This window comes from Xanthomonas cassavae CFBP 4642, from assembly GCF_000454545.1.
GTDB classification, from domain to species: domain Bacteria; phylum Pseudomonadota; class Gammaproteobacteria; order Xanthomonadales; family Xanthomonadaceae; genus Xanthomonas; species Xanthomonas cassavae.
Genome location: NZ_CM002139.1, coordinates 3,700,394 through 3,743,434, shown reverse-complemented (window position 1 = coordinate 3,743,434; position 43,041 = coordinate 3,700,394). Strand labels below are relative to the sequence as shown.

Below are 43,041 nucleotides of genomic sequence, written 5' to 3'. Positions count from 1 at the left end.
TGCCACGGCCATGATGCAATCCACACCATGCCCAGAGCCGGTTTTACGTGCAGCGAGCAATTTTCATGGCTGAGAGTCGGGGCTAATCAGGTGAACTCATGGCATTGCTGGCAGCTCTTCCCCATGGCAAGCCGGGCACCAATAGTCTTCCAACTCACGATCCCTTTGACATCTCGCTCGCCAACCATGACCGGAAGTTGAGAAAATCATTAGTTAGCATCAACGTGACAGCTGTGGCCAAAGTATCATTCGGTGTGACCGACACTACAGCCTTGTTGGCTGCTTCTAAACGGCCCAAACGGAAGGTGGGGTCTACCGGCGCCTCACCGGGCGAATTGTTTGGTTTTATCCGAAAGGTAATGGGCCCGTCTATCCAGGTGGATTCAAAGCTTGGCTGCGTAACGAGTTCACTCGCTTCCAACGCTGCATTGATCTGTTTTACGACCCAAGTGCCTCGGCGTTCCGCTCCAAACCAAGAAAGAAGCGTTCTGACCGTCTCAGTAGGTCCAGCTATTCCTTTGCTGAGATCAGCCGCAATGGCTGCAAGGCGGTCCTCCAAGCTTGACATGGTTCAACTCCCATGATGCTTATAATCAATAAATGGCCTGATTGGCCGAGCGTGCTGCTTTCCATCATATGCACTATCACTTCTCAGGGGAAGGAAGCAGATATGAGGATGATTCCAATCCGCCAAGCGCTGCTCGGCTGGGCTCTCTTGGTGCCAGCGTCAGCAGCCATGGCCTGCAGCTGCGTGATGTATGAAAACTTGGGCGACGCTAAAGCCAGGGCTACGGTGGCTGTCCAGGCGACCATGGTCTCCGTGCAGAGAAAGATCGTTCAGCACGGTGACGCGCCTTACTCGGAGCAAGAGGTGGTCCGTTGGCGTGTTGGGGATTCCATGCGTGGCCCATTGGCCGCAGGCCAGGAATTCGAGACGCGGACAACCATTTCTCCGGCCGCTTGTGGCGAGCAGGTGGTCGATGTCCAGCGAGCGCAAGCAATGCCTCTACGTAAAACGTGGTGGCTGTTTTTCCAGTGGATTCCTGAGAGCGGGGCGCCTTGGTTTGTTGCCACGTGCTCAAGAAGCCAGCCTATTGAAGCAGTGGCCCCAGTGTCTGCGTCGTAGGATGACTTTGTTCTAGATGTAGTGAAGGACAGCGCCTAACGGCCGCCCTGAAACTTAAAGGTGAAGCGAGCAGCGGATGCGGCGGTCTCGCTGGCAATCGGCACTGGTGTGGCGTCCACCAGCGTCAACATGCCATCGGCAACAGGGACCGGGACGCCGAGCGTGAGGTCTACCTCCTTAGACCAGATGCCACCGAGCACGGTCGCCCTGACGACCAGTCGGCCGGCCTGGATGCATTGAACGTCAGCTGGGCAACGGCTGTCTTCCATGACGCGGTCGGGACGCACCCTGGGTCCATCGACCGCCGCAATCTCTCCCAGCCGCACGGAGCCTTCGATGGGCTGGCTCGCGACCGGACCACCCGCCGCGCACCCGGCAAGTGATATGGCCATCAGCGCTGCAAGTATCTTCACTCTCATCCAAGAGGCAGGGACAACTTTTCGTTGTTCGATTCGCATGGTTGGGGGCCGCTCCAAAGGTGTCCCGAGTGTCCCATAGCTCTGCGACGCATGGCTGAGACGCACGCCAGAGACTGTCGAACTTGAATGCTGTGGGCATGACCACTCTCAGTGAGCGGACGCTGACGGCAGCAGCAAGCCAGCAGCCGGCAACGCATGCCAGGACCCTGGGCAAAGTTGCACGCACGTAGAACTCAAGTTCCCTCCTGATTAGCCCCGACTCTCAGCCATGAAAATTGCTCGCTGCACGTAAAACCGGCTCTGGGCATGGTGTGGATTGCATCATGGCCGTGGCANCGAGTTCAATTTGAAGCAAAGCGCGTTCTTCGGAACCCAGGTGCCTGTACTGTGTGCCCATGCCGCTACCCTACGTCAAGGCGGGGTGTTGCACTTGGAAGTTGAGTCTAAGATCCCTTGCGCGAGTGCAAGCGCCAGCCATGCGCTACGGCACATCCAGTTGGTTGTTTTCATCCAGGCGTTCCTTATTGTGTGGCCCGATGTCGGGCGCGTGATGGCACTATTTTTTGCTCTTCGGGCGCCCCCAGCTGCGTACATGGTCATTGCATTTGCTGCCGCCGAAATCGTATCGGGTGATGGTGCCGCTCGAGTCGGCGATGAAGGTGATTTCGCAATGATGCTCGGTCGGAACGAATACCTCTTCGCTATGCTGGTATTCCTGGAAGATCGGGGTGGCGGCCACGCCATTGCCTCCGCCGACCATGCCGACAACACCGCCTTGCGTGGTCCAGTAGTTGGTGCGGTAGTGCGCTTCGATGCCGAAGTTGTAGGTGTAGGCTGTTTCCTGCGTCTCGGTGTTTTCGGATGTATAAAGTCCTTTTCCTACCGGCCATTGCATCATCAGCTCGCCAGCGTCGTGACCGATCCAGCTTCGGGCGACGCTTTCGGCGGTGCCGAACAGGTCGGCAGATGCCGGCGGCGCCGCGATCAACAGGGTGGACGCACAGACTGCCAGGACGACCTGGCTCCGGAACGAGCGATGCATGGCGATACTTCCCTGTAAGACGTGATTCCAAAAGAGGGCGCTTGGCGGTGAGGCTGCCGCGTGCGCATGCGCCTTTTACCATCGGTTCGGGCGTTGCGCAAGCGACGCATTGCGCGCCGTGCCATGACATGGACATCGCTGCCGGCTCGTGCACTAATGCCCGCTGCTGGTCAGCGATCGTTCCCACACTGGCCCGCACAGGATGTTTTGGGACACACATGGATTCAAGGAGAGGTGAAGTGCAAGTTCTCGGTAAATGGACCGCAATTCTGGTGCTGACCGCGGTGTCGGCCGCAGGCGTCGTCCCCCTCGCGGTCGCCAAGAAACAGACCGGCACGCCGGCCTGGATGAATGCTGATGGAGAGGTCACCAACTCGTCGCAGGTCGAAGCCGGCTACGGCGAGACCGTCAAGGGCGTCAACGATTATGAGGGCGAGATCACCGGCAAGCCGGCGCCCGACAGCAAGTTCACCCAGCTCAAGATCGGTATGCCGATGAAGCAGGTGACCGACTTGATTGGTCAGCCGACCGACCAGGGGTCGTATGTCACCGGCAAGGCATTCATCCCGTTCTTCTACGGTGGCGACCGCTACCGTCACGAAATGGCCTACAAGGGCCAGGGTCGTTTGGTATTTGCCGGCAAGTCGATGGATACCGGCGGCAACCTGATCTGGATCATTCACAACAAGAACGACAGCGGTTATCGCGAATAACCTATCGAACGCCCGGTTTTCCGGGCGTTTTTGTTGATGGCGGAATGCTTGCCGGTGGCGACTGTTCCGATATCCGGCGGCCACTGCGATTCCCGGACATTGTTTCAACGGCATGGCCCGCCTGCCCAAGGGGCGGCCGAGGCTGTATGGTGCGCGCACTCGGCCGGATGCCGGCTTGCGGGGCAATACATTGGAAGCACTGATTGGATTGATCGCGCTGGTGCTGCTGGCGGTACCGGTGGGCGTCGTGATTGCGCTGGTGTGGATCGCCGGATTGCGGCGGCGCGTGGATGCGTTGGAGCAGCAGCTCGCGCACTGGCAGGCTGGCGCTGCGGACGCAGTGGCGCCAACGGCGGCGGCAGAGCCGGCGGTACAGCCGGGCCCGGCGCCGAGGCAGCAATGGCCTGGATCGGGCAGGTCTGAGGCGATGGCTGGGGGGGCTGCCGATGCAGCGGTGCCTGCCGGTGCGCCTGCGGTCGTGCTGGATGCGCAACCCGATGCGATCGTGCCGTTGCCGCCGCCACTTCCTGCCGCGGCTGGTGCGGAGGCGCTTTCCGCTGCGCCGCCGTTGCCGGCAGCCGCCGCGCAGGGCGACGCATCATCACACGCGCAACCGCAATCGCAACCGTGGTCTGACGCGCCGGCCGGGTCGGACTCGGTCATGCGCACGCTTGGTGCGGTGAAACGCTGGTTCACCGAAGGCAACGTGCCGGTCAAGGTGGGCATGCTGGTGTTGCTGGCCGGTGTGGCGGCGTTGTTGAAGTACGCCAGCGACCAGGGCTGGATGCGCATGCCGATCGAACTGCGGTTGGCCGGCATCAGTGTCCTGGCGCTTGCCGGACTGATGTTCGGCTGGAAGCAGCGGCTGCAACGCCCCGGGTTCGCGTTGGCGTTGCAGGGGGGCGCCATCGGTGGATTGCTGTTGACGGTGTTCGCGGCATTCAAGTTGTACGCATTGCTGGGCGCAGGCCTGGCGATGGGCATCAGTGTGGTGCTGATTGCGGGCATGTGCGTGCTGGCGGTGCTGCAGGAGTCGCGCACGCTGGCGGTGTTGGGCGTGCTGGCCGGTTTCCTGGCGCCGATCTGGCTGTCCACCGGCAGCGGCAATCACGTTGCGCTGTTCTCGTACTATGCCGTGCTCAATGCCGACATCGTGGCCATTGCCTGGACGCGGCCGTGGCGGGTGCTCAACCTGCTGGGATTCGCCTTCACCTTCGGCATCGCCACGCTATGGGGCGCGCTGCAGTATAGCCCGGCGAAGTTCGCGACCACCGAGCCATTCCTGTTGCTGTTCTTCGCCATGTACGTGGCCATTCCGGTCCTGCATGCGCGGCGTGGTGACGGCAGCGCGGGCCGGGTGATCGATGGCAGCCTGTTGTTCGGCACGCCGCTGGTGGCCTTTGCGTTGCAGGCGCGTCTGCTGGAAGGCGAGCGTCTGCCGTTGGCGCTGTGTGCGGTGGCGGTGGCTGCGCTGTACGCGGGCCTGGCCCGCTGGTTGCTGCGGCGTGCCTCCACGCGATTGCTCGGTCAAGCGCATGCGATGCTGGCGGTCGGCTTCGCCACGCTGGCGGTGCCGCTGGCATTGTCGGCCCGCGCCACTGCCAGTGTGTTCGCGCTGGAAGGTGCGGGCTTGCTGTGGCTGGGCTTGCGCCAGCAACGCCGGGTCCCGCAGGTCAGCGGTGTCGCATTGCAGCTGCTGGCGTCCGTCGGTGTCGCCTTCGGCGTGGATGGCTGGCGGTACGACGCCGTGGCGGTGGCCAATGCCACCTGCATGAGCGCGTTGCTGCTCGCCATTGCCGGCTGGGCCAGTGCCTGGTTCCTGCGCGATGCCGGGCAGCCGCGCCGCGCGTTGGTGGCGTATCTGTGGGGACTGGGCTGGTGGACGCTGTGCGGAGTGCACGAGATCCTGCGCTTTGCCGGCGATGTGCGCAGCGAGCCGGATCTGCTGCTGGGCTTCGTTGCGCTCAGCGTGTGGCTGGCCGCCGAGGTGCATCGGCGCCGGCCCGCAGCGGCCCTGGTCTGGACCGTCGTGGCCGGGCTGGCGCTCGGCGCGCCGTTGGCGGTGTGGCAGAACCACGCGCACATGCAGCTGTTCGCGCATTGGGGCCCACTGGCCTGGCTGGCGTTCGCGCTGGCAGGCGTGCGTGGCCTGTGGTGCCTGCGCATGCAGCCTGGCACCGGCGCGATCGTGGCGCAGTTCATCTGGTGGCTGTTGTGGCCGGCGGTGGTGTCGCTGGGCGCGGCCTGGCTGGCGGATGCCTTCGCTCTTGCCAATGGCTGGCGCTGCGCCTTGCTGGCGACCCCCTGGTTGGCCGTGGCTGCGGTCGGCTTGCTGCGCTGGCCGTGGCTGGCGTGGCCGCAGGGAGAGTCGTTCGCGCCCACGCGCAATGCCTTGCTGGGCTGCGTGTTTGCGGTCCTGGGCATCGGCTGGCTGATTGCCGTGCTGGACCCGGTCAGCCCGGCGCCCTTGCCGTGGGTGCCGCTGCTCAATCCGGCCGAGCTGGCGCAACTGGCCGTGCTGGCCTTGTTCGCACGTTGGGCCTGGTCCGGGCATGCACCGTCGGCGCTGCACAGCTGGCGGGTAACCGCGCTCGGGGTGCTGGGATGGGCCATGATCACCGGCAGTACGCTGCACAGCGTGCACCACTGGGGTGGGGTGGCGTGGGATGCGCGGCTGGTGGAAGCGACGTTGTCGCAGACCAGCCTCACCATCGTGTGGAGCGTGCTCGGTGTGCTGGGTTGGGTGATCGGTTCGCGGCGCGGTCAGCGCGGGCTGTGGCTGGGTGGTGCGTTGCTGATGGGGCTGGTGCTGGCCAAGCTGGTACTGGTCGATCGCCAGCATCTGGGCAATCTGCTCGGCATTGGCTCGTTCATGGCCTACGGGCTGTTGTGCACCGTGGTGGGCTATCTGGCACCGGCGCCGCCGCGTGCCATCGTCGAAGAACGCGTTGCCGGCGACGACAGCGCGGCGAAGGATCAGGCATGAATGCACGGCATTGCCGATGGCTGCTGCTGGTGCCGCTGATGGCGCAGGCCGCCGATGTCCGCCCGGACTATCGGCAGCAATGGCCATTGCAGCTGGCTGCGTCCGATGACGGGCTGTATCAGCTGACCTTGAATGAGGCGGTGTATCGCGATGCGCATGACGCCACAGCGCGCGATATCACGGTGATCGATGCGCGTGGCGAAGAAATGCCCACCGCCGCGCTGCCTGTCGACGCGGCACCGGTGGCGGCACCGCGCCGGCACCGCTTGCCGGTCTTCGCATTGCCCGAAGGTGCAGCGACCGGCAAGGGCGATCTGCAGCTGATTGCCGAGCGCGATGCCAGCGGCGCGGTGCGACGCCTGGAAGGGCGTTTCGCCACCGGAACCTCTGCAGCTTCTGCTGCGGGCAGCAGTTGGTTGGTCGATGCCAGCGCGCTGCGCGATCGCCCGCGCGCGCTGTGGCTGGACTGGGCAGGCGACACACCGGTACAGGCGCAGTTACGCGTGGAAGGCAGCGACGATCTGCGCGACTGGCGCGTGCTGGCCTCCGATGCCACGGTCATGGCGCTGGACAATCAGGCGCAGCGGCTGCAGCAACGCCGCATCGCCGTGGACGGCGGCGCCCGCTACCTGCGCATCGTGCCGGTGTCGGGCAGCCTGCCGGCGCTGCAGGTGGTGGAGGCAGAACTCGACGGCCTCACCACACCTGCGCAACTGGCATGGCTGGACCTGCCCGGCACCGCGCAGGACACCGCGGTGACCTACGTCCTGCCGGGCCGCTTCCCGATCACGCAACTGGATGTCGGGGGCGGCCAGGCCGAGGCGGTGCAGTGGAACGTGGACAGTCGCCAGACCGATGATGCGGTATGGCTGCGGCGGGCTGGCCCCTGGTTGGCCTTTCGGCTCGGTCGCCGCGCCTCGCCGCCGCAGCTGCCCGCGCCGGTGCGCGATCGCCAATGGCGTCTGGTGGCGGCCCAGGGGCGCAGCACGGCAGTCCCCGCCTTGCGGGTGGGTTACCAGCCCGAACGCCTGATGTTTCTTGCCCAGGGTCAGTCGCCGTACGCGCTGGTTGCCGGCAGCGCGCGCGTCCAGCGTGGCGATGCACCGCTGGCGGACATGCTGCAGGCGCTGCGGCAGCAGCGCGGCACGCAGTGGCAGCCGGCCCAGGCCGCGGTGGCGGCCCGCGCGCAACCGTTGGCGGGTGAGGCGGCACTGCAACCGGCGGCCGCCCCGCACGATTGGAAACGCTGGCTGCTGTGGGCGTTACTGGTGGGGGGCGCCTTGCTGGTGGGCGGTTTCGCCGTGAGTCTGCTGCGCAGTGCCGGCGCCAATCGCGAGGCCTGAGCCTGCACGCGCCGCGGCCGGTTTGCCGCTGCGGCGCGAAGGTCCGACAATGGGCGTCCCCCGTCGCCAAGGCAGTCGCATTGCCCGTCGTGTCCGACCGACCACCGTCCGCGCCATCCGCACTTGCGGCAGCGGCGCCCGCCCAGCGCACTGTCCGGTTGCGGAACGGCGGGCCGCTTCCGAACCCTGATTGCCCGATCCCCGCCGCCAAGGCCGTGGTCTCCGAGCCACTGCCGTCGGCGTCTGCCGCAGGTGCAATGGCGGCATCGTTGTGAACCACGGCGCCTGGTCAAGCTGGCGCAGTCGCGCCATTGCTGCGCGCACAGAGCGTGCACGCACGCGCGGCGCCTTGTACCAATCCCCAATCCCGCTTCCCTAATCCCCAGAACTAGCGAGCCAAGCCCATGTCCATCGTCCGCATGACCGACCTCGATCTCTCCGGCAAGCGCGTGCTGATCCGCCAGGATCTCAATGTGCCGATCGACAACGGCCAGATCACCTCCGAACAGCGCATCACCGCCTCGGTGCCCACCATCAAGCTGGCGCTGGAAAAAGGCGCGGCGGTGATGGTCACCTCGCACCTGGGGCGCCCGAAGGAAGGCAGCTGGAGCGAAGCCGATTCGCTGACGCCGGTGGCCGCGCGCCTGACCACCTTGCTGGGTGTGGATGTGCCGCTGGTGCGCGACTGGGTCGACGGCGTGGACGTCGCGCAGGGCCAGGTGGTGCTGCTGGAGAACTGCCGCATGAATGTCGGCGAGGGCAAGGATGATCAGACCCTGGCACGCAAGTACGCCGCGCTGTGCGATGTATTCGTCATGGATGCCTTCGGTACCGCGCATCGTGCGCAGGCATCCACGCATGGCGTGATCCGCTTCGCGCCGGTGGCCGCCGGTGGCCCGTTGTTGATGGCCGAGCTGGATGCGCTGGCCAAGGCGCTGGACAACCCGGCCAAGCCGCTGCTGGCGATCGTGGCCGGCAGCAAGGTCTCGACCAAGCTGGAGTTGCTGTCCAACCTGGTCAACAAGGTCGACCAGCTGATCGTCGGCGGTGGCATCGCCAACACCTTCATTGCCGCGGCCGGACATGCTGTGGGCAAGTCCTTGAACGAACCGGACCTGATTCCCACCGCCAACCAGATTGTGGCCGATGCCAGGACCCGCGGCGCCGACATCCCGCTGCCGACCGACGTGGTCGTCGCCAAGCAGTTCCTGCCCGACGCGCCGGCCAGCGTGAAATCGCTCGACGCAGTAGAGGCCGATGACCTGATCCTGGACATCGGCCCGCAGACCGCGCAGCGCTACGCCGAACTGATCGCCAATGCCGGCACGGTGGTGTGGAACGGGCCGGTCGGCGTGTTCGAATTCGAGCCCTTCAGCCATGGCACCGAAACCCTGGCACGTGCCATCGCCGCATCCAAGGCGTTCTCCATTGCTGGCGGCGGCGACACCCTGGCGGCGGTGGACAAGTACGACATCGCCAGGGACGTCACCTACATTTCCACCGGTGGCGGTGCGTTCCTGGAATTTCTGGAAGGCAAGACGCTGCCGGCGGTGGCCGCGCTCGAGGCCCGCGGCAAGTGAGTGCAGCCCCGCTGTTCTTCGATCTGGACGGCACCCTGGTCGATTCGGAACCGGGCATCGTCGCCAGCATCGCGCATGCCTTCGAGACGGTGGGCCAGCCGCGTCCGTCGCCGCAGACCCTGCGCGCCTGGATCGGCCCACCGCTGCGCGACAGCTTCACCGAGTGCTTCCCCGACGATCCGGCGCTGGTGCAGCGCGCGCTCGGCATCTACCGCGAGCGCTACGACGCGGTGGGCTGGACCGAACTCAGCGTGTTCGACGGCATCGGCGCCGTTGTCACCGGCCTGCAGCGCGCCGGTCATCGTCTGGCGGTGGTGACCTCCAAGAATGAGCGCTATGCGCGCCGCATCGTCGAGCATCTGCCATTCGGTGCCTGCTTCGAAAACGTAATCGGCGCCAGCGAGGACGGCGCGCGCCGCTTCAAGCCCGACCTGATCGCCGAAGCATTGCGTCGCCTTGAGATCGACAAGACCGGCTGCGTGATGATCGGCGACCGCCGCATGGATATCGACGGCGCCACTCACCACGGTATCCACAGCATCGGCGTGTTGTGGGGCTTCGGCGACGAAGCCGAACTGCGTGCCGCCGGCGCCGGCGCGCTGGCACGCACGCCGGCCGAGTTGGCGGCATTGCTGCGGGCGTGAGCCGCACGCCGCGGCCGTCGCGTTCGCCTGCGCGAAGCATCCGCGGTGTCGGTGCGCATCACGCAGAGCCGTCTTCACCGCCACCGGGCTAGGGTGGCGAGCGTCTGCGCTGCCGGTGGCAGCGCCAGACGCAGGCGTACGTACTGTCCCGCACTGTCTGTAAGACATGCCGGAATCGGAGGGTGGCTATGCCGCAATGCCATCCTCGGTACGTGACGTGTGTGTTAAGTTTCGCGGCTTTTACAGGGAGGCCATCATGAAAGAACGTCAACGCCGCACCAAGATCCTCGCCACCCTCGGACCGGCAACGGATGCGCCCGGTGTGCTGGATGCGCTGTTCAAGGCGGGCGTCAACGTGGTGCGCCTCAACTTCAGCCATGGCGACCCGTCCGGCCAGGCCAAGCGTGCCGCGGAAGTGCGCGCCGCTGCCGCCCGTGTGGGTGCCGAAGTCGGCATCCTGGCCGACCTGCCGGGCCCGAAGATCCGTATCGAACGCTTTGCCGAAGGCAAGATCAAGCTTGCCATGGGCGACCGTTTTGACTTGGTGGCCGACGCCAACGCACCGGCCGGCGACCAACGCCAGGTGGGCGTGAGCTACCTCGGCCTGCCGCAGGACGTCACCGCCGGCGACGTCCTGCTGCTCGACGATGGCCTGGTGCAGTTGCAGGTCACCGACGTGCAGGGCGAGCGCATCGTCACCAAGGTGTTAAACGACGGCGTGCTGTCCGACCGCAAGGGCCTCAACAAGCAGGGCGGCGGTTTGTCGCTGGGCGCGCTGACCGAGCGCGACAAGGAACTGATCGGCATCGTCGCCAAGATCGGCGTGGACTTCATCGCGGTGTCGTTCTGCCGCAATGCGCAGGACATGCACGACGCGCGTCAGATCGCCCAGCAGCATGGCTGCGATGCGCAGCTGGTGTCCAAGATCGAGCGCACCGAAGCGATCGAGAACCTGGTCGAAATCGTCGAAGCCTCCGATGTGGTGATGGTGGCGCGTGGCGATCTGGGCGTGGAAATCGGCGATGCCGAATTGCCGGGCCTGCAGAAGAAGATCATTCGCGAGTCGCTGGCGCAGAACAAGGTGGTGATCACCGCCACGCAGATGCTGCAGTCGATGGTGGAAAGCCCGATCCCGACCCGCGCCGAAGTGCTGGACGTGGCCAATGCCGTCATCGACGGCACCGACGCGGTGATGCTGTCGGCCGAAACCGCCGCCGGTGCCTACCCGGTGCGTGCGGTGGAAGCGATGGCGCGCATCTGCCTGGGTGCCGAGCACCAGTTCGAATTCGATACCGACTTCGAAGCGGCGCAACGCAACCTGCAGCGTGCCGATCAGGCGATTGCGATGGCGACCATGTTCCTGTCCGAGCACATCGGCCTGGGCGGCGTGGTGGCGTTGACCGAATCCGGCGGCACCCCGCGCTTTTTGTCGCGCTTCCGCTCCAACATGCCGATCTACGCCTTCACCCGTCACGATGGCGCGCGCCGCCAGATGGCGATGATGCGCGGCGTGTTCCCGATCAGCTTCGACAGCCGCGGCCTGACCCCGCGCGAAGCGGCACGTGCGGCGATCCGCCTGCTGGTGGAAAACGAGCGCATGGGACCTGGCGACCGCGTGGTGTTCACCAGCGGCGAGCACATGGAAATGCACGGCGCCACCAATACGCTACGTCTGCTGGAAGTGGGCGAAGACGGCCGCGCCACCGGTCTGGGCGAGCTGTAATCCCGGTTGACGGCACCCGGCGCACGACCTGAGCCGGACGACGCGACACACAACGGCGGCCCCAGGGCCGCCGTTGTGCTGTGTGGAGATGCCGGGCGTCGGCGAGTGCCCGGCCTGGGGCGGCGTGTTGCTCAACGGCCGGATCCGGCGACTGCCAACCCAGCGCAACATCGCCGCCGCGCTGTCGTAACGGCGCGGCGGCGACGCGCCATGTGTTTCACAAGGCAAAGCCTGCCCACGACGGCGATTCGGCTTTCCGCGCGTCGACGGAACGGAAGGACGTTGAACGACGCGCGGCGTGACCGGATAGGTGGCGACGAAGGAGGGCTCGTCGTAACGTTAGTAGCGCATGCCGCAGGCAGCTCGATGCAACAGGCCAACATCCACAAACGCCAACCAACGCATGCGTGGCGCATGTTCAATCGAGCCACCGCACCGCCGCGCCTCATTGGCGCCATGCATCACAGCAAAGCAAGCAACAAGCTGCACGTCATGCTCTGCTTTCCCGAATCCCGAATCCCGAATCCCGAATCCCGAATCCCGAATCCCGAATCCCGATTCCCGATTCCCGATTCCCGATTCCCGAATCCCGAATCCCGATTCCCGATTCCCGATTCCCGATTCCCGCGATGCGAGCGGCGCCACACATCCTGTCACGTCTGCAAGGTGTAATCGGTTGCAGACATTCCGTGAAGGAATGTGTACGACTTTCATCGCTATACTTTCGTTCTCCCCCGCAGCTGCCACAGGAACTACATGAGCATCGAACAGCTTGCCGAAACCGCCCAGGCCATGGTCGCCCCGGGCAAGGGCATCATCGCCATCGACGAGTCGACCAGCACGATCGCAAAGCGTTTTGCCAGCGTCGGCATCGAGAACATCGAAGAAAACCGTCGCGCCTATCGCGAACTGCTGCTGACCACGCCCAAGCTGAGCGATTACATCTCCGGCGCCATCCTGTTCGACGAGACCATCCGTCAGAAGACCAAGGACGGCGTGCCGTTCGCCAAGTACATGACCGAGCACGGCATCATCCCGGGCATCAAGGTCGACAAGGGCGCGCAGCCGCTGGCCGGCATGCCGGGTGAGCTGGTGACCGAAGGTCTGGACGGCCTGCGTGCGCGTCTGGAGGAGTACTACACGCTGGGCGCGCGCTTCGCCAAGTGGCGTGCGGTCATCAACATCGGCGAAGACATCCCGTCCGGCACCTGCATCGAGGCCAACTCGCATGCGCTGGCGCGTTACGCCGCGTTGTGCCAGGAGCAGGGCCTGGTGCCGATGGTCGAGCCGGAAGTCATCATGGATGGCAGTCACGACATCGAGACCTGCTACGAAGTCACCGAGGCCACGCTGCGCTCGCTGTTCGGCGCGCTGTACGAGCAGAACGTCGTGCTGGAAGGCACCATCCTGAAGGCCTCGATGGTCATCTCCGGCAAGGGCTGCCAAGAGCAGGCCAGCGTCGAGGAAGTGGCCGAGTCCACCGTGATGTGCCTGAAGTCGACCGTGCCGGCGATCCTGCCTGGCATCGTATTCCTGTCCGGCGGCCAGACCGACGAGCAGTCCACCGCGCATCTCAACGAGATGCACCAATTGGGCAACCTGCCTTGGCCGCTGAGCTTCTCCTACGGCCGCGCCATGCAGCAGGCGGCGTTGAAGCTGTGGTCCCAGGACATGACCGGCAACTACGCCAAGGCGCAGCAGGTCATCTATGAGCGCGCCAAGGAAAACGGCCTGGCAGCACTGGGCAAGTGGAAGGGCTGATCGCGTGATCGCGGCCGCAAGGCCGCATCGCCTGCAAGACCAGAACGCCGGCAGCGATGCCGGCGTTTTTTTGTTGCCTGTCGTCGCGGTGGTGGGTTGCGCCGAGGTGTGGAACAGCGCAAGACAACGCGCGAACACCGCACAGTCGCGAGACGATGACGGCCGTTGCCTGATCGGCATTGCGGGTGCGGCTACGGCTGTTTCACGCCACCGCCAGCGCCGGCCTGACGATCGCTTCCGAATGTGTCAACCACCCCTGTTGCAGGCTGGTCAGGTGACGCCGTGCGCAGCAGAGCTGCTGCACGTTCGTGCCTCCACCAAGACGACGACATTCGTGCCTGGGCTGAAGACGACACCCTTGCCAACGGCCAAAATGCAACGAGCGCCTTGCGGCGCTCGTCATTGCGACCTGCACACGGTGCAGCGATCAGGCAGCTGCCGTTTCCTGTGTCGCCAATGCCTGCTGATACGCCTTGTAGGTCGCCTCGTTGTAGGCCACCAGCACGATGTGCTTGGGCACCTTGTGCGAGCGTTGCCAATCGCGCGTTTCGGTCACTGCAATGCGTGCGGCCTGATACAACGGATAGCCATAGATTCCGCAGCTGATCGCGGGGAACGCAATTGAATGCAGCAGCATCTGCTCGGCAAGCTTCAATGACTGCCAGTAGCAATTGGCCAGCTGCTCGGGCTCGTTGTGCTTGCCATCGCGCCACACCGGGCCCACCGTATGAAACACGTGTCGGGCTTTCAGATCAAAGCCCTCGGTGACGCGGATTTCACCGGTGGGGCAGCGCACGCCCGGGCGCACCTGTGGGAGCGCTTCGCAGGCTTGCAGCAACCGTGGACCGGCTGCGCGATGGATGGCGCCATCGACGCCGCCACCGCCAAGCAGTGATTCGTTGGCGGCGTTGACGATGACGTCAACGTCGAGTTCGGTGATGTCGCCTTGCCAGACTTCGATTCTCATGGCGTGATAGTTATGGGATTTGAATGATGAACGCGTGATGGGTGCAGGCGTCGCGGGCCTCCACGCTAGTGGCCATTCATCTCATGGTATGCGACGCAGCCACTCTGCCATTCAACCGTCCGGCAGACCAAGGGATCTGCGACGAGGCAGTCGGTCCGTCAGGTCGAAGACGTGGCGCCGGTTGGTTACAGCCAGCGTCTGACGCGTGCGCAGTAATCGATGTAGTGACGGCCGAATTCGACACGCAGGCGCGCTTCTTCGAACGGGATGACGTAGCCCTGCAGGGCCACCCAGGGCAGCGGCAGCAACAGCACGGCCCACGGCAGCCCAAGCTGCAGGCACAGGCCGACATAGCTCATTACCAGCGCCAGATACATGGGGTTGCGGGTGAAGCGATAGGGACCGTCCAGCACCAGTCGCGACGGGTGGCCGCTGGGCATGATGGTGGTGCGCCGACGAGCGAACAGCACGAAACAACTCAGTGCCAACGCCAGCCCAAGAACAGCGAGCAGGCCACCGGCCAGTTGGATCCAGGCCAGGGGCGTCGGTGCCGGCAGTGGCAGCGCCAACGCGTCCTGCAGCCATCCGCCGATACCAAGCGCCAGCGCAAAGTGCACGGGCGAGGTCATCTTCACCAGCCATGGCGCCCGCGCAGTGCGGGTGTCGCTGTGTCCATACGGCCGGTTGCTCACCACGGTTCTCCCCACATCGCGGCCGTCATCCTAACGGTTCCTTGACGGAGGCGGGAGGTGGGGAGCGCCGGGAAGAGCCGGGTCCCGAAAAAACCTAGCCCCTACACCTGGCCACCGCTCACCCTACCGACCCGCTCAGGGCAGGCCTGCCAGCCAGTCGTCATCCGAGCCTTCGTTGATGTCGGCGAACAGGGGGGTGGAGAAGTAACGCTCGCCGGTGTCCGGCAGCATCGCCAGGATCACTGCGCCGGGCGTGGCAGACTCGGCCACGCGCAGCGCGGTGGCGACCGTGCCGCCGCCGGAAATACCGGTGAAGATGCCCTCCTCGGCGGCCAGGCGGCGGGCGATGGTGATGGCGTCGGTGTCTTCCACGCTGAGCACCTCGTGCGCGATCTCGCGGTTGAGTACCTCGGGGACGAAGTCCGGGGTCCAGCCCTGGATCTTGTGCGGCTTCCAGTCCTGGCCCTGCAGCAAGGCGGCGCCGGCCGGCTCGGTGGCGGTGATGCGTACTTCCGGCCGCGCCACGCGCAGCACTTCGCCCACGCCGGTGAGGGTGCCGCCGGTGCCCCAGCCGGTGACGAAGTGGTCCAGCCGGTGGTCGGCGAAGTCGCGCAGGATCTCGGCGGCGGTGGTGTTGCGGTGGTAGGCCGGATTGGCCGGGTTGGCGAACTGGCTGGCCAGGAACCAGCCGTGCTGATCGGCCAGCTCCCTGGCCTTGCGCACCATGCCGCTGCCGCGCTCGGCCGCCGGGGTCAGGATCACCTTGGCGCCGTAGGCGCGCATCAGCTTGCGGCGCTCGATGGAGAAGGTTTCCACCATGGTGGCGACGAACTTGTAGCCACGCGCGGCCGCCACCATGGCCAATGCCACACCGGTGTTGCCGGAGGTGGCTTCCACGATGGTGTCGCCGGGCTTGAGCAGGCCGCGCTGCTCGGCGTCGAGGATGATCGCCAGCGCCAGGCGGTCCTTGACCGAGCCGCCGGGGTTGAACGATTCGACCTTGACGTAGAGCGAGACGTGGTCCGGCGCGAGGCGGTTGAGTTTGACCACCGGAGTGCGGCCGATGGTGTCGAGGATGTTGTCGTACAGGGCCATGGGGTCTCCGTCGGAATCAGGCTGCGTGGGCGAGTGTGGGCGAGTGCGGCGTTGCGATGGGTGAGTGCAGGGCCGGTGGCGCGCCCAGTGGCGCTGCGCCGAACCAGTGCAGCGTCTGCGCCAGTGCCGCCACCTCACCCAGGATCAATAGCGCCGGCGCGCGCACTGCGTGCAACTGGGCGGTGACGGCCAGCGTGGCCAGCGTACCGGTGATGACGCGCTGCTGCGGGCGCGAGCCGTTTTCCACCAGCGCAAACGGGGTGGTGGGTGCGCGGCCGGCCTGCAGCAGCCGCTGCTGGATGCCGTCCAGACCCGCCACGCCCATGTAGAAGGCCAGTGTCTGGCGTTCCTGGCCCAGCGCCTGCCAGTCCAGGGTGTCCAGCGAATCCTTGCAGTGTGCGGTGATCAGCCGCAGCGATTGCGCATGGTCGCGATGGGTGAGCGGGATGCCGGCGTAGGCCGCGCAGGCCAGTGCGGCGGTGATGCCGGGGATGACCTGGAAGCCGATGCCCTGTGCGTGCAGGAATTCCAGCTCTTCGCCGCCGCGGCCGAACACGAACGCGTCGCCGCCCTTCAGGCGCACCACCCGGCGGCCGGCGCGCGCATGTTCGAGCATCAACGCGTGGATCTGCTCCTGGCGCGTGCTGTGACCCTGCGCGGACTTGCCCACTTCCACCAGCAGCGCGTCACTGCGGGCCAGGCGCAGGATCTGCGGACTGACCAGGCGGTCGTGCAGCACCACCTCGGCCTGCCGCAGTGCGCGCAGCGCGTGCCGGGTCAGCAGGCCGGGGTCGCCGGGGCCTGCGCCCACCAGGGTCACGCTGCCGGGGGACAGCGGAGCGATGTGCGCATGCTGCGTGGGGGAGGGCGCAGCTGGGGCGATGGCGGGCGTGGGGCTATGGGTCAGCAGGCGGTGGGCACCGGCGGCAGTGCGCAGGGCCTCGTTGAGCTCGGGGATGTCGCTGGCGGCGATGGTCAGCCACAGCGGCGCGTCGGGCAGTGCCAGCCATGCGGGGTCGAAACGCCCGGCCAGCCAACGCAGGTCGCCGGCCTGGGCCCACTGCTGCAGTTGCGGGGTCAGCGCCGGGGCGCCGACCAGTGGCAGCGCACCGGCCTGCAACAGCGCGGCAGTGACACGCTCGGCCGCGGCACCGCTGCCGACCACCAGGACGGCACGGCCACGCAGGTCGGCAAGGAGCGGAAACGCAGCAGTCACAGTGAGGCGATCGAAAGGGAGGGCCAGACCGTACCGCCGGCATATAGCCGTCGGAAATGACTTCATACACCCTGAAAATAGCGTTCGGTTATAAGCTGGCCCGCAGAACTCCTCTACAGTCGAAGTCCTTGTGGCGCCTCGCGCTTTTCTGGAGATAAGCCCATGACGCTGACGCAACTTCGTTATCTGGTTGCCATTGCCGATGCCGAGCTGAACATCACGCTGGCCGCCGCGCGGGTGCATGCCACTCAGCCGGGTCTGTCCAAGCAGCTCAAGCAGCTGGAGGACGAACTGGGCTTCCTGTTGTTCGTGCGCAAGGGGCGCAGCCTGGATGCGGTGACGCCGGCCGGGGTGGAAGTGATCGAGCGCGCGCGCGCAGTGCTTTCGGAAGCCAACAACATCCGGACCTACGCCGCCAACCAGCGCCGCGAAAGCCAGGGGCAGCTGACCCTGACCACCACCCACACCCAGGCGCGCTTCGTGCTGCCGCCGGCGGTGGCGCAGATCAAGCACGCTTACCCGCAGGTCAGCGTGCACCTGCAGCAGGCGGCCGAAAGTGCGGCGCTGGACCTGCTCAGCCAGGGCGATGCGGATATCGCGGTGGTCAGCACGGCCGGCGGCGAACCCAGTGCCGGCATCGCGGTGCCGCTGTACCGCTGGCGGCGGCTGGTGGTGGTGCCGCGCGGACACGCGCTGGATCGGCCGAAGCTGGCGCCGGACATGCAGGCGCTGTCCGAACATCCGTTGATCAGCTACGAATCCTCCACCCGGCCGGGCTCGTCGCTGCAGCGGGCGTTCGCGCAGGTGGGATTGGAGCCCAGCATCGCGCTGACCGCGCTGGATGCCGATCTGATCAAGACCTACGTCCGCGCCGGGTTGGGCGTTGGGCTGGTGGCGGAAATGGCGGTCAGCGCCTACGACGACGACCTGCGCGCCTGGCCGGCACCGGCACCGATCGCCGAGTGCATCGCCTGGGCGGTGCTGCCGCGCGACCGGGTGCTGCGCGACTACGCGCTGGATCTGGTGCATGTGCTCGCTTCGCAGATCGACAAGCGCGACCTGCGCCGCGTGCTGGATGGCAACCAGGCACCGAACTGGCCGCTGCCGCCGACCTGGGAATCGCTCACCCAGACCATTACCAGCTGACCGATGCGATGAGCGCCCCTTGCGTCCGCCGTTGAGCCGGTTGTGGCTGCCCGAGCCCAGTGGCGACATGTCCCTGCAACTGTCGGCCAGCCTGGACGGTGGCGAGCACATGTTATTGACTCGGGAATGGGGAATGGGGAATGGGGAATGGGGAATGGGGAATCGGGAATCGGGAATCGGGAATCGGGAATCGGGAATCGGGAATCGGGAATCGGGAATCGTAAGTGCGGGGCGTTTGATTTTTCTGCGGCGTGGGCGTGATGGGCTTTGTTGCTGGGTCCGCTTGCCGCTTCCAGCTATCCGCGCTTGGCTCTGGTCCCCCGACTCCCGACTCCCGACTCCATGCTGCATTGCATCGTGAATTCTCGTCAGGAAAGTCGAGCCGAATCAATGCACTACAGCGCTTTCTGGTCGCGCCGGAATGCGCGCTGTCAGTGATTCTCCCTACAGGTGTCAGGGCCGCCTGCGCTGGTGTCGTTGGCATGCATCAAGTTGGGCCCGGCGCTGTCGTAAACCCCTATAGCAGCCATGACACGACACTTTCGGACGTCTAGGGGTGGACGACGCAGGACCGGCGATGCAGACATCGCCTTGCCGGTTTGGTCAGTGGGGTGTCGTTGAGGGTTGCTAGCGCTGTCGCATCACTGTTGCGCGAGGCTGCGCACAGCGCGGCTGGCGCACCCGGGTCCCTGGGGAGAGACCTGGCGTGTTTGGCGGCGGATCCGGGTCGGGAGCTCGGATCCGCCTTTTTTTGCACGGGCACGCGTGCCAGGTGATGGCGAGGCAATGCCGCGGCAGGTGCCGGCCCCATTCCAATCGCCAGGAGCAAATTCGCCCACACGCCTGCGCAAGTGCAGATGAGCTGACACAGCGGCGATGTCGCCGACCGGCAGGACGCTTGGTGCCGTCAGTGACCCTGCCAGTAGCCAATGGCGACTGGGGGCGTGGTCGTCAGGTGGGCCGCCGCCGCACGGCATTGGCCCATCCTGCGTACAAGACGGGCTCTTCCGAACGTTCGCATCAGACCGACCGCCGCTCGTGACGTCTGGTCAGCTGCGACATCTGCAGGTTGGCTGTGCAAACCCGCCCACAGGGCCGAGGCCGCTGTCGATCCCGGATGCTGCTTTCCCGCGCATCACGCAGCGCGAATCAACCGCCAGCCCTCAGGCCAGCGGAATCCGCACCGAGAAGCAGGTGCCGCCTTCCAAACGTGGGCGCACGTTGACTTCGCAGCCCAGCGTTTCGGCAGTGCGGTGCACGATCCACAGGCCGATGCCCAGGCCGTCACTGCGCGGGTCGGCCTGGCGGAAGGCCTGGAACACCTGTTCGGGCTGCTCCAGATTCAGGCCGATGCCGCTGTCGATGATTTCCACCACCGCATGGCCGGGGCGGCGGCGCACGCCGACCAGCACGCGTCCGCGCTCGGTGTATTTGACGGCATTGCCGACCAGGTTGCCGATCAGGGTGGTCAGCAAGGTGGAGTGGCTGCGCACGCGCAGCGAGGTGGGTACGTGGCGCAGCGCCAGGCACTTGTCGATCGCCGGTTGGCGCCACACGCCCAGCACCGAATGCAGCACGTCTTCCAGCTGCAGCGCCTGCAGGTCCGGCATGGCCGCCTTGCTCGCGGCCGCCAGCGTGGCCAGTTCGTCAAGATGGCGCCCGACCTGGCTGATCGCATCGCGCGCGGTCACCAGGGTGGGAATGGAATCGACGTTGGCATGCCGGCGCATCTTGTCGATGGCGTAGGCCGCAGTACGCAACGGCATCTTGAGGTCGTGCCCGGCAATGGCCATCAGGCGGCTGCGGTAACGGTCGGACTCTTCGGCGATCAGCAGGGCACGACGCAATTCCAGCTGCGCCATGGTCTGGCGTGCAAGCGCGCGCAGTGCCTCGACCTGCTCGTCGGCGAGCTGGCGCGGCTTGCGGTCCAGCACGCAGACCGTGCCCAGCGGCAGGCCGTCGGGCGTCTTCAGCAGCGCGCCGGCATAGAAGTACAGCGGCGCTTCGCCGGTCACCAGCGGATTGCGCGAAAAGCGGATGTCTTGCCGCGTGTCCGGGACCACCAGCACATCGTTGTCGAGCAGCGCATGCGCGCACATCGACTTGAACAGCGGCGTCTCGCGCTCGCCCATGCCGAGTTCGCTCTTGAACCACTGGCGGTCGGCGTCCACCAGGCTGATCAGCGCGATCGGCGTCTGGCAGATGATCGATGCGAGCCGGGTGATGTCTTCGAACGCCGCCTCGCGCGGCGTATCGAGCACGCCATAGCTACGCAGCGCCTGAAGGCGGAGCGCTTCGCTAGGGGGTTTGGGGGCGCAGGGAAGTGGCTCAGCCGCTGGATCGGACAGGACGGTGCTCATGCGCGGAAGGTGAATGGGATGAGCCGCAAGCATAGGGCATGACCGTGCGCAGCAGGCGTGTAGCCCGACGCACCGGCCTGGAACTGTGACTGCCGGCCTGGGCCGGCCCGCGCTGGTGTCGTGTCGATGGGCGCCTGGCCGTGCCGGCGGTCAGCTGGCTGCACTGGCGTCGCTCCTTGCCGAGGCCACCCTGAATTCTTCGACCCCGGACCGACGTTGGCAACAGCGTGGGGTGGCGCTGGGTGGTTGCCCGGCCGTGTCATCGGACTGCGTCGAGTGCTGCGATGTGTCCGTGACGACCGACCATGAGCGACGACGGTGCGCTGCCGGTCTCAGTTGCGCCGGGTCCGTGGCAGGCTCGGGGGGAGAGCTATCGGTCTGTAGGCGAAAAGACCGTTAGCTCTTGCCGATGCCGATTGTTGAACACGCGCGTCTGACGACTTCGCACCGGGGTGCCCCCATCGGCGACAGCCCGCGACCGGCAGAACCGCTTCATCGGCCAGTGCGACGGCCCGCCCAGGCAGGCAACGGTCGCGCAGGTTGCCAAGCGGCACCGCCCCAAGGTCCGTGCGAAGGGTGCGACATCCGGTCGCGGCAGGGGAGCCAGCATCGCGGTGCGAGTGCCGTGCCGCGTACACTGCCGCCATGCTGCGTTCGTTCCGCCACCATCGCCTGATGCATTTGCCGGCTTGCCTGGCAGTGCTGCTGTTACTGGTGGCGCCGCTGATCAGCCGCTGGAACCAGGCGCCATCGCAGGAGCCGATGTGCATCAGCGGACCGGCCGGCAGTCTGGCCGCTGCGCTGCTGCGTCAGCAGGGTGCGTCGGTGCCGCACGCCTCGCATCATGACGGGCATGTGGCAGCGATCGGCCAGCATCCGGGCGACCACGATGCCGCCCGCCATGGCGACGCCTGCGACTATTGCGTGCTGGCTGCACGGCTGCTGCCCTGGCTGGTGCTGGCGGTGCTGTGCCTGCTCCAGCTGCGGCCAACGACAGTCTCCACACGCGGCGGCGCGCCGCGCCGGGCGGCGTTGCGCTGGGCAGCGCATGGCGCGCGCGGGCCACCGTTGTCCGCCTGACTCTCGCCCGTCGCGGGCGTTCGTTTCACCACCGTTGTTGCGCCGCCGATGCTCGGCCTGCGCGTGCGTGTCTGGATGAATCGCCCGTTTTCTTGAATCAAGCGAGCGCCCGCCGTGTTGCGGCGGCGCGCGGCTTGGCGCTGCTGACACCACGACTGCGCAGCCGACAGGCGGACGCGGCCGGTGCGCGCAATCGGCATGTACCACGCGTACACGCCGGTCTCGAGCGTGCCGTCCACGCCCACCTGAGCACTGCTCGCGACGTTCTGTCAGCCGCTCTTGGTGCCGTTCCGTAACGGCAAAGGGTTGGTCATGCGTTGGGGGTTGTTGAAAACGTTGTGGTGCGCGCCATCGTTGGCGTTGCTGTACGGGCCTGCCTGCGAGCTGCAGGCGCAGCAGGCGGCATTGACACTGGGCAAGGTGCAGGTCAGCGAGCAGGCCCAGCGCGTCCCGGGTGCGGCGCGGGTGCTCAGTTCGGTGGATGTGATCGGTGGCGAGCTGCTGCACGATCAGCATGTGGATTACAGCTGGGAGCTGCTGATGCGTGCGCCCGGGGTGCAGGTCACCCAGTTCCGCATGGGCACCGACGCAGGGCGGTTTTCGTTCCGCGGTTTCAATGGCGAGGGGCGGATCAATGCGGTCAAGCTGCTGATCGACGGCATCCCCAGCAACGACAACGCCGGCGGCATGCCGTATCTGGATGCGGTGTTTCCGCAGGACATCAGCGCCATCGAGATCGTGCGCGGCACCAACGATGCGCGGTACGGCTTGAACGCCATCGCCGGCAGCGTGGATGTGCTCACCCGTACCGGTGGCAACGATGGCCGCCTCAGCGTCACCGCCGGCAGCTTTGGCGCGCGCGAGGTGCAACTGGGCAAGGGTTTCGAGCAGGGCGCCTGGAGCCAGAACTATGTGCTGGCCTGGCGCGATTCCGATGGCTATCGCGAGCATGCCGATGCGCGCAAACGCAGCGTCGCCGGGAAGTGGTTCTACGCCGACCCGGATGGCGTCTTCCGTGCCGGGCTGACCACGCGCTATTACGACAACCACGCGCTGGAGGCGGGATATCTGGATGCGGCCACCGCCCGTGCAGCGCCGCGCAGTTCACCGGCGTATGCGCAGGACGATCGCAGCGAACGCCGCGTGTGGCAGACCGCACTGCATGTGGATGGTGTGCTGGGTGCGGATGCGCAGTGGAGCGCCAAGGCCTATCAGAACGACTACCGCAACCAGCGTTGGGTACGCTTTTCCGCCGCCGGCCTGCAGCAGGAGCGCGATACCGACGAGACCCATCGCGGCGTGGTGCTGCGTGGCAACTGGCAGCCCGGCTGGGAGGCGATGGACACCAGCCTGGAAGCCGGCCTGGACGCCCAATGGCAGGACAACCGGCAGCAGCGGTATCGCACCGCCGCGCGTGTGCGCGGCGCGCAACTGCGCGATTGGGACTACGACCTGCGCACGCACGGCGCCTATGTGCAGGCGGTCCTCAAACCGACTGCGCGTCTGCAGCTGGTGCCCGGCTACCGGATCGATCAGGTCGATGGCCGGCTGCACGATGTGCTGGCCGGTGTGTCTGCGCCGACCTATGACTACGGCAGCATCAAGCAGCCCAAGTTCAGCGCCAGCTATCGCGTGGGCGAGCAGAGCAGTGTCTATGCCAACTGGGGGCGCAGCTTCCAGATTGGCAGCGGCGACGGCGCTTACCGTCGGCAGCCCGCCAATCTCGGGCCATCGATCAACGACGGCTGGGAAGCCGGGTTCAAGTTTGCGCCGTCGGCGATGCTGGATGGCCGGCTGGCGTACTGGGAGCAACGCGCCTCCGGCGAGGTAGCGACCGTGCTCGGCGTCAATGGCGTGCCCGGCATCGGCGATGTGGCCAACGTGGGACGCACGTTGCGGCGTGGCTGGGATGCGCAGTTGAACCTGCAGCCAGCCGAACGCTGGCGCGCATGGATGTCCTATTCACGGCAGAAGGCCAGCATCGCCACGCCCGACCCAAGCGCGCCGGCTACGCGCGGCAAGGAGATCGAGAACGTACCGCACTGGCTGGCCGCCGCCGGGCTGGAATGGCAGGCAAGTACGGCGGTGCAGTTGAGTGCCTGGGGCAACGCGCAAGGGGATTACTACCTGGAACGCAGCAACGCCCTGGGCCGCACCGGAGGCTATGCCTTGCTCAATCTGGGCGCGCGCTGGAATGTGGATGCGCGCAACGCGCTCAGCCTGCAACTACGTAATGTCACCGATCGTGCGTATGTGTATGCCTGGTACGACAGCGGCAGTTCCGGTTACTCGCCGGGCGATGGCCGCGCGCTGTCGCTGTCGTGGGATTGGAGTTTCTGATGCATCTACCTCTCAACGCTGGCCGAGCCGGCGCGGTGCCTCGGGACGGCCGTTGGCGGTTCTATCGCGCGGTGTGGCGCTGGCATTTCTATGCAGGCCTGTTGGTGCTGCCTTTCATCATCTGGCTGGCGCTGACCGGCGCGGCGTTTCTGTACCAGGAAGCGATCGATCGCAGCGTGCATCACGCGCTGAAGGTGGTGCCGGTAGGGCCGGTACGCGCATCCGCACAGCAACTGGTGGATGCGGCCCAGCGCCATTTCCCAGGGCGCCTGTTTCGCTACACCACGCCGAAGCAGGCCGATGCCAGTGCCGAGATCGGGCTGGTGGACGCGCGCGGCGCGCGGCGGGTGGTGTACCTGGACCCGTACCGCACGCGCGTGCTGGGCAGCCTGCCCGAGCACGGCACGCTGGCCTGGACCATCCGCCGGCTGCACAGTCTTGACGTGTTCGGGCCGCTGGCGCGTGGGCTGATCGAACTGGCCGCCGGCTGGGCGATCGTGCTGGTGCTCACCGGGGCCTATCTGTGGTGGCCACGTGGGCGACGCGGTGGTGTGATCAGCGTGCGTGGCGCACCGATCCAGCGGCTGTTCTGGCGTGACCTGCATGCGGTGACCGGTGCGGGCGTCGGCGCGGTGCTGCTGTTCCTGGCGCTGACCGGCATGCCGTGGTCGTGGCTCTGGGGCGCGCAGGTCAATCGCTGGGTCAACGGCCACGACTTCGGGTATCCGGCCGGACTGCGCGTGCAGCTCCCGATGTCGCAGCAGCGGCTCACCGACAGCGGCGACACCGCGTGGTCGCTGCGGCAGGCGCGCGTGCCGGAGTCTGTGTTGCCTGGGCGCGCGGCGCGTGGACGTCATGAAGAGGGGCGCGGTGCGCAGGCGGATGGGCTGCATTCCGGTGCGATGCATGCGGCCGGGCTCGATTCCAGCGTCCACTCGGCCAGGAGGAATACTGGGTCGGAGGTCTCGCCTGGAGTGCACGCAGCGCTGGTACAACGGATGGACAAGCTACCGCACGCAATGCCAGCGGACCACGACGAGCCTCCAGTACAAGCGGAACAGGCAGACCGAATGGGGCGCTCGAAAGATGGTGGGCACGCCGCGCAGATGAATCATTCGGAGCACGCAGAGCACTCGCCAGACGCCGCCGGTGCGGAACACCTCACGCAACACGCGCACCCGAACAATCCCGAGCACGCCGTACATGGCGGCGCCGGCGGTCTTGCTGCGCCGGGGTACGGCGCGATCGACCTGGATGCGGCGCTTGTGCGCCTGGATGCGCTGGGCATCGTGCCCGGTTACAGCGTGGCGCCACCGAATGGCGTGCGCGGGGTGTACACCGCATCGGTGTATCCGGCCGACCTGCAGCGTCAGCGGGTGATCCATCTCGACCAATACAGCGGCGCGGTATTGCTGGATATGACGTATCGCGACTATGGGCCGCTGGCCAAGCTGCTGGAGTGGGGCATCAATGTGCACCTGGGCCAGCAATACGGCACGGCCAATCAGCTGGTCCTGCTGCTGGCCTGCCTGGCCATCGTGCTGCTGTGCGTGAGTGCGGCGGTGATGTGGTGGAAGCGACGCCCGAGCGGTGGGTTGGGCGTGCCGCCGTTGCCGGCAGATGTGCGCACCTTGCGTGGGGTGCTGGTGTTGCTGGCGCTGTGCGGGCTGATGTTTCCGCTGGTCGGCGTCTCGCTGTTGCTGATGTGGGTGTTCGATCGGTACTGGGTCCGGCGGGAGCAGGTAGAGGGTGCAACCTGATCCCTGAGACATGTCAGTACCCAGCAAACGTCCGCAATCCAGCAAACGTCCGACTTTCTGCGTGGTAAAACACGGTGGTCAGGCGTCACCGAGTGGCAGCAAGTGCGGCCGCTGTGTTGGGTGGGCAGATGCGGCATCCCTCGCATGGCTCGCTGCGTTGATCAACAGCGTTGCCAGTTATTGCTGTTTCGCATCTGTGCGGCGCAGCGCCGATGGAGGGTGCGTGCGGCACTGTGCTGAGCGCGGGTTGGCCACCCGCCACTCCGCTCAAATATCTTCGTGGATGCCGCATTCGCGCTTCAGCCCGAAGAAGCGCGTGTCTTCCTCGCGCATGCCCGGCTCCCAGCGGCGGGTGGTGTGGAAATCACCGATGGAGACATAGCCCTGCTCCCACAGTGGATGGTAGGGCAGGTCGTGGGCCTGCAGGTATTGCCACACGTCGCGATCGGTCCAGTCGGCGATGGGGCTGACCTTGTAGCGGTCGCCGCGCTTCTGCAGGATCGGCGTCTGCGCACGGCCGCCGGACTGGCTGCGGCGCAGGCCGGTGAACCAGGTGCCCACGTTGAGCTCGTCCAGTGCGCGCCGCATCGGCTCGACCTTGCGCAGATTGTTGTACTGATCGATGCCCACCATGCCCTGTTCCCACAGGCGCCCGTGGCGGGCCTCCATCCAGGCGCGGCTGACCAGCGGGCGATACACCTTGAGGTTGAGCTTGAGTCGGTCGGTCAAGGCATCGGCAAAGCGGTAGGTTTCCGGGAACAGGTAGCCGGTATCGATCAGAATCACCGGAATGTCCGGGCGCTGCTGGGACAACAGGTGCAGCGTCACCGCAGATTGCGCACCGAAACTGGACGACAGCGCAGCCTCCTGCGGCCCGTGCTGCAACGCCCACGCCACACGCTCGTCGGCGCGCAGGGGCTCCAGCTGCGCGTTGAGCGTGTCCAGATCGTCCAGTGCCGAAGAGGTGTTCGATGCAGCGGGCAGCGCGGTCATGCGAGCAGTTCCAGGTCGAGGTGACGGTGCGTGGGGTAGGGCGGCAACGCGATCAGGCCGCTGCGGTGCAGGAAATCGCCGAAGCCTTCGTCGCCGGCCTGGTCGCGTTCGGCCGCATAGCGGGCCAGCAGCGGCTCGAGCGCAGCGAGGATCTCCGCTTCGGTAATGTTTTCGCGATACAAGGTGTTGAGGCGTTGGCCGCGGCGGTCGCCGCCGAGCATCAGGTTGTAGCGGCCGGGCGCCTTGCCCACCAGCGCGATCTCGGCCAGGTAGGGCCGGGAACAGCCGTTCGGGCACCCGGACAGACGCAGCACGATGGGCGTGTCGGCCAGGCCGTGCCGTTCCAGCAGCGGCTGCAGGGCCGCACTGAAATCCGGCAGATAGCGCTCGGCCTCGGCCATCGCCAGGCCGCAGGTGGGCAGCGCCACACAGGCCATGGCACCGCGTGCCAGCGCGGTGGCAGCGTGGTTGCCCGCATCCAGCGCGTACTGCGCGACCAGCGTGTCGATGCGTGCCCGCGCGCTGGCGGGCACACCGGCGATCACCAGGTTCTGGTTGGGCGTCATGCGGAACTCGCCCACCTGCAACTGTGCGATCAACTGTGCAATGGCACGCAACCCGCTCAGGTGCGCAGCGGTCTCGGTGTCGGCAATGCGGCCGGCCGGCAGCGACAGGGTCAGGTGCCACAGACCATCTTCGCCCTCCACCCAGCCATAGCGGTCGCCGTTGTGGTCGAACGCGAAGTGTTTTGCCGGCTGCAGGGCGAACCCGGCGCGGCGCTCGATCTCGGCGGCGATGGTATCCAGGCCGTGGTCGTCGATGGTGTACTTGAAACGCGCGTGCTTGCGCACCGCGCGGTTGCCCAGGTCGCGCTGGGTGGTGACCACCGCGGTGGCGATCTCCAGCAACTGCTCGCGGGTCACGAAACCGATCACATTGGCCACGCGCGGCCAGGTCTCGGTGTCGCCGTGGGTGGCGCCCATGCCGCCGCCGATACTGACGTTGTAGCCGAGCAGCTCGCCGTCGCGCAGGATCGCGATAAAACCAAGATCGTTGGCGAACACGTCCACGTCGTTGAGCGGCGGTGCGGCGAATCCGATCTTGAACTTGCGCGGCAGATAGCGCTCGCCGTAGATCGGCTCGTCCTCGCTGCCGGAGCCGGAAACGCGCTCTTCGTCCAGCCAGATCTCGTAGTACGCACGGGTATTGGGCAGCAGATGCTCGGACACGCGCGCCGCATCGGCATACAGCGTGGCGTGCGCCTGCGACAGCAGCGGGTTGGCCGCCACCTGTACATTGCGATTGACATCGCCGCAGGCAGCCAGCGTATCGACCAAGGTGGCGTTGATCGCCTGCATGGTGGCCTTGAGCTCGCGCTTGATCACCCCGTGGAACTGGAACGCCTGGCGCGTGGTGATGCGCAGCGAATGATTGGCATAGCGCGTGGCGATGCCATCCAGCGCCAGCCACTGGATGGGCGAAATCACCCCGCCCGGCGTGCGCGTGCGGATCATGAACTGATACGCCGGTTCGAGTTTCTGCCGCCGCCGCTCGTCGCGAATATCGCGGTCATCCTGCTGGTAGCTGCCGTGGTACTTGATCAGCGTCTGATCGTCCTCGCGCAGCGCCCCGGTCACCGCATCGGCCAGGCTCTGTTCCAGCGACCCCCGCAGGCGACGGCTTTCGGATTTGATGTCTTCGACGGAGTGGCTCATGACGGGATTCGGCATTCGTGATTAGGGATTGGCAACAACAACGCGCTGGCAGTGCCCACAAGACATAACGATCGCGGACATCCGCTGTTACAAATCCCCAATCCCGATTCCCGATTCCCGGCCTCAATAGACATCACGTGCATACCGCCCCTCCACCTGCAGCTGGGTGAGATAGGCCGCAGCGGCTTCCGCATCCAGGGCGCCGTGGGTGGTGACGATGTCCAGCAGTGCGGCGTGCACGTCCTTGCCCATGCCGATGGCGCCGCACACGTACACATGCGCACCGCCTTGCAGCCAGGCGTAGACGTCGGCGCCGCGCTCGCGCAGGCGGTGCTGCACATAGACCTTGTCGCTGTGGTCGCGCGAGAACGCCAGGTCCAGGGCATGCAGCTCGCCGCGGTGCAGGGCCTGCTGCCATTCGGCCTGGTACAGGAAATCGGTGTTGAAGTGCTGGGCGCCGAAGAACAGCCAGTTGCGGCCCCTGGCGCCGGTTTCGGCGCGTTCCTGCACGAAGCCGCGAAACGGCGCCACGCCGGTGCCAGGACCGATCATCAGGATGTCGCGGTCGGCATTGGCCGGCACGCGGAAGCGTTCGTTCGGCTCGATGTAGACCGGTGCGGTCTCGCCGTCGGCAAGCGCAGCGAGAAAGCTGCTGGCCGACCCCAGGTGCGCATGCCCGTGGGCCTGGTAGTTGAGCTCGTCCACGGCCAGATGCACCTCCTCGCCCACGCGCTTGCGACTGGAGGCGATCGAGTACAGCCGTGGGGTGAGTGGGCGCAGGCTGGCCAGCAGGCTGGCATGGTCCCAGTCCGCCGGCCAGCGGCGCAGCACGTCGATCACCTGATGATCGGCAAGCAGCGCCGCCAGGCCGGCGGTCTGGGTCGGGGCGAGCAGCGCCTGCAGCGCGTGGGCACCGGCGCGCTCGGCATGTGCGGCAAGGAATGGCCGCGACAGCTTGGTCAGTTCGCGCCGGCTGCTCAGCCAGTCGCGCAGGGGCAACGTGTCTTCGCCAACCGTGACGGCGGCATCGCCATCCAGGCGCACGGCCTGCAGCAGCGGTTCCACCAGCGCAGGCGGGTTGCGATGGACGATGCCCAGCGCATCGCCCGGCTCGTAGCTCAGGCCGCTGCCGTCCAGCGAAAATTCCAGGTGCCGCACGCGCTTGCCCGGTTGTGCGTAGACACGGAAGCCCGGGCCCTTGAAGTCGCGCCCGCTGATGATCTGGTTGGCCAGCAGCTCGGCGGCGAATGGGTGTTGGTGCGACCAGGTGGGCGCGGCGGGGCTGCTGCGCAGTGGCGTGATCGTGGCCGACTGCGGGCCGCTCTTGAGCTGCTCGCGGGCGTGCCTGAGGGCCTGCGTGCGCCAGGGGGTGGCCACGCTGTCGATCTCCAGGTCGGCTTCGCCCCGCGGCTGCACGCGGCTGGCCCCCAGCGCGGCCAGGCGTTCGTCGATGCGCCGCGCAATCCCGCAGAAGTCCGCATAGCTGGAGTCGCCCAGGCCCAGCACCGCGTACCTGAGCTCGGGCAGCTTGGGCGCGCGGCGGCCGGTGAGGAATTCCACCAGGCCGATCGCATCGTCCGGCGGGTCACCTTCGCCCTGGGTGCTGATCACCACGTACAGCAGGCGCTCGCTGGCCAGCTCACGGGTGGGGTAGGCATCGGCGCGCAGCAGCCGCACCTGCAGGCCCGCCGCCTCGGCGTCGGCGGCCAGCTGTTCGGCCTGCCGGCGGGCGTTGCCGGTCTGGCTGCCGTACAGCACGGTCAGACGCTGGCTGTCCTGCGCCACGGCCTGCGGCTGCCCGCCCGGCAGCACCGCCAGCGCGCGTGGCGGCTGGCCCTGGGCCAGCCCGGCGGTGTAGCCGGACAGCCACCACAGCGACGCGGTGTCCAGGCCGTCGACCAACCGCTCCAGCAGCGCCTTGCGCTCGTCGGGCAAGGGGCTGGGCGGTAGCGCGGAGCTGGCGGCAGTCATTCGGGTCCGGGGGCTTCGATAAGACCGACGATGTTAGGGAGGCGTTGCGGCCTCCAGAAAGGAGTAGCCGTTATCGCGTTATGCCGGCCGCTTATTTCGGACTGGCATGACGGCGGCACACACTGCAGCGCCTTGCCCTACCATCGGTTGGTCTGCCCACCGATGCCGACGACATCCCGATGACCCTGCTGCCGCTGTCCCATCTCGACCGGCTCGAAGCCGAAAGCATCCACATCCTGCGCGAAGTCGCCGCCGAATTCCGGGCCCCGGTGATGCTGTATTCGGTCGGCAAGGACAGTTCGGTGCTGCTGCATCTGCTGCTCAAGGCGTTCGCGCCGTCGCCGCCGCCGATTCCGCTGCTGCATGTGGACACGCGCTGGAAGTTCCGCGAGATGATCGCCTTCCGCGACCGCCGCGCGGCCCAAACCGGTGTGGACCTGCGCGTGCACATCAACCCCGACGGCATCGCCCAGGACGTCGGCCCGATCAGCCATGGTGCCGCGGTGCACACCGACATCATGAAGACCCAGGGCCTGAAGCAGGCGCTGGAGCAGGGCCGCTTCGATGCGGCGATCGGGGGGGCGCGGCGCGACGAGGAGAAGTCGCGCGCCAAGGAGCGGGTGTTCTCGTTCCGCAATGCGCGCCATCGCTGGGACCCGAAGAACCAGCGCCCGGAGCTGTGGAATCTGTACAACGCACGCACCAGCCCCGGCGAGAGCGTGCGCGTGTTTCCGCTGTCCAACTGGACCGAGCTGGATATCTGGCTGTACATCTACCGGGAGAAAATTCCGGTGGTGCCGCTGTATTTCGCCGCGCCGCGCCCGGTCGTGGAGCGCGACGGTGCCTGGATCATGGTCGACGACGCGCGCCTGCCGCTGCACCCCGGCGAAACCCCGCAGCTGCGCTCGGTACGCTTCCGCACGCTGGGCTGCTACCCGCTCACCGGCGCGATCGATTCCACCGCCGACACGCTGGAAGCGGTGATCGCCGAAATGCTGGTCAGCACCAGCTCCGAGCGCCAGGGCCGCATGATCGACCACGCACCGGGCGCCTCGATGGAACAGAAGAAGCTGGAGGGGTATTTTTGATGAGCCGGGAATCGGGAGTCGGGAATGGGGAATCGGGACAGCAGTTCGCTGCAAACGTCGTGATGACGGAGAACGCCTTTGCGATTCCCGATTCCCGACTCCCGACTCCCGGCAGCATCGCTGCCTACCTCCAACAGCACGAAGCCAAGCCGCTGCTGCGCTTCATCACCTGCGGCAGCGTGGACGATGGCAAGAGCACGCTGATCGGACGGTTGCTGTACGACAGCAAGCGCTTGTTCGACGATCAGTTGGCGGCGCTGGAAAGCGATAGCCGCCGCCATGGCACCCAGGGCGAGGGCATCGATTACGCCTTGCTGATGGACGGGTTGGCGGCCGAGCGCGAGCAGGGCATCACCATCGATGTGGCCTACCGCTATTTCGATACCGACCGGCGCAAGTTCATCGTCGCCGATTGCCCCGGCCACGAGCAGTACACCCGCAACATGGCCACCGGTGCGTCCACTGCCGATGTGGCGGTGGTGTTGGTGGACGCACGCAAGGGGGTGCTGACCCAGACCCGCCGGCACAGCTACATCGTGTCGCTGTTGGGCATCCGCCACGTGGTGCTGGCGGTCAACAAGATGGATCTGGTGGGCTACGACGCGCAGGTGTTCGCCGACATCGCCGAGGGCTATCGCGCACTGGCCGCACAGCTGGGCATCGCCGATGTGCAATGCCTCCCGTTGTCGGCGCTGGCCGGCGAAAACCTGTCCGGCCCGTCCACCCGCATGCCGTGGTACCAGGGGCCGCATCTGCTGCAGCATCTGGAGAGCGTGCAACTGGCGTCGCCGGAGGATGCCGGCGGCCTGCGTCTGCCGGTGCAATGGGTCAACCGGCCCAATTCACAGTTCGCGGCTACGCCGGCACCATCGCGGCCGGGCAGGTACGGGTAGGCGATGCGGTGGTAGTGGTGCCATCCGGGCGGCGCTCGCAGGTGTCCAGCGTGCTCGATGCCAATGGCGCGGTGGCTGCTGCACGTGCCGGTCAGGCGGTGACGCTGACCTTGCGTGATGAGGTCGATATCAGTCGCGGCGACATCATCGCCGGCATCGATGACCCGCCCGAAGTGGCCGACCAGTTCGCCGCGCATCTGTTGTGGATGGACGATGCCGCGCTGCTGCCGGGGCGCCCGTACTGGCTGAAGATCGGCGCGCGCACGGTCACCGCGAGCATCAGCGAGATCAAGCACAAGGTCGATGTGAATACCCAGGAGCGCCTGGCCGCCAAGCGGCTGGAGCTCAACGAGGTGGGCTACTGCAATCTGTCGCTGGACGAGCCCGTCGCGTTCGCGCCATACGCGCGCAACCGCGTGCTGGGCGGCTTCATCCTGATCGACCGGCAGACCCATGCCACCGTGGCCGCCGGCGCGCTGGAATTTGCGCTGCGCCGTGCCGGCAACGTGCACTGGCAGCATCTGGATGTGGACCGCAGTGCACGGGCACGCATCAAGGGCCAGACGCCGCGCGTGCTGTGGTTCACCGGCCTGTCCGGCGCCGGCAAGTCCACCGTGGCCAATCTGGTCGACAGGCGCCTGCACGCGCTGGGCTATCACACCTTCATCCTGGACGGCGACAACGTGCGCCACGGGCTCAACCGCGATCTGGGCTTCACCGACGAGGATCGCGTGGAAAACATCCGCCGCGTGGCCGAGGTGGCGCGGCTGATGGCCGATGCCGGGCTGATCGTGCTGGTCAGCTTCATCTCGCCGTTCCGCGCCGAGCGCCAACTGGCGCGCGAACGCTTCGAGGCGGGCGAATTCGTCGAGGTATTCGTCGATGTGCCGCTGGCGGTGGCCGAGGCGCGCGATGTGAAGGGGCTATACCGCAAGGCTCGCGCCGGGCAGATTCCCAACTTCACCGGCATCGACTCGCCGTACCAGCCGCCCGAGACGCCGGAGATCCATCTTCACGCCGATGGTGAGAATGTAGAGGCGCTGGCGCGCCAGGTGCTGGGGTATCTCGGGCTGGAGCGCTGAGCGCGACGCATGCGGCACAGCGGGCAGTTGGCAGGCAGGGCAGGCGGCACGCGATCCATGTGTACCACGGTGCGCTTGGTTCGTGATGGCCGCTTGGGCCCGCTTGGCGCTGCAGGCAATGCGCTCTGCGTCATGCTCGACAGCGCATCGTGACGCCGGCGACAAGGGTCGTTGGTCATGGTGCAAAGCGCGCCCTTTCCGGCAATTCATGGCGGCGAGGTCGGTAAACTTTCGCCGTACCCCGCCAGGATGTTCTGATGCTTGTTCTGCCCAGCGCGCGTGTCTGCGTTGCGCTTCTGTTGGCCGTATGGCTGTCCGGTTGTTCCCGCCAGGCGAGTGCGCCGGCGGTGGCCAAGCCCATCCCGGTGGTGGTGCAGCCGGTGGCGGTGCAACCCTGGAACTCCACCGTGCAGTCCATCGCCACCGTGCGCGCGCGCGAGTCGGTGGCGCTCACCGCCGCGGTCAGCGATGTGGTCGAGCGGGTCTATTTCGACAGCGGCGACGAGGTCAAGGCCGGGCAGCTGCTGCTGCGTCTGCGCGGCAATTCGCAGCAGGCGGCACTGACGGCCGCACAGGCCACCTTCGAGGAAACCGATCAGCTGTACCGGCGCCAGTTGAGCCTGGTTGGCCAGCAGCTGGTGGCCAAATCCACGGTCGATACCCAGCGCGCGCTGCGCGATGCGGCGCAGGCGCGCGTGCAGCAGATGCGCGCGGAAATCACCGACCGTGAAGTGCGCGCGCCGTTCTCCGGGGTGCTCGGCATCCGCCAGATCAGCCCGGGCTCGTTGATCACCTCCAGCACGGTGATCGCCACGCTGGACGATGTGGCGCGCATGTACGTGGATTTCCAGGTACCGGAATCGCAATTCGGCCTGGTGCAGCTCGGCAATGCCGTCAATGGCACCGCGGCGGCGTATCCGGGCGAGCAGTTCGAAGGCGTGGCGGCGGCGATCGATTCGCGCATCGACGAGACCACCCGCTCGGTGACGGTGCGGGCGGACTTCCCCAACGGCGATCGCCGGCTGCGCCCGGGCATGTTGCTGGATGTGCGCCTGTTCCAGCCGGCGCGGCAGGCGGTGGTGATCCCGGAGATTGCGGTGGTGCAGGTGGGGCGCGAGTCCTACGTGTTCCGGGTCACACCCGACAGCAGCGTGGAGCGTGCCGACGTGCGCCTGGGCGAGCGACGCGATGGCAAGGTGGAAATCCTCGAAGGCCTCAAGGCAGGTGAGCGCATCGTGGTGGATGGCACCGGCAAGCTGCGGCCCGGCCTGAAGGTCGCCGACCAGCCGGCACCGGCGCGGGCCACCCCGCAGGCCGCACGATGAAACTCTCCGACCTGTCTATTACCCGCCCGGTGATGGCGGTGGTCATGAGCCTGTTGCTGATCGTGCTGGGGGTGATGTCGTTCACCCGGCTCACCTTGCGCGAACTGCCGGCGATCGACCCGCCCATCGTCTCGGTGGACGTGGAATACACCGGCGCCTCGGCCGCAGTGGTGGAAAGCCGCATCACCCAGGTGCTGGAAGACGCGCTGGCCGGCATCGAGGGCATCGAGACCATCGAGGCGCGCAGCCGCAATGGTTCCTCGGACATCAGCATCGAATTCGCGCAATCGCGCGATGTGGAAGCGGCTGCCAACGACGTGCGCGATGCGGTCAGCCGCGTCTCCGACCGCATGCCCGACCAGGCGCGCCCGCCGGAGATTTCCAAGGTCGAGGCCGACGCAGACCCCATCCTGTGGCTCAACATGAGTTCCAGCACGATGGACACGCTGCAGCTGTCCGACTATGCCGAGCGCTATGTCGTCGACCGCTTTTCCAGCCTGGATGGCGTGGCGCAGGTGCGCATTGGCGGCCGCCAGCGCTACGCCATGCGCATCTGGCTGGACCGCGACCAACTGGCTGCACGCGCGCTCACCGTTACCGACGTGGAAGCCGCGCTGCAGAACGAGAACGTGGAATTGCCGGCCGGCAGCATCGAATCGGCGCAGCGCGACTTCACCCTGCGGGTGGAGCGCAGTTATCTCAAGCCGGAGGATTTTGCCAAGCTGCCGCTGAGCAAGGGCGACGATGGCTACGTTGTGCGGATGGGCGACGTGGCCAGGGTGGAACTCACCTCGGCCGAGCGGCGTGCGTATTTCCAGAGTAATGGCGTGCCCAACGTGGGCCTGGGCATCGTGCGCAATTCCACCGCCAATGCGCTGGACGTGGCGCGCGAGGCGCGCGCGCAAGCCGAAGAAGTGCAGAAATCGCTGCCGCAGGGCACCAATATCTTCGTCGCCTTCGACACCACCACCTTCATCGATGCGGCGGTGGAGCGCGTCTACCACACGCTGATCGAAGCGGTGGTGCTGGTGCTGGTGGTGATCTGGGTGTTTCTGGGCAGCGCACGCGCGGCCCTGATTCCTGCAGTGACGGTGCCGGTGTGTCTGATTGCCGCATTCATCGCGCTGTACGCGTTCGATTTTTCGATCAACCTGCTGACCTTGCTCGCGCTGGTGCTGTGTATCGGCCTGGTGGTGGACGATGCCATCGTGGTGGTGGAAAACATCCAGCGCCGCATCGACCTGGGCGAGCCGCCGCTGGTGGCCGCCAAACGCGGCACCGCACAGGTAGCGTTCGCGGTGATTGCGACCACGGCGGTGCTGGTGGCGGTGTTCCTGCCGGTGGGCTTTCTGGAAGGCAACACCGGGCGGCTGTTCCGCGAGCTGGCAGTGGCGCTGGCGGCGGCGGTGGCGATCTCGGCCTTCGTGGCGCTGACGCTGACGCCGATGATGTCGTCGAAGTTGCTGCGCTCGCACGGGCAGGCCAAGCCCAATCGCTTCCACCAATGGTTCGATGGGCGCATGCAGGCGGTGTCCGGTACGTACGGCCGCTCGCTGGAGCGCCACGTGCAACGCACCTGGGTGTTTGCGTTGCTGATGCTGCTGGCACTGGGCGCCAGTGCATGGCTGATGGGCCGCATTCCCTCCGAGCTGGCGCCGGCCGAAGACCGCGGCAATTTCCAGATCATGATCGACGGCCCCGAGGGCGCCGGTTTCGACTACACCGTGGGCCAGATGCATCAGGTCGAAGACATCCTGCGTCCGTACGTCGGCCCGGACAAACCCATCGTGCGCGCCAACCCGCGCGTGCCCGGCGGCTTCGGCAGCAGCGAGGAAATGCACACCGGCCGCGTCAGCGTGTTCCTGCAGGACTGGGAAAAGCGCACCCGCCCGACCACCGAAGTGGCTGACGAACTGCAACAAAAGCTCAACGCGCTCAGTGGTGTGCGTGCGCGCACGCAGGTCAGCGGTGGTCTGGTGCGTAGCCGCGGCCAGCCGTTCCAGCTCGTGTTGGGCGGGCCGGATTATGCGGAAATCGCGCAATGGCGCGATCGCATTTTGCAGCGCATGGAATCCAATCCCGGCCTGGTCGGCCCGGACTCGGATTACAAGGAAACCCGCCCGCAGATGCGCGTCAACATCGACCGTCTGCGTGCGGCCGACCTGGGCGTGCCGGTCACCGCGATCGGTGGCGCGCTGGAGGCCATGATGGGCTCGCGCCGCGTCACCACCTTCGTCGACAATGGCGAGGAATACGACGTGATGCTGCAGGCCGGGCGCGAGGGCCGCATGTCGCCGGAAGACCTCACTGCCATCCGCGTGCGCTCCAGCCGCGGCGAGCTGATTCCGCTGTCCAACCTGGTGAGCTTGAGCGAAGTGGCCGAAGCCGGCACCTTGAACCGCTTCAATCGCCTGCGCGCGATCACCATTACTGCTGGCCTGGCGCCGGGCTACCCGCTGGGCGAAGCCATCGCCTGGGCGCAGCAGACCGCGCGCGAAGAACTGCCCGAATACGCCCAGGTGGACTGGAAGGGCGAATCGCGCGAATACCAGCAATCGGGCAGCGCGGTGCTGCTGACCTTCGGCATGGCGTTGCTGGTGGTGTACCTGGTGCTGGCGGCGCAGTTCGAAAGCTTTGCGCATCCGTTGGTGATCATGCTCACCGTGCCGTTGGCGGTGCTGGGCGCACTGGTCGGCCTGTGGCTCACCGGCGGTACGCTCAATCTCTTCAGCCAGATCGGCATCGTGATGCTGGTGGGCCTGGCGGCCAAGAACGGTATCCTGATCGTGGAATTCGCCAATCAGTTGCGCGACGAAGGCCGCAGCGTGCACGCGGCCATCGTCGAATCGGCATCGGTGCGTTTGCGTCCGATCCTGATGACGTCCATCGCCACGGTGGTCGGCGCGATCCCGCTGGTGGTGGCCGGTGGGCCCGGCTCGGCCAGTCGCGCGACGATCGGCGTGGTGGTGATCTTCGGCGTTTCGTTGTCCACGCTGCTGTCGCTGTACGTAGTACCGGCGTTCTATAGCCTGATCGCCCCGTATACCAAGTCGCCGGAAGCGGTGGCCCGCCAGCTGGAGACGCTGGAAGCGCAGACGCCATCGGTCGGCGGGCACGCGTAAGCGATGCTGGCGTCGGCGGCGCCTGCGGCTCTTACGGCCTCAGATCCCACGGCATCTTGGAGAGCACGCAACTCCAGAAGCAAGCCCTTTCTCGAAGCCGCTTCGGCAACGGGATCAATGCGAGGTTATTACTGCGCAGCAGGAGCTGCGCGCAAGTTGATCGCTCTGTATTGCCTCTGATTGCCATAGCGCGGCCCATTTTTCTCGAAAGCGGCGCATAACCGATCCTTGCCGCAGGGCACCAGGTCCGCGCGCATGACCCGGTCCAGATAAGCCACTTCTGCACGGTACTGCGCCGCTTCGGCCGTCGCCGCCTTGGCGGCGTACAGTGCGTAACCTGCCGCCACCATGCTGAGCACGCCTGCCGCAAGCATGGCGGCGGAAGCGGCCCACATGCGCCGAGTGACCGCAGTCTCGAGAGACTGCTGCGCGTGCGCAAAGCGCCGCGTGGTGTGCTCGAGCCTCTGCCCGGCTGTAGCCAATGTCGTGTCGAACCGCTCCGCCGCCGGGGCCAGCGCCTGCTGGCTCAGTTGCACTAGCCGCGGCAGCGCACTCTCCACCATCCGGTTGACCCGCAGATCGGCACTGTTGACCGCGTCCTGCAGCCGCTGCAACTGCTGCCGCACCTGCTCATGCAGGCGATCATCGCGTTGCTGCATGGTCGCAATCAGGACGGCCATGGCATCGATAGTCTCCTGCAACTTCTGATTCGACGCCCCCATGATGGCGTTGGCTTGCAGCAGTTCGGGAATGTTCTGACCATTCATCGTCTCTCTCCAATGCGCCAATGCAGGGTATCTTGCGTGAACTATCCACCACCGCCACCGCCACCGCCACCAGCCCCACCTCCGCCTCCGTCTCCACCGCCGTCTCCTTGAGGACCCTGTTGCATCATGGGGCCGGTGGCGAACTGTGGCAGCGTCAGCACCATCACCGGGCCACGGCTGGTCTGTACCTCTGCGGCCACGTCCATTCCCAACGCCTGACGTGCAGTCACCTGCTCTTGCGCTTCCTGCTGGGCATTGGCCTCCAGATGGTCGCGGCCACGCTGGGCCAACGCATTGGCGAGCGGGTTGCCGGCAATCCGCTGGAGCGCCTCGTCGATGGCCAGATCGTTCTTGGAGTGGAGTGCATAGAGCAGATCGTTGACGTCCTGGGTGGTGCTGATGTCCTTGCGCAGCGGCGGCTGCAGCCCCCCCTGTGCGTTGCCCTGCTGGGTCGTGGCAGCACTGGCGGTGTCGGGCGTATTTCCGTGTGCCATCTCGCGCGGCGGATAGGCTGCGTCCACCTTCGCCGCAGGACCATTGGGGTCGTGCTCGCCGCGCAATTCCAGCTCGGTAAACGGCAGCTCTCCGCGCGCCACGCGTGCCTGCCGTTGTTCGGCAATCCGGGCGTTTCTTTCGAACTCCTGTTCAAGCTGCGCCCGCAGTGCACGCATCGTCGGCGGCGTTGGTAACGCCTGGCCGGGGCTGGCGGGCGCATCTGCACCATCAACAGCGGCGTGTGCATGGTTGAGCAGCGCCATGGCGCGATCGGTGCCACCTGCCCCCGGTGACCGCACCGTGGTGTCCTCCAACCGGGTGGAGGGAGGTGGCCAAGCAGGCCTCTCCGGTACATGCGGCGCATGTGTCTGCAGGTCCTGCGCGTACGAGGCCTCGTAGCGCCCGTCGGCGAGTGAGGCAGTGGATGGCACCCGCGGATGCGCGAGCGCGACCGGTGATGGATGTTCCTGTGCGTCCGGCGGCTCTGCAGGAGAAGGCTCCTGCCGCGGGGCCGGGGCTTGCGGTTCGGGGTTGCGCAGGTCCGCATCGGGCCACGCGGCTGTCGGCGTGGCATGTGACACCGCCGTGTCCTGAGCCACCCCCTGCCGGCCGTGTTGGGCGGCAGGCTCCTGTGCAGGCTCATCCAGCGCGGCTTGCCGTGCGGTCTCGGGCAGCGGCGTGTGCGCGGCCGCCCTGTCGGGTGTGCTCGGTGCGGCGTCCTCGCGTGCCTGCTGCCGGGCCGGAAGCGGCCATGGCTCTGCGACAAAGCGCGCCGAGCCTGACCTGCAAAGAGCTCGCCTGCCAGCAGCTCGGCGGTGGTGAAGCCGCGTTGAGAGACCGGGGTATACAGCGCATGCGGTGTAGCGCCCGCGCCTTGGCGAATGCTGCGCGCAGCAGTGCCGATGGGTGTCGGCGTGTCATCCAGGACCTGCTGTACCAGGGCCGCGTTGGACTCGGACAACGTGACACGCCCGGCATCTTCGGCGTGCGCGATGGCCATGCGCAATTCCTCGCGGCCGGCGATCTCGCGGATGACAGCATCGCGTTCACCTGGAACGCCGACCAGATTCTTTCCGGTCGTGCGTGCGGCATCGATCACCTTTACGATCCGCTGCTCCGAATGGGTGATCGCGGCCCATTCGGATTCGATATCGCTCATGGCGCGCAGCATCTTCAGCTGGTCGGCGTGGGCGGTGCGGTAGTGCTCGTAATCGGAAACAGTGCTGCGGTTTTGCGCGTTGGTCTGATCCTTGGTCAAGTGATCTGGGGTCGTTGCGAACATATCGCGATTGATCAAGGCGACCTTGAGGGTGTCTTGCAGGTCGTGGACCTGGGCGGCGACGCGCTTCAATGCTGCGGCGTCGTTGCGCATGGCGGCGTGGCCATCGGAGGAGTCACGGAGGTCGTTAAGATAACGCACGACTCCCATTGTGTATGAGCTGCGCGTGCGTCCTCGGTGTGGGGAAGTTTCGAGCGCGTCGGCCAGCTTGCCATCCACCGGCAGATACAGGCGATTGGTCGATACATCCTGGTCGATCAATCCACCTGATTAGCCCCGACTCTCAGCCATGAAAATTGCTCGCTGCACGTAAAACCGGCTCTGGGCATGGTGTGGATTGCATCATGGCCGTGGCAAGTCGTGGCAGCATCTCGCGCAAGCGGAATCGACGATTAAAACGATAGGCCGCTTCTCCCAGGTAACGCCTTGCGTATTTGCCTTGCGCGATGGCGTGATACACGCCACTGATGGCGCGTTTGAGATTGCCCAGCACCACGTTGAGCCAACGTGCACCGGCCGTTTCGGTCGCGGCACGACCACCGCCAGTGTCCAGCGTGGTGTGCGCGTGGCCGGCGTCTTCTAGCCGGCGGAAGCAGGCCAGCCCATCGGTGTAGACCTCGCATTCGGGCGCCAAGCGACGGGCAATCCAGTCCTGCAGCGAGGTGTTGTCGAAGCTGCGCACCGGCTCGATCACCACAAAGCGCGGCGCGGTGAAGGTGGCATCGGTCTGCACCGCAATCAGGAACGCTTGTTTGTTCTCCGATCCGCGTCCGGCCTTGCCACCGTTACGCTCGCCGCCGAGATAGGCATCGTCGATCTGCACGAAACCCGCCAGTTTCCGCATGGATTCGCGCTCGGCCATAACCTGCATGATCTTGTGTTTCATCCGCCAGGCCGTCTTGTAGTTGACGCCCAGATGCCGCATCAACTCCAGCGCGGCCATGTTGGTTTTGGTCGAGGTCAGCAGGTGCAACGCCAGCATCCAGGTGCGCAGCGGCAGCTTGGTGCCTTCGAACATCGTGCCTGCAATCAGGCTGGTCTGATGCCGGCACGCGCTGCATTGGTAGTAGATCGCAGCACCCCGCTTGAAACGCGAGCGCACGCGTCCGGCACAAACAGGGCAACGAAAGCCTTGCGGCCAGCGCCACTTGTAAAGCGCGCGATAGCACTTGGCTTCGGTGCCGTAGGACGCGAAGAACTCAGGCATCGACAATCCCGCTTGGAACTGCACGGCATTGATACTCATCACGCCACCTCGTTGGCTTCAGGTGACAGCAGCATCCACCCAGCGCGGCGCAGATCCTGCGACAGGCGGCTGATGGTCAGGGCTAATCAGGTCAATCCATGCTCAAGTAATTTCTTGATCAGGGGATGCTTCCGAAAAGCACTTTTCTCAATGACATGGTGACTTTCAAGGATGACGTTACCGGAGGGCATCTGCTTTCACTCCATTAAACGACCGAAGATTCACCGCTCAGCAATCAAACGTGTCTATCAGCCAGACCCCGCGCGTTCTTGGCGATTTACCAAATCCTTGCGCAATCAAGGTGTCGCGCAAGAAGCGATCGCAAAAGGCGTCTGATGTATAAGGCGTCCTGAAGACATGTGCGGCCCCGACCACGTCTTTCCTGAATGCCAACCTGGCGCCCCCCACAAGGCTGTAGTACTTGCCATTTGGATACCCGGTCAACATCTTGACTGTGGATGCATCTTCGTCGATGGCATCGATAATCCGCACCACCTCGCAAAGATAGTGCGGCGCCCCAGGCGTACCGTCTTCCAATCGGAAGTCGCATAGCGCGAAGGCAAAGCCCTCCGGGTCCGCAGCTTCAAGGACCTGCTTCAGCGGCTCTGAGACCAGCCAGTAATCTTTGAATCCACTATCAAGGTCATCGGGCATATCGCCAATGCGGCTGTCGTAGCGCAGGCGCGGGGTTTCCTTCAATGCGGCCAGCCCCGCGTCCTCGCCTGGCCGGCTATATGCAATGGGGAACGGCACTGCATCTTCGTTCTCGAACTCCACGCCATGCCCGCGTCCCCCGCCACGCATGTCGGACATGAGGATATAGAATTCGCCTTTCCTGGGTGCATTCGGATGTATCGCTTGCGCTTGATTTGACTGGTTCATGGGTGTTCTCTGATCAATCCTGCACATAGCCGAAATGCGCCTTCCGCTTTCAGCAAGCGGGCGCTGCCAGCATACGCGATTTGTATGTTCTGACACCGCGGTGCAGATGCACGATCGGGCTATCGGTGTCGAACGTACCGCCTGGCCCGCGCTGTAGCTGCAGCGCGCCATCGCCGGAGAGCCCGGCAGC

26 protein-coding genes, 1 other RNA gene and 6 pseudogenes (1 of these 33 running past the window's edge) are annotated in these 43,041 nt (G+C 66.1%); 16 read left to right on the top strand and 17 right to left on the bottom strand.

The features are described 5' to 3' along the window. Positions 1 to 154: 154 nt before the first annotated feature. The 3 genes from XCSCFBP4642_RS28740 to XCSCFBP4642_RS0116440 all read right to left on the bottom strand — a co-directional run bounded on the left by XCSCFBP4642_RS28740 (position 155) and on the right by XCSCFBP4642_RS0116440 (position 2,587). The gene (locus XCSCFBP4642_RS28740) at positions 155 to 568 is read right to left on the bottom strand and encodes a hypothetical protein (RefSeq protein ID WP_152527290.1); all 414 of its coding nucleotides are present in this window, start codon (positions 566 to 568) and stop codon (positions 155 to 157) included. 593 nt (positions 569 to 1,161) lie between these two features. Next, on the bottom strand, positions 1,162 to 1,545 hold the full coding sequence (locus XCSCFBP4642_RS0116445) for a hypothetical protein (protein WP_152527351.1): 384 nt from the start codon (positions 1,543 to 1,545) through the stop codon (positions 1,162 to 1,164). A 556-nt stretch (positions 1,546 to 2,101) separates the two neighbouring features. Further along, a complete protein-coding gene (locus XCSCFBP4642_RS0116440; protein WP_029220750.1) occupies positions 2,102 to 2,587 on the bottom strand; it encodes a hypothetical protein in 486 nt (161 codons plus the stop codon). A 284-nt stretch (positions 2,588 to 2,871) separates the two neighbouring features. On the opposite strand from XCSCFBP4642_RS0116440, the gene XCSCFBP4642_RS25080 reads away from it, so the two are divergent. The 7 genes and pseudogenes from XCSCFBP4642_RS25080 (at position 2,872) to XCSCFBP4642_RS0116400 (ending at position 13,337) form a co-directional block, all read left to right on the top strand. Next, the gene (locus XCSCFBP4642_RS25080) at positions 2,872 to 3,300 is read left to right on the top strand and encodes a hypothetical protein (RefSeq protein ID WP_152527350.1); all 429 of its coding nucleotides are present in this window, start codon (positions 2,872 to 2,874) and stop codon (positions 3,298 to 3,300) included. A gap of 511 nt (positions 3,301 to 3,811) precedes the next feature. After that, positions 3,812 to 6,286: pseudogene (locus XCSCFBP4642_RS0116430) on the top strand (DUF2339 domain-containing protein); the annotation flags it as partial. Further along, on the top strand, positions 6,283 to 7,629 hold the full coding sequence (locus XCSCFBP4642_RS0116425; protein ID WP_029220747.1) for a DUF3999 domain-containing protein: 1,347 nt from the start codon (positions 6,283 to 6,285) through the stop codon (positions 7,627 to 7,629). The pseudogene XCSCFBP4642_RS0116430 and the gene XCSCFBP4642_RS0116425, both read left to right, overlap by 4 nt. Before the next feature lie 404 nt (positions 7,630 to 8,033). Further along, a complete protein-coding gene (locus XCSCFBP4642_RS0116420) occupies positions 8,034 to 9,209 on the top strand; it encodes a phosphoglycerate kinase (protein WP_029220746.1) in 1,176 nt (391 codons plus the stop codon). Then, positions 9,206 to 9,853, top strand: a complete 648-nt coding sequence (locus XCSCFBP4642_RS0116415; RefSeq protein WP_029220745.1) for an HAD family hydrolase — start codon at positions 9,206 to 9,208, stop codon at positions 9,851 to 9,853. The genes XCSCFBP4642_RS0116420 and XCSCFBP4642_RS0116415 overlap by 4 nt, the downstream gene beginning before the upstream one ends. Positions 9,854 to 10,109: 256 nt before the next feature. After that, complete coding sequence (gene pyk / locus XCSCFBP4642_RS0116410) at positions 10,110 to 11,576, top strand: pyruvate kinase (RefSeq protein WP_033898471.1); 1,467 nt, start codon at positions 10,110 to 10,112, stop codon at positions 11,574 to 11,576. 756 nt (positions 11,577 to 12,332) lie between these two features. Further along, complete coding sequence (locus tag XCSCFBP4642_RS0116400) at positions 12,333 to 13,337, top strand: class I fructose-bisphosphate aldolase (RefSeq protein WP_029220743.1); 1,005 nt, start codon at positions 12,333 to 12,335, stop codon at positions 13,335 to 13,337. A gap of 427 nt (positions 13,338 to 13,764) precedes the next feature. Here the strand turns inward: XCSCFBP4642_RS0116400 and XCSCFBP4642_RS0116395 are convergent, their stop codons facing one another. From XCSCFBP4642_RS0116395 to cobA, 4 genes are all read right to left on the bottom strand, one after another. Next, positions 13,765 to 14,304 carry an O-acetyl-ADP-ribose deacetylase gene (locus XCSCFBP4642_RS0116395; protein ID WP_029220742.1) on the bottom strand — a complete coding sequence of 180 codons (540 nt, stop codon included), beginning with the start codon at positions 14,302 to 14,304 and terminating at the stop codon, positions 13,765 to 13,767. 185 nt (positions 14,305 to 14,489) lie between these two features. After that, positions 14,490 to 14,996 carry a methyltransferase family protein gene (locus XCSCFBP4642_RS0116390; protein WP_029220741.1) on the bottom strand — a complete coding sequence of 169 codons (507 nt, stop codon included), beginning with the start codon at positions 14,994 to 14,996 and terminating at the stop codon, positions 14,490 to 14,492. 135 nt (positions 14,997 to 15,131) lie between these two features. After that, positions 15,132 to 16,091 (bottom strand): cysteine synthase A, encoded by a 960-nt coding sequence (gene cysK / locus XCSCFBP4642_RS0116385; protein WP_029220740.1) that lies wholly within the window; start codon positions 16,089 to 16,091, stop codon positions 15,132 to 15,134. Between the two features lie 16 nt (positions 16,092 to 16,107). After that, complete coding sequence (gene cobA, locus XCSCFBP4642_RS0116380; protein WP_084624552.1) at positions 16,108 to 17,307, bottom strand: uroporphyrinogen-III C-methyltransferase; 1,200 nt, start codon at positions 17,305 to 17,307, stop codon at positions 16,108 to 16,110. A 162-nt stretch (positions 17,308 to 17,469) separates the two neighbouring features. Between cobA and XCSCFBP4642_RS0116375 the strand changes: the two genes are divergently transcribed. Continuing rightward, the gene (locus XCSCFBP4642_RS0116375; protein WP_029220738.1) at positions 17,470 to 18,453 is read left to right on the top strand and encodes a LysR family transcriptional regulator; all 984 of its coding nucleotides are present in this window, start codon (positions 17,470 to 17,472) and stop codon (positions 18,451 to 18,453) included. Between the two features lie 1,163 nt (positions 18,454 to 19,616). Here XCSCFBP4642_RS0116375 and XCSCFBP4642_RS0116370 read toward each other — a convergent pair. Next, positions 19,617 to 20,813 carry a sensor histidine kinase gene (locus tag XCSCFBP4642_RS0116370; protein WP_029220737.1) on the bottom strand — a complete coding sequence of 399 codons (1,197 nt, stop codon included), beginning with the start codon at positions 20,811 to 20,813 and terminating at the stop codon, positions 19,617 to 19,619. A gap of 645 nt (positions 20,814 to 21,458) precedes the next feature. On the opposite strand from XCSCFBP4642_RS0116370, the gene XCSCFBP4642_RS0116365 reads away from it, so the two are divergent. The 4 genes from XCSCFBP4642_RS0116365 to XCSCFBP4642_RS0116355 all read left to right on the top strand — a co-directional run bounded on the left by XCSCFBP4642_RS0116365 (position 21,459) and on the right by XCSCFBP4642_RS0116355 (position 25,993). Then, on the top strand, positions 21,459 to 21,893 hold the full coding sequence (locus XCSCFBP4642_RS0116365; protein WP_029220736.1) for a DUF2946 family protein: 435 nt from the start codon (positions 21,459 to 21,461) through the stop codon (positions 21,891 to 21,893). 198 nt (positions 21,894 to 22,091) lie between these two features. Continuing rightward, positions 22,092 to 22,168: non-coding RNA, sX9 sRNA (locus tag XCSCFBP4642_RS27340), on the top strand. Between the two features lie 61 nt (positions 22,169 to 22,229). Then, the gene (locus tag XCSCFBP4642_RS0116360) at positions 22,230 to 24,233 is read left to right on the top strand and encodes a TonB-dependent receptor (RefSeq protein WP_029220735.1); all 2,004 of its coding nucleotides are present in this window, start codon (positions 22,230 to 22,232) and stop codon (positions 24,231 to 24,233) included. Further along, entirely contained in the window at positions 24,233 to 25,993 is a 1,761-nt protein-coding gene (locus XCSCFBP4642_RS0116355) for a PepSY domain-containing protein (protein WP_029220734.1), read from the top strand. Before XCSCFBP4642_RS0116360 ends, XCSCFBP4642_RS0116355 begins: the two co-directional genes overlap by 1 nt. A gap of 267 nt (positions 25,994 to 26,260) precedes the next feature. Here the strand turns inward: XCSCFBP4642_RS0116355 and XCSCFBP4642_RS0116350 are convergent, their stop codons facing one another. From XCSCFBP4642_RS0116350 to XCSCFBP4642_RS0116340, 3 genes are all read right to left on the bottom strand, one after another. Beyond that, positions 26,261 to 26,986, bottom strand: coding sequence for a phosphoadenylyl-sulfate reductase (locus XCSCFBP4642_RS0116350; protein WP_029220733.1), 726 nt, complete (start codon positions 26,984 to 26,986; stop codon positions 26,261 to 26,263). After that, the gene (gene cysI / locus XCSCFBP4642_RS0116345) at positions 26,983 to 28,701 is read right to left on the bottom strand and encodes an assimilatory sulfite reductase (NADPH) hemoprotein subunit (protein ID WP_029220732.1); all 1,719 of its coding nucleotides are present in this window, start codon (positions 28,699 to 28,701) and stop codon (positions 26,983 to 26,985) included. The genes XCSCFBP4642_RS0116350 and cysI overlap by 4 nt, the downstream gene beginning before the upstream one ends. 123 nt (positions 28,702 to 28,824) lie before the next feature. Next, positions 28,825 to 30,672 carry an assimilatory sulfite reductase (NADPH) flavoprotein subunit gene (locus tag XCSCFBP4642_RS0116340; RefSeq protein WP_029220731.1) on the bottom strand — a complete coding sequence of 616 codons (1,848 nt, stop codon included), beginning with the start codon at positions 30,670 to 30,672 and terminating at the stop codon, positions 28,825 to 28,827. 179 nt (positions 30,673 to 30,851) lie between these two features. Here XCSCFBP4642_RS0116340 and cysD point away from each other — a divergent pair, with 179 nt between their 5' ends. The 4 genes and pseudogenes from cysD (at position 30,852) to XCSCFBP4642_RS0116320 (ending at position 38,182) form a co-directional block, all read left to right on the top strand. Beyond that, positions 30,852 to 31,760, top strand: a complete 909-nt coding sequence (gene cysD / locus XCSCFBP4642_RS0116335; RefSeq protein ID WP_029220730.1) for a sulfate adenylyltransferase subunit CysD — start codon at positions 30,852 to 30,854, stop codon at positions 31,758 to 31,760. Beyond that, positions 31,760 to 33,735 (top strand): annotated as a pseudogene (gene cysN, locus XCSCFBP4642_RS25075) (sulfate adenylyltransferase subunit CysN). Before cysD ends, cysN begins: the two are co-directional and overlap by 1 nt. 257 nt (positions 33,736 to 33,992) lie before the next feature. Continuing rightward, entirely contained in the window at positions 33,993 to 35,060 is a 1,068-nt protein-coding gene (locus XCSCFBP4642_RS0116325; protein WP_029220729.1) for an efflux RND transporter periplasmic adaptor subunit, read from the top strand. Further along, positions 35,057 to 38,182, top strand: coding sequence for an efflux RND transporter permease subunit (locus XCSCFBP4642_RS0116320; protein ID WP_029220728.1), 3,126 nt, complete (start codon positions 35,057 to 35,059; stop codon positions 38,180 to 38,182). The genes XCSCFBP4642_RS0116325 and XCSCFBP4642_RS0116320 overlap by 4 nt, the downstream gene beginning before the upstream one ends. Before the next feature lie 128 nt (positions 38,183 to 38,310). Here the strand turns inward: XCSCFBP4642_RS0116320 and XCSCFBP4642_RS0116315 are convergent. From XCSCFBP4642_RS0116315 to XCSCFBP4642_RS0116290, 6 genes and pseudogenes are all read right to left on the bottom strand, one after another. Then, positions 38,311 to 39,028, bottom strand: a pseudogene (locus XCSCFBP4642_RS0116315) (hypothetical protein). Further along, positions 38,991 to 39,677 (bottom strand): annotated as a pseudogene (locus XCSCFBP4642_RS30825) (hypothetical protein); the annotation flags it as partial. The pseudogenes XCSCFBP4642_RS30825 and XCSCFBP4642_RS0116315, both read right to left, overlap by 38 nt. A 536-nt stretch (positions 39,678 to 40,213) precedes the next feature. After that, positions 40,214 to 40,795, bottom strand: a pseudogene (locus XCSCFBP4642_RS30820) (hypothetical protein); the annotation flags it as partial. A gap of 211 nt (positions 40,796 to 41,006) precedes the next feature. Then, positions 41,007 to 41,969 carry an IS1595 family transposase gene (locus tag XCSCFBP4642_RS0116300; RefSeq protein WP_006448937.1) on the bottom strand — a complete coding sequence of 321 codons (963 nt, stop codon included), beginning with the start codon at positions 41,967 to 41,969 and terminating at the stop codon, positions 41,007 to 41,009. A gap of 228 nt (positions 41,970 to 42,197) precedes the next feature. Next, positions 42,198 to 42,851: an imm11 family protein gene (locus XCSCFBP4642_RS0116295; RefSeq protein WP_029220725.1), complete on the bottom strand. Its 654-nt coding sequence runs from the start codon at positions 42,849 to 42,851 to the stop codon at positions 42,198 to 42,200. 94 nt (positions 42,852 to 42,945) lie between these two features. Next, positions 42,946 to 43,041: pseudogene (locus tag XCSCFBP4642_RS0116290) on the bottom strand (hypothetical protein) (its annotated part continues 804 nt past the right edge of the window); the annotation flags it as partial.

Excerpts from the sequence above, each read along its gene's own strand:
- XCSCFBP4642_RS28740 (WP_152527290.1), bottom strand. The coding sequence starts at position 568 with ATGTCAAGCTTGGAGGACCGCCTTGCAGCCATTGCGGCTGATCTCAGC.
- XCSCFBP4642_RS0116445 (WP_152527351.1), bottom strand. The coding sequence starts at position 1,545 with ATGAGAGTGAAGATACTTGCAGCGCTGATGGCCATATCACTTGCCGGG.
- XCSCFBP4642_RS0116440 (WP_029220750.1), bottom strand. The coding sequence starts at position 2,587 with ATGCATCGCTCGTTCCGGAGCCAGGTCGTCCTGGCAGTCTGTGCGTCC.
- XCSCFBP4642_RS0116425 (WP_029220747.1), top strand. The coding sequence starts at position 6,283 with ATGAATGCACGGCATTGCCGATGGCTGCTGCTGGTGCCGCTGATGGCG.
- XCSCFBP4642_RS0116420 (WP_029220746.1), top strand. The coding sequence starts at position 8,034 with ATGTCCATCGTCCGCATGACCGACCTCGATCTCTCCGGCAAGCGCGTG.
- pyk (WP_033898471.1), top strand. The coding sequence starts at position 10,110 with ATGAAAGAACGTCAACGCCGCACCAAGATCCTCGCCACCCTCGGACCG.
- XCSCFBP4642_RS0116400 (WP_029220743.1), top strand. The coding sequence starts at position 12,333 with ATGAGCATCGAACAGCTTGCCGAAACCGCCCAGGCCATGGTCGCCCCG.
- XCSCFBP4642_RS0116395 (WP_029220742.1), bottom strand. The coding sequence starts at position 14,304 with ATGAGAATCGAAGTCTGGCAAGGCGACATCACCGAACTCGACGTTGAC.
- cysK (WP_029220740.1), bottom strand. The coding sequence starts at position 16,091 with ATGGCCCTGTACGACAACATCCTCGACACCATCGGCCGCACTCCGGTG.
- XCSCFBP4642_RS0116375 (WP_029220738.1), top strand. The coding sequence starts at position 17,470 with ATGACGCTGACGCAACTTCGTTATCTGGTTGCCATTGCCGATGCCGAG.
- XCSCFBP4642_RS0116370 (WP_029220737.1), bottom strand. The coding sequence starts at position 20,813 with ATGAGCACCGTCCTGTCCGATCCAGCGGCTGAGCCACTTCCCTGCGCC.
- XCSCFBP4642_RS0116365 (WP_029220736.1), top strand. The coding sequence starts at position 21,459 with ATGCTGCGTTCGTTCCGCCACCATCGCCTGATGCATTTGCCGGCTTGC.
- XCSCFBP4642_RS0116355 (WP_029220734.1), top strand. The coding sequence starts at position 24,233 with ATGCATCTACCTCTCAACGCTGGCCGAGCCGGCGCGGTGCCTCGGGAC.
- XCSCFBP4642_RS0116350 (WP_029220733.1), bottom strand. The coding sequence starts at position 26,986 with ATGACCGCGCTGCCCGCTGCATCGAACACCTCTTCGGCACTGGACGAT.
- cysI (WP_029220732.1), bottom strand. The coding sequence starts at position 28,701 with ATGAGCCACTCCGTCGAAGACATCAAATCCGAAAGCCGTCGCCTGCGG.
- XCSCFBP4642_RS0116340 (WP_029220731.1), bottom strand. The coding sequence starts at position 30,672 with ATGACTGCCGCCAGCTCCGCGCTACCGCCCAGCCCCTTGCCCGACGAG.
- cysD (WP_029220730.1), top strand. The coding sequence starts at position 30,852 with ATGACCCTGCTGCCGCTGTCCCATCTCGACCGGCTCGAAGCCGAAAGC.
- XCSCFBP4642_RS0116325 (WP_029220729.1), top strand. The coding sequence starts at position 33,993 with ATGCTTGTTCTGCCCAGCGCGCGTGTCTGCGTTGCGCTTCTGTTGGCC.
- XCSCFBP4642_RS0116320 (WP_029220728.1), top strand. The coding sequence starts at position 35,057 with ATGAAACTCTCCGACCTGTCTATTACCCGCCCGGTGATGGCGGTGGTC.
- XCSCFBP4642_RS0116300 (WP_006448937.1), bottom strand. The coding sequence starts at position 41,969 with ATGAGTATCAATGCCGTGCAGTTCCAAGCGGGATTGTCGATGCCTGAG.
- XCSCFBP4642_RS0116295 (WP_029220725.1), bottom strand. The coding sequence starts at position 42,851 with ATGAACCAGTCAAATCAAGCGCAAGCGATACATCCGAATGCACCCAGG.